This window comes from Saccharopolyspora taberi (assembly GCF_039534165.1).
Taxonomy (GTDB): domain Bacteria; phylum Actinomycetota; class Actinomycetes; order Mycobacteriales; family Pseudonocardiaceae; genus Saccharopolyspora_D; species Saccharopolyspora_D taberi.
Map to the genome: position 1 here is coordinate 1 of NZ_BAAAUX010000014.1, position 56,726 is coordinate 56,726.

At 72.2% G+C, this 56,726-nt stretch carries 51 protein-coding genes and 1 riboswitch (1 of these 52 running past the window's edge); of the genes, 28 read left to right on the forward strand and 23 right to left on the reverse strand.

Annotation, left to right across the window (positions count from 1 at the left end; genetic code table 11):
* Positions 1-383 precede the first annotated feature (383 nt).
* Positions 384-1,268 carry a mycobacterial-type methylenetetrahydrofolate reductase gene (locus ABD691_RS14090; protein ID WP_344680110.1) on the forward strand — a complete coding sequence of 295 codons (885 nt, stop codon included), beginning with the start codon at positions 384-386 and terminating at the stop codon, positions 1,266-1,268.
* A 39-nt stretch (positions 1,269-1,307) separates the two neighbouring features.
* Here ABD691_RS14090 and ABD691_RS14095 read toward each other — a convergent pair whose 3' ends face one another.
* Entirely contained in the window at positions 1,308-2,060 is a 753-nt protein-coding gene (locus ABD691_RS14095; RefSeq protein ID WP_344680111.1) for a sugar isomerase domain-containing protein, read from the reverse strand.
* Positions 2,061-2,154: 94 nt separating this feature from the next.
* Positions 2,155-3,030, reverse strand: a complete 876-nt coding sequence (mmuM, locus tag ABD691_RS14100) for a homocysteine S-methyltransferase (protein ID WP_344680112.1) — start codon at positions 3,028-3,030, stop codon at positions 2,155-2,157.
* Positions 3,031-3,106: 76 nt separating this feature from the next.
* Here mmuM and ABD691_RS14105 point away from each other — a divergent pair, with 76 nt between their 5' ends.
* A complete protein-coding gene (locus ABD691_RS14105; protein WP_344680113.1) occupies positions 3,107-4,495 on the forward strand; it encodes an FAD-binding oxidoreductase in 1,389 nt (462 codons plus the stop codon).
* 70 nt (positions 4,496-4,565) lie between these two features.
* Positions 4,566-5,537: a magnesium transporter CorA family protein gene (locus ABD691_RS14110; RefSeq protein ID WP_344680114.1), complete on the forward strand. Its 972-nt coding sequence runs from the start codon at positions 4,566-4,568 to the stop codon at positions 5,535-5,537.
* A gap of 40 nt (positions 5,538-5,577) precedes the next feature.
* Here ABD691_RS14110 and ABD691_RS14115 read toward each other — a convergent pair whose 3' ends face one another.
* The 6 genes from ABD691_RS14115 to ABD691_RS14140 form a co-directional block, all read right to left on the reverse strand.
* Positions 5,578-6,579, reverse strand: coding sequence for a chitinase (locus ABD691_RS14115; RefSeq protein WP_344680115.1), 1,002 nt, complete (start codon positions 6,577-6,579; stop codon positions 5,578-5,580).
* A gap of 125 nt (positions 6,580-6,704) precedes the next feature.
* Positions 6,705-8,888 (reverse strand): thiamine pyrophosphate-dependent enzyme, encoded by a 2,184-nt coding sequence (locus tag ABD691_RS14120; protein WP_344680116.1) that lies wholly within the window; start codon positions 8,886-8,888, stop codon positions 6,705-6,707.
* The gene (locus tag ABD691_RS14125; protein WP_344680117.1) at positions 8,885-9,844 is read right to left on the reverse strand and encodes a LysR family transcriptional regulator; all 960 of its coding nucleotides are present in this window, start codon (positions 9,842-9,844) and stop codon (positions 8,885-8,887) included. The genes ABD691_RS14120 and ABD691_RS14125 overlap by 4 nt, the downstream gene beginning before the upstream one ends.
* A 55-nt stretch (positions 9,845-9,899) precedes the next feature.
* Positions 9,900-11,075, reverse strand: a complete 1,176-nt coding sequence (locus ABD691_RS14130; protein ID WP_344680118.1) for a Glu/Leu/Phe/Val family dehydrogenase — start codon at positions 11,073-11,075, stop codon at positions 9,900-9,902.
* A gap of 70 nt (positions 11,076-11,145) precedes the next feature.
* Positions 11,146-12,294, reverse strand: a complete 1,149-nt coding sequence (locus ABD691_RS14135; RefSeq protein ID WP_344680119.1) for an NAD(P)/FAD-dependent oxidoreductase — start codon at positions 12,292-12,294, stop codon at positions 11,146-11,148.
* Positions 12,291-13,868, reverse strand: coding sequence for an aldehyde dehydrogenase family protein (locus ABD691_RS14140; RefSeq protein WP_344680120.1), 1,578 nt, complete (start codon positions 13,866-13,868; stop codon positions 12,291-12,293). Before ABD691_RS14140 ends, ABD691_RS14135 begins: the two co-directional genes overlap by 4 nt.
* A gap of 316 nt (positions 13,869-14,184) precedes the next feature.
* On the opposite strand from ABD691_RS14140, the gene ABD691_RS14145 reads away from it, so the two are divergent.
* From ABD691_RS14145 to ABD691_RS14160, 4 genes are all read left to right on the forward strand, one after another.
* Positions 14,185-14,556: a hypothetical protein gene (locus ABD691_RS14145; protein WP_344680121.1), complete on the forward strand. Its 372-nt coding sequence runs from the start codon at positions 14,185-14,187 to the stop codon at positions 14,554-14,556.
* Positions 14,463-15,023: a TSUP family transporter gene (locus ABD691_RS14150; protein ID WP_344680122.1), complete on the forward strand. Its 561-nt coding sequence runs from the start codon at positions 14,463-14,465 to the stop codon at positions 15,021-15,023. Before ABD691_RS14145 ends, ABD691_RS14150 begins: the two co-directional genes overlap by 94 nt.
* 173 nt (positions 15,024-15,196) lie before the next feature.
* Positions 15,197-16,132 carry an ornithine cyclodeaminase family protein gene (locus ABD691_RS14155; protein WP_344680123.1) on the forward strand — a complete coding sequence of 312 codons (936 nt, stop codon included), beginning with the start codon at positions 15,197-15,199 and terminating at the stop codon, positions 16,130-16,132.
* Positions 16,133-16,155: 23 nt separating this feature from the next.
* Positions 16,156-16,932: a serine hydrolase gene (locus ABD691_RS14160; protein ID WP_344680124.1), complete on the forward strand. Its 777-nt coding sequence runs from the start codon at positions 16,156-16,158 to the stop codon at positions 16,930-16,932.
* Here the strand turns inward: ABD691_RS14160 and ABD691_RS14165 are convergent.
* The 3 genes from ABD691_RS14165 to ABD691_RS14175 are packed head-to-tail and all read right to left on the reverse strand — an operon-like array spanning position 16,907 to position 20,469.
* The gene (locus tag ABD691_RS14165) at positions 16,907-17,941 is read right to left on the reverse strand and encodes an aldose 1-epimerase family protein (RefSeq protein WP_344680125.1); all 1,035 of its coding nucleotides are present in this window, start codon (positions 17,939-17,941) and stop codon (positions 16,907-16,909) included. The two genes, ABD691_RS14160 and ABD691_RS14165, sit on opposite strands and share 26 nt — an antisense overlap.
* A gap of 23 nt (positions 17,942-17,964) precedes the next feature.
* On the reverse strand, positions 17,965-19,587 hold the full coding sequence (locus tag ABD691_RS14170) for an amidohydrolase (protein WP_344680126.1): 1,623 nt from the start codon (positions 19,585-19,587) through the stop codon (positions 17,965-17,967).
* Between the two features lie 45 nt (positions 19,588-19,632).
* On the reverse strand, positions 19,633-20,469 hold the full coding sequence (locus ABD691_RS14175; RefSeq protein ID WP_344680127.1) for a hypothetical protein: 837 nt from the start codon (positions 20,467-20,469) through the stop codon (positions 19,633-19,635).
* Positions 20,470-21,104: 635 nt separating this feature from the next.
* Between ABD691_RS14175 and ABD691_RS14180 the strand changes: the two genes are divergently transcribed.
* The 3 genes from ABD691_RS14180 to ABD691_RS14190 all read left to right on the forward strand — a co-directional run bounded on the left by ABD691_RS14180 (position 21,105) and on the right by ABD691_RS14190 (position 23,926).
* Positions 21,105-22,271: a Glu/Leu/Phe/Val family dehydrogenase gene (locus tag ABD691_RS14180; RefSeq protein ID WP_344681270.1), complete on the forward strand. Its 1,167-nt coding sequence runs from the start codon at positions 21,105-21,107 to the stop codon at positions 22,269-22,271.
* Between the two features lie 340 nt (positions 22,272-22,611).
* Positions 22,612-22,815: a cold-shock protein gene (locus tag ABD691_RS14185; RefSeq protein ID WP_009947882.1), complete on the forward strand. Its 204-nt coding sequence runs from the start codon at positions 22,612-22,614 to the stop codon at positions 22,813-22,815.
* A gap of 154 nt (positions 22,816-22,969) precedes the next feature.
* Positions 22,970-23,926 carry an NAD-dependent epimerase/dehydratase family protein gene (locus ABD691_RS14190; protein WP_344680129.1) on the forward strand — a complete coding sequence of 319 codons (957 nt, stop codon included), beginning with the start codon at positions 22,970-22,972 and terminating at the stop codon, positions 23,924-23,926.
* 252 nt (positions 23,927-24,178) lie between these two features.
* Here the strand turns inward: ABD691_RS14190 and ABD691_RS14195 are convergent, their stop codons facing one another.
* The gene (locus ABD691_RS14195) at positions 24,179-25,261 is read right to left on the reverse strand and encodes a DUF4037 domain-containing protein (protein WP_344680130.1); all 1,083 of its coding nucleotides are present in this window, start codon (positions 25,259-25,261) and stop codon (positions 24,179-24,181) included.
* Positions 25,262-25,405: 144 nt separating this feature from the next.
* On the opposite strand from ABD691_RS14195, the gene ABD691_RS14200 reads away from it, so the two are divergent.
* Positions 25,406-26,788 carry an FAD-binding oxidoreductase gene (locus tag ABD691_RS14200; protein WP_344680131.1) on the forward strand — a complete coding sequence of 461 codons (1,383 nt, stop codon included), beginning with the start codon at positions 25,406-25,408 and terminating at the stop codon, positions 26,786-26,788.
* Positions 26,789-26,790: 2 nt separating this feature from the next.
* On the opposite strand, the gene ABD691_RS14205 is transcribed toward ABD691_RS14200, so the two are convergent.
* Both ABD691_RS14205 and ABD691_RS14210 read right to left on the reverse strand, forming a co-directional pair.
* A complete protein-coding gene (locus ABD691_RS14205) occupies positions 26,791-26,961 on the reverse strand; it encodes a hypothetical protein (RefSeq protein WP_344680132.1) in 171 nt (56 codons plus the stop codon).
* A gap of 93 nt (positions 26,962-27,054) precedes the next feature.
* Entirely contained in the window at positions 27,055-27,837 is a 783-nt protein-coding gene (locus ABD691_RS14210; RefSeq protein WP_344680133.1) for an enoyl-CoA hydratase-related protein, read from the reverse strand.
* Positions 27,838-28,035: 198 nt separating this feature from the next.
* On the opposite strand from ABD691_RS14210, the gene ABD691_RS14215 reads away from it, so the two are divergent.
* Positions 28,036-29,490, forward strand: coding sequence for an MFS transporter (locus tag ABD691_RS14215; protein ID WP_344680134.1), 1,455 nt, complete (start codon positions 28,036-28,038; stop codon positions 29,488-29,490).
* Here ABD691_RS14215 and ABD691_RS14220 read toward each other — a convergent pair.
* From ABD691_RS14220 to ABD691_RS14235, 4 genes are all read right to left on the reverse strand, one after another.
* Positions 29,454-30,872, reverse strand: coding sequence for an amino acid permease (locus ABD691_RS14220; RefSeq protein ID WP_425565103.1), 1,419 nt, complete (start codon positions 30,870-30,872; stop codon positions 29,454-29,456). The genes ABD691_RS14215 and ABD691_RS14220 overlap by 37 nt on opposite strands.
* 143 nt (positions 30,873-31,015) lie before the next feature.
* Positions 31,016-33,118, reverse strand: a complete 2,103-nt coding sequence (locus ABD691_RS14225; RefSeq protein ID WP_344680136.1) for a catalase — start codon at positions 33,116-33,118, stop codon at positions 31,016-31,018.
* Positions 33,119-33,186: 68 nt separating this feature from the next.
* A complete protein-coding gene (locus tag ABD691_RS14230) occupies positions 33,187-33,675 on the reverse strand; it encodes a VTT domain-containing protein (RefSeq protein WP_344680137.1) in 489 nt (162 codons plus the stop codon).
* Between the two features lie 97 nt (positions 33,676-33,772).
* Positions 33,773-34,480, reverse strand: a complete 708-nt coding sequence (locus ABD691_RS14235) for a FadR/GntR family transcriptional regulator (protein ID WP_344680138.1) — start codon at positions 34,478-34,480, stop codon at positions 33,773-33,775.
* Positions 34,481-34,642: 162 nt separating this feature from the next.
* Here ABD691_RS14235 and ABD691_RS14240 point away from each other — a divergent pair, with 162 nt between their 5' ends.
* From ABD691_RS14240 to ABD691_RS14275, 8 genes are all read left to right on the forward strand, one after another.
* Positions 34,643-35,959, forward strand: a complete 1,317-nt coding sequence (locus tag ABD691_RS14240) for an SLC13 family permease (RefSeq protein WP_344680139.1) — start codon at positions 34,643-34,645, stop codon at positions 35,957-35,959.
* A 22-nt stretch (positions 35,960-35,981) separates the two neighbouring features.
* The gene (locus ABD691_RS14245; protein ID WP_344680140.1) at positions 35,982-37,412 is read left to right on the forward strand and encodes an acyl-CoA synthetase; all 1,431 of its coding nucleotides are present in this window, start codon (positions 35,982-35,984) and stop codon (positions 37,410-37,412) included.
* On the forward strand, positions 37,409-38,719 hold the full coding sequence (locus ABD691_RS14250; protein ID WP_425565084.1) for a carboxyl transferase domain-containing protein: 1,311 nt from the start codon (positions 37,409-37,411) through the stop codon (positions 38,717-38,719). Before ABD691_RS14245 ends, ABD691_RS14250 begins: the two co-directional genes overlap by 4 nt.
* Before the next feature lie 108 nt (positions 38,720-38,827).
* A complete protein-coding gene (locus ABD691_RS14255; RefSeq protein WP_344680141.1) occupies positions 38,828-39,601 on the forward strand; it encodes a 2,3-dihydro-2,3-dihydroxybenzoate dehydrogenase in 774 nt (257 codons plus the stop codon).
* A 26-nt stretch (positions 39,602-39,627) separates the two neighbouring features.
* Positions 39,628-40,863 (forward strand): isochorismate synthase DhbC, encoded by a 1,236-nt coding sequence (gene dhbC, locus ABD691_RS14260; protein WP_344680142.1) that lies wholly within the window; start codon positions 39,628-39,630, stop codon positions 40,861-40,863.
* Between the two features lie 11 nt (positions 40,864-40,874).
* Positions 40,875-42,521 carry a (2,3-dihydroxybenzoyl)adenylate synthase gene (locus ABD691_RS14265; RefSeq protein WP_344680143.1) on the forward strand — a complete coding sequence of 549 codons (1,647 nt, stop codon included), beginning with the start codon at positions 40,875-40,877 and terminating at the stop codon, positions 42,519-42,521.
* Positions 42,521-43,174: an isochorismatase family protein gene (locus ABD691_RS14270; RefSeq protein ID WP_344680144.1), complete on the forward strand. Its 654-nt coding sequence runs from the start codon at positions 42,521-42,523 to the stop codon at positions 43,172-43,174. Before ABD691_RS14265 ends, ABD691_RS14270 begins: the two co-directional genes overlap by 1 nt.
* Before the next feature lie 19 nt (positions 43,175-43,193).
* Positions 43,194-43,424, forward strand: coding sequence for a phosphopantetheine-binding protein (locus tag ABD691_RS14275; RefSeq protein WP_344680145.1), 231 nt, complete (start codon positions 43,194-43,196; stop codon positions 43,422-43,424).
* A gap of 54 nt (positions 43,425-43,478) precedes the next feature.
* Here the strand turns inward: ABD691_RS14275 and ABD691_RS14280 are convergent, their stop codons facing one another.
* From ABD691_RS14280 to ABD691_RS14290, 3 genes are all read right to left on the reverse strand, one after another.
* Complete coding sequence (locus tag ABD691_RS14280; RefSeq protein WP_344680146.1) at positions 43,479-45,050, reverse strand: beta-N-acetylhexosaminidase; 1,572 nt, start codon at positions 45,048-45,050, stop codon at positions 43,479-43,481.
* Positions 45,051-45,143: 93 nt separating this feature from the next.
* Positions 45,144-45,437 (reverse strand): hypothetical protein, encoded by a 294-nt coding sequence (locus ABD691_RS14285; protein WP_344680147.1) that lies wholly within the window; start codon positions 45,435-45,437, stop codon positions 45,144-45,146.
* A gap of 157 nt (positions 45,438-45,594) precedes the next feature.
* Positions 45,595-47,469, reverse strand: coding sequence for a propionyl-CoA synthetase (locus ABD691_RS14290; RefSeq protein ID WP_344680148.1), 1,875 nt, complete (start codon positions 47,467-47,469; stop codon positions 45,595-45,597).
* A gap of 307 nt (positions 47,470-47,776) precedes the next feature.
* Between ABD691_RS14290 and ABD691_RS14295 the strand changes: the two genes are divergently transcribed.
* The 8 genes from ABD691_RS14295 to ABD691_RS14330 all read left to right on the forward strand — a co-directional run bounded on the left by ABD691_RS14295 (position 47,777) and on the right by ABD691_RS14330 (position 55,179).
* On the forward strand, positions 47,777-47,989 hold the full coding sequence (locus ABD691_RS14295) for a hypothetical protein (protein ID WP_344680149.1): 213 nt from the start codon (positions 47,777-47,779) through the stop codon (positions 47,987-47,989).
* 132 nt (positions 47,990-48,121) lie between these two features.
* Positions 48,122-48,823: a cardiolipin synthase ClsA gene (clsA, locus tag ABD691_RS14300; RefSeq protein WP_425565104.1), complete on the forward strand. Its 702-nt coding sequence runs from the start codon at positions 48,122-48,124 to the stop codon at positions 48,821-48,823.
* 115 nt (positions 48,824-48,938) lie between these two features.
* On the forward strand, positions 48,939-49,325 hold the full coding sequence (gcvH, locus tag ABD691_RS14305; RefSeq protein WP_344680150.1) for a glycine cleavage system protein GcvH: 387 nt from the start codon (positions 48,939-48,941) through the stop codon (positions 49,323-49,325).
* Positions 49,326-49,441: 116 nt separating this feature from the next.
* The gene (gene garA, locus ABD691_RS14310; protein ID WP_344680151.1) at positions 49,442-49,903 is read left to right on the forward strand and encodes a glycogen accumulation regulator GarA; all 462 of its coding nucleotides are present in this window, start codon (positions 49,442-49,444) and stop codon (positions 49,901-49,903) included.
* 368 nt (positions 49,904-50,271) lie between these two features.
* Positions 50,272-50,748: a bifunctional nuclease family protein gene (locus ABD691_RS14315; RefSeq protein WP_011874172.1), complete on the forward strand. Its 477-nt coding sequence runs from the start codon at positions 50,272-50,274 to the stop codon at positions 50,746-50,748.
* Between the two features lie 253 nt (positions 50,749-51,001).
* A complete protein-coding gene (locus ABD691_RS14320; RefSeq protein ID WP_344680152.1) occupies positions 51,002-51,568 on the forward strand; it encodes a MerR family transcriptional regulator in 567 nt (188 codons plus the stop codon).
* A gap of 100 nt (positions 51,569-51,668) precedes the next feature.
* Positions 51,669-51,773: riboswitch (glycine riboswitch) on the forward strand.
* A 171-nt stretch (positions 51,774-51,944) separates the two neighbouring features.
* Positions 51,945-54,839, forward strand: coding sequence for an aminomethyl-transferring glycine dehydrogenase (gene gcvP, locus ABD691_RS14325; protein WP_344680153.1), 2,895 nt, complete (start codon positions 51,945-51,947; stop codon positions 54,837-54,839).
* Between the two features lie 70 nt (positions 54,840-54,909).
* On the forward strand, positions 54,910-55,179 hold the full coding sequence (locus ABD691_RS14330; RefSeq protein WP_344680154.1) for a HesB/YadR/YfhF-family protein: 270 nt from the start codon (positions 54,910-54,912) through the stop codon (positions 55,177-55,179).
* A 53-nt stretch (positions 55,180-55,232) separates the two neighbouring features.
* On the opposite strand, the gene ABD691_RS14335 is transcribed toward ABD691_RS14330, so the two are convergent.
* Both ABD691_RS14335 and ABD691_RS14340 read right to left on the reverse strand, forming a co-directional pair.
* The gene (locus ABD691_RS14335) at positions 55,233-56,117 is read right to left on the reverse strand and encodes a 3-methyladenine DNA glycosylase (protein WP_344680155.1); all 885 of its coding nucleotides are present in this window, start codon (positions 56,115-56,117) and stop codon (positions 55,233-55,235) included.
* 22 nt (positions 56,118-56,139) lie between these two features.
* Positions 56,140-56,726: the final stretch of a protein kinase domain-containing protein gene (locus tag ABD691_RS14340; protein WP_344680156.1), read on the reverse strand. It continues 979 nt past the right edge of the window; 587 of the gene's 1,566 nt are visible here — the last part of the coding sequence; the start codon falls outside the window, past its right edge; it ends in the stop codon at positions 56,140-56,142.

Here is a 56,726-nt window from a genome sequence, read left to right on the forward strand (position 1 = left end):
GGCGTCGACGTCGAAGGCCCCTACAAGCCCGACCACTACCGCTACTGAACAGCGGAACCGCAACAACGGGCTTACCGGTGGTCGCCGTCCGGGCTCCGCGCCCGGGCGGCGGCCCCCGCCCCGGATCCGCACGCACCACCGTCAGCGGCCCGCCCCCGGTCCGCGGTGCGGCGCCGGTCCGCGGTGCACTTCTCCTCATCCCGCAACGGAAGTTCTGCCCGTCCGGACGAACGCCCGAGTCGCATCTCGCGGAATATCCCCTCTTCCAGGAGAAATCCGGTCCCCGTCCGCATCGGGCGGGTTCGCAGGCGTGGACCCAGCAGCCCAGGCTGCGGACGTGGCTGCGGTGACCGAAGTCGACAGAAGGAAAACCTGAGGCCGACATGAACACCATCGCACTCGAACTGGTTCCGCCCGACCTTGACGGCGGTGTGCAGAAGGCTGTTGCGGAAGGCCAGAAGGTCGCCGAGCTCAGCCGCTCTTCCGGGCTGGCCGGGCGGATCAGGCACGTGATGATCCCCGGCATCATCCAGGAGGACGGCGACCGCCCGGTCGACTTCCGGCCCAAGATGGACGTCGCCGACTTCTGGCGCACCATCCGCCCGGAACTCGACGGCGTGCGGGGCCTGTGCACGCAGGTCACCGCCTTCCACGACGAACAGCAGTTGGGCGAGCGGTTGCGCAATCTGCGCGACGCCGACATGGACGGCATCGCTTTCGTCGGCGTGCCGCGCAACATGACCGACGGTGAAGGTCCGGGCGTGGCCCCCACCGACGCCCTCACCAAGTTCCAGGACGTCGTCCCGCACCGCGGGTCGATCCTGATCCCGACGCGGGAAGGCGAACAGGGCCGGTTCGGGTTCAAGTGCGAACGCGGCGCCACCTACGGCATGACCCAGCTCCTGTTCTCCGACGCCATCGTCGGATTCCTCAAGGAATTCGCCCGCACCACCCCGCACCGCCCGGAGATCCTGCTGTCCTTCGGCTTCATCCCCGGGGTGGAGAGCAAGAAGAAGCTGATCCAGTGGCTGATCCAGGACCCCGGCAACGAGGCTGTGGCCGCTGAGCAGGAATTCGTCGCGCGCACTGCCGAACTCGGCTTCGAGCAGCGCAAGCAGGCGGTCGTGGACCTGTACAAGCGGGTCATCGACGGAGTCCACGGCCTCGGGTTCCCGCTGAGCGTCCACCTCGAAGCCCCTTATGGCTACAACGAACCGGCCTTCGAGACCTTCGCGGCCATGTTGGAGCACTGGGAGCCGAAGCCCTGACCCGAGAACCGCCGTCTCCGGACCGGAGGCGGCGGTTCGCTACGCCCCGCGCCGGATCCTGCCCGCGTAGCGGGCTTCGAGGACCTGGTTGTGCTCGTCGCCGCCGGGGATGTTGGCGGACAGGTACACCGGTGGGGTTTCGCCGTCGTCGAGCAACGCGCGCACGACCTCGGCGACGACCATCTGGGCCAGAAGTGCCGCGGTGATCGAGGAAACGCCGCACACCGCGCCACCGCCCGGCATCTCCAGCACCGCGTCGCCGTAGGGCGCGCCGTTGTCGAGCACGACGTCGGCGAAGTCGGACAGGCGCTTGCCCGACGGATGCCGGGAGTCGACATCGGCGGAGTGCTTCGCGGAGGTGATCGCGATGAGCGGATGCCCGTGCTTGCCGACCAGGTCGGCGAACTCCACGACAGCCCCGTTGACGCCGGAGTTCGACGCGATGACGAACACGTCGTTGTGCTGGACCGGTGCGAGTTCGTAGAGGCGGTGCGCGACGGCCGGATCCCGTTCCAGGTACGGGTCGTAGAGCACCTCCGGCGGTTGCCCGCCGTGGATCACCAGGTCGCGCAGCGCGATCATGTTGGTGGGCACGAGCCCTCCCGCCCGGCCCGCGATCTCCATCGCCAGCGCCTGGGAGTGCCCGGTGCCGAAGGCGTGCACGACACCGCCCGCGCGCAGCGCGCTCACCACCAGACCGGCGGCCCGGCGGACCGCCTCGGACTGGGTTTCGGCCGTGCGGTCGAAGATCTCCCTTGCCACGTCGGCGAATTCGCCGCTTCCCACTGCCATGTCGTCCTCTCCGGAGCCGGGCTGCCCTGCTCACCGTGACGTGCGCCGGATCGCGTCGCCACCCCGGCGCGGGACCTGTCCCTGATCGGAGCAGTCAGCCGATCGCGGCCGCGAGCGCGGCGATGTCGGCGGGCCGGACCCGGCAGCAGCCGCCGACGATCGAGGCGCCGGCGTCGACCCACCGCGCGGGCTCGCCGAACCGGGACGGCCCGGTCCACTGCCGCCGCCGCGCGTCCCAGGTCTCGCCGCTGTTGGGGTAGACGACCACGGGCTTGCCGGTGATCCGGCGAGCGAGGGCGATCGCGGGGCCGGCGTCGTCGGGGGAGCAGCAGTTGACGCCGACGGCGACGATGCCGTCGTGGTCCCTGGCGACCTCGAACGCCTCGGCCAGCGGTTGCCCGGCGCGGGTCCGGTCCCCGTCGACGGTGTAGGACAGCCACGCCGGGACGCCGATGCCGTCCAGGGCTTCGGCCAGCGCCACGCCCTCCTGCACGTCCGGCACGGTCTCCAGCGCGAGCAGGTCGGGTGCCGCCGCGGCGAGAACTTCCAGCCGCGGCCGGTGGAACCCGACCAGATCCGCGGTGGGCAGGCCGTACCGGCCCCGGTACTCCGAGCCGTCGGCGAGCATCGCGCCGTAGGGCCCGACCGAGGCCGCGATCCAGCGCGGCCGGTCCTGCGGCAGCCGGTCGCGCGCGGCTGCGGCGAGCTCGACGCTGCGGCGCATGAGCGCAGCTGCCTGGCCGCGGCCGATGCCGCGCGCGGCGAAGCCGGCGAAGCTGGCTTGGTAGCTCGCGGTCGTCGCGATGACCGCGCCGGCGCGGAAGAACGCCTCGTGCGCGGCGGTGATCTCGTCCGGCGCGTCGGTCAGCAGCCGGGCCGACCACAGATCGTCGGAGAGGTCGTGCCCCCGAGCTTCCAGCTCGGTGGCGAGACCACCGTCGAGCACCAAAGGCCCCGTTCCGAAGTCCACGGACCCAGCCTAGGACTTTCCCTCCGGAATCCGTCACCCGATACGGTGCACGCGGGTGTTCGCGAACGGAGGAGACATGGCGGATGTCGTGGCGGCGCTGCGGGCTGGGCTCGACGAGCAGCGCCTGCTGACCGATCCGGACTCGGTTGCCCGCTTCGCGCACGACGAGGCCGAGTGGGCTCCCTTCGGCAAGCCCGTGGCCGTGGTGCGGGCGACGAGCACCGAGGACGTCGTGACCGCGGTCCGGGCCTGCGCCGAGCACCGCGTCCCCGTCGTCGCGCGCGGGGCGGGCACCGGGTTGTCGGGCGGTGCCAACGCGATCGACGGGTGCGTGCTGATCTCGCTCGCGGACATGAACCGCGTGCTGGAGATCAACCCCCGGGAACAGCTCGCAGTCGTCCAGCCCGGCGTGGTCAACGACGACCTGCGGGCCGCCTGCCGGGAGCGGGGCGCCTGGTACCCGCCGGACCCGGCGAGCTCGCCGTGGTCGACCATCGGCGGCAACGTGGCCACCAACGCGGGCGGCGTGTGCTGCGTGAAGTACGGCGTGACCCGCGACTACGTCCTCGGCCTGGAGGCAGTCGTGGGCGACGGCGAGGTGGTCCGCCTCGGCAGGCGCACCGCCAAGGGCGTGGCCGGGTACGACCTGTGCGGGCTGTTCGTGGGCTCCGAGGGCACGCTCGGCGTCGTCACCGAGATCACCGTGAAGCTGCTGCCGGGCGTTCGCGCGCCCGAGCGGACCGTGGTCGGCTACTTCGACTCGCTGGTCCCGGCCGGGGAGGCGGTCGCGGCGGTCGCCGCCGCCGGGGTCGTGCCGTCCGCGCTGGAACTGCTCGACCGGCACTGCCTGAAGGCCGTCGACGACTGGAAGAACATGGGCCTCAGCGACGAGGCCGAGGTGCTGCTGCTCGGCCGCTCGGACGCCCCGGGGGCGGCAGGCGAGGAGGAGGTCGCCACGCTCGCGCGCTGCTTCGACGAGGCCGGTGCGACCTGGAGCGCGGTGTCGACCGACCAGCACGAGGCCGACGCCCTGTTCGCCGCCCGCAGGCTGGCCTACCCGGCGCTGGAGCGCCTGGGCCCGGTGCTGACCGAGGACGTGTGCGTGCCCCGGGCGGCGGTGCCGGAGATGCTGGCCAGGATCGAGGCGGCGGCGCGGCGGCACGACACCCTGATCGCCAACATCGCCCACGCCGGGGACGGCAACCTGCACCCGCTGATCATCACCGCCCCCGGCGACGACGCCGCCCGGCAGCGCGCGCAGCTGGCCTTCGACGACATCGTGGACGACGCGATCGCGCTCGGCGGCACGGTGACCGGCGAGCACGGGGTCGGGCTGCTCAAGCGCCGGGGCCTGCACGCCGAGCTCGGTCAGGCGGTCGTCGGCATGCACCACGCCGTCAAGAACGCGTTGGACCCGAAGGGGATCTTCAACCCGGGCAAGGTCTTCGGCGACCCCGGCCGGTGACGGAGCGCCCGGCGGCAGTTCACCGGATCGGGTGTCGCCGCGGGTGTCGCTCCGGATAACGTGTGCGCCCATGGCCCGAACTCGCTTGTACCGCAACGGAGTTCTCGAATCGGAAGACTTTCCCGTAGCGGATATATCGGACTACCTGGCTGACCCGGACACCACGGTGTGGCTGGACTTCTGCGGTCCCACCGCGGAGGACCTCGCCGCGATCAGCGAGGAGCTCGGACTGCACGCGCTCGCGGTGGAGGACGCGCTTTCCGAGTGCCAGCGCGCCAAGATCGACTGCTACGACAGCCACTCGTTCCTCACCGCGTACGCGGTACGGATGGCCGAGGGCTCCAGCAGGCTGGAGCGGTCGGAGGTCGCCGCGTTCATCACGAAGCAGGCGCTGGTGACGGTCCGCAAGGACGAGCACTTCGACATCGACGCGGTGGTCGCCCGGTGGGAATCTGCGGCGGATTCGGCCAAGAGCGGTGTCGCGTTCCTGCTGCACGGGCTGCTCGACTACATAGTGGACGGTCACTTCGACGCCGCGCAGGTGCTAGACGAGCGGATCGAGGAGCTGGAGGACCTGGTCTTCGACGACCAGCCCGACCACCCCAGCCTCCAGCGCCGTTCCCTGGACCTGCGCAAGAGCCTGGTGCACCTGCGCCGGGTGGTGGTGCCGATGCGCGAGGTGGTCAGCACCGTCATGCGGCACGACATGGGCCTGGTCGACGAGCCGATGCACCCCTACTACCAGGACGTCTACGACCACGTGCTGCGCGCCTCGGAGTGGACCGAGTCGCTGCGGGACCTGATCACGACGATCCGCGAGACCCAGCTCAACCTCCAGGGCTACCGGCTCAACACCATCATGAAGAAGGTGACCAGCTGGGCGGCGATCATCGCGGTCCCCACCGCGGTCACCGGGTTCTACGGCCAGAACGTGCCGTACCCGGGGTTCCAGGAGGTGTGGGGGTTCTGGGCGTCGGCGGCTGCGATCGTGGTGCTGTCGGTCGGTTTGTACGTGCTGTTCCGCAGGCGCGACTGGCTGTAGGGGCGTTCACGGCCCGGCGCGGCAGGGCCGTGACGCTCGGTCATCCGCCGAATCCCTTGAAGATGTTGGTGAACTCGAAGTCGCCCTGCTCGATGCTGCTGCACTCCGGTGAGACCGGGCCACCGGGGCAGCCCCCGTTGTCCCGCCCGGCCGACCAGAACGACAGCAGGCCGATCCGGTTGGCCCCGGCCCAGTCGACGAGCTGCCGGGCGTGGCTCTGGTCGAAGATCTTCCCGTTGTAGTTCCGGCCGATCATGGGCGTGATCCCGAGCTGGGCCTTCAGCTCCGCGTCACCGGCGTCCGGCCAGATCTGCTTCATCTGCCCGAGCGTGCTCTCCGCGGCGGCGATCACCGCGTCGCCCCACGGTCTGCCGGAGCCGAACTCCATCGCCATCGGGTTCACCAGCGGTGCGACCCCGTGCGCGGCGGCGCTTTGCAGGACCTGGACGGAGTAGGGGTCGAGCCCGGTGTCGTCGCTTTGCACCCGCAGCGTGTAGCCGACCTGGGTCTGCCGCTCGGCCTGGAGCTTGGCCAGCGCCTCGTTGACCATGTCCTGCGGGATCGACGCCTCGACGTCGATGTCGAGGTGGTTGGCGCCGACCGCGTCCAGAGTCTTCTTGTACGCGGCGAGGAGTTCGTCGGCGCTGCCGCAGGTGTTCTCCAGGTACGGCCCCAGCGCGCCGCCGCTGGCGACGATCACGTCACCGCCCATGGCGCGCAGCTGGTCGACCTGCTCGACGATCCTGGGGTCGTCGAGCGGGAGTTCCCCGCCCCACCTGGGATCGCAGCCTGCGCTGCTGCCCAGCACGAAGGCGAGCGTGAAGTGCTTCTGCCCGGTGGCCTCCGCGATCTGCGGGAGCGTGGGCGATTCGCGGGTGATGTCGACGTAGGGTGCGGTGCGGATTTCGGCCCGGGGCGCTTCGGCTTGGCGCGCTTCGGTTCTGGGCGCTTCGGTTCGGGGTGCGGCATCCGCCGCGACCACGGCCCACGGCAGCAGGGCGGCTGCCACCGCGGCGGTGAGCAGCTTGGCGAGGGTGCGCATCGGTGACTCCCGTTCTCGTCGGGCGGGCGACGATCAAACGCGGGAGAACGTATGTGGTCCAGACCACCTCGTCAACCGATCTGGGCCGTTCGGGGCAGGCGACACCTCCGGGCGCCCCCCGGTTGTCAGTGCTTGGCCAGCCGGAGCGCTTCCTGCTCGATGGTCGCTTCGTCGAGCAGCACGTGGTACGCGGCGTCCCCGAGCGGGATGAAGCTGTCCTCGCTCGTGACCCGTGCGGCCACACCGTCGAAACCGTTGTCGGCCAGCGCGGTGAGCACCGGTTCGGACACGCCTCCCGAGCGGCGGGTCTCGTCGACGACCAGGACCCGTCCGGTGGCGCGGGCCGAGGCGAGCAGGTCGGCGACCGGCAGCGGAGCGAGCCACCGCAGGTCGAGCACTCGGGCCGCGATCCCGTGCTCCCGCAGGCGCCGCGCGACCCGCAGGCTCATCGGCACGCCGTTGCCGAAGGTGACCAGGGTGAGATCGCGGCCGTCGCCATGCTCGCGCGCCCGCCCGATCGGAACGTGCCCCTCGCCGGGGGCGGGGTAGTCGGCGAGCCAGCCGCCGTCGCCGGACTCGTGCAGGTCGCGGGTGTGGTAAAGCGCGATCGGTTCCAGGAACAGGCACACCCGGCCGTCCTCGCGGGCTGCCGCGACGCAGGTGCGCAGCATCGCCGCGGCGTCGTCCGGGCGCGACGGGGACGCGACGACCACACCGGGCAGATCCCGCAGCGCCGCGACGCTGTTGTCGTTGTGGAAGTGCCCGCCGAAGCCCTTCTGGTAGCCGTAACCCGCGATGCGGACCACCATCGGGTTCGTGTACCGGCCGTCGGAGAAGAAGCTCAGCGTGGCGGCCTCGCCCCGGATCTGGTCCGCGGCGTTGTGCAGGTAGGCCAGGTACTGGATCTCCGGGATCGGCAGCAGGCCCGCCAGCCCCGCGCCGAGCGCGGTGCCGAGGATGCTCTGCTCGTCGAGCAGGGTGTCGAAAACCCTGGCACCGCCGAACTTCTTGCGCAGCCCGCGGGTCACGCCGTAGACGCCGCCCTTGCGCGCGACGTCCTCGCCGAAGACCACCGCACCGCTGTCCCGGGCCAGTTCTTCGGCGAGGGAGCGGTTGATCGCCTGCGCCAGCGTCAGCGGTCCCTCGGATTCGGGCGGCCGGGTGCCGAAGGCGTTCTCCCGGCGTTGCCGGTCGATCACGCCCGCCCGCCGCGCGACGGCCTCCGGCCGGTCCCGCGCGATGGCGGCCATCACCTCGTCGGCGTTGGCCAGCTTGCGGCGGCCGAGCGCCTCCTCGGCGATCCGGTCGACCTCCGCGCGCTTGGCCTCGTACCGGGAGATCACCTCGTCGGGCGTGAGAACTCCCCGCTCCACGAGGACTTTCGCCGTGGCCAGCAGCGGATCCCGGTCGTAGTCGGCGACGATCTCGGTGCGCGCGCGGTAGCCGGACTCCACATCGGACCCCGCGTGTCCCATCAGCCGCACGGTCCGCAGATGCAGGAAGGCCGGAGCGCGGTGCTGCCGCACCCAGTCGGCCGCCTCGCGGGCGATTTCCAGGCACCGCACCGGATCGGCACCGTCCGCGGCGAAGTAGCGCAGCCCCGGCCGGTTGCCGTAGGTGGTCTCGATCCAGCCCTGCGGGGTGCGGACGCTGATCCCGATCCCGTTGTCCTCGCACACCAGCAGCAACGGCATCGGGACGCCCTGGTGCGCGCAGTGCAGCGCGGAGTTGATCGCGCCGGTGGCGGTGGAGTGGTTGGCGGAGGCGTCGCCGAAGCTGCACACCACCACCGAATCCGGCGCCCACTCGTGGCGCACGCCGAGTTGCGCGGCCCGCTCGAGCGAGAACGCCAGCCCGACCGCTCGCGGCAGGTGCGAGGCGATCGTCGAGGTCTGCGGGATGATCCCGAGCTCGGCGTTGCCGAACACCTTGTGCCTGCCCGCCGAAATCGGTTCGTCGGCGGAGGCGACCACGCCGAGCAGGACGTCCCGCAACGGGTTCTGCCCGGGAACCTGCCGGGCGCGGTGCACGAAGAAACCACCGGAGCGGTAGTGCAGCAGCGCCGGATCGGACGGCCGCAGCGCCGCGGCGACGGCGGCGTTGGACTCGTGCCCGGACGAGCCGATGCTGTAGTAGCCCTGCTTGCGCGACCCCAGCCCGCGGGCGGCGAAGTCCAGGTGCCTGCTGCCCGCCTGCGAGTCGAACAGCGCCAGCAGCTCGTCCGCCCCGGCGGCGGTCGCGGCCGGACGCGGGGTCAGCGCCGCGACGGCGGCCGAGAAGTGCTCGTCGATGGGTTCGCGCTGGGTCATGCGCCCTCCGCTCGGATCGGTTCCCGCTCGACGCCGTGCCGGTCGTCGCCGTGCCAGCCCTCGGCCAGCGCCGCGCACGACCTGGTCAGGTACTCCAACGCGATCGGCAGCAGCGGGTTGGTGTTCTGCCTGCGGTGCAGCGCGCGCACCCGGCGCTGCGGCTGCCATCCGGCGATCCGCCGGACCTGGACGCCGCCGTCGCCGAACGCCAGCGCGGGCAGCACCGCCACGCCCAGCCCGCGGGCGACGAGGTCCCGGATGACCGAGTAGTCGTTGCTGCGGAAGATGATCCGGGGCACGAACCCGGCCGCGGCGGCGAGCCGGACCAGCGAGCGCGCGCCCGCGGTGTCCTGGCGGGTGCAGATCCACGCCTCGTCGGCCAGCGCGCGCAGGTCGACCGCATCGGCCGCGGCCAGCGGATGCGAGCCCGGCAGCGCCAGCCGCAGCGGCTCGGCCATCAGCTCGGTCGCGCACAGCTCGACCGGCCACTGCCGCGGGTCCAGGTCGTACTCGAAGACCACGGCCGCGTCGACGACGCCGTCGAGCACCCCGCTGATGACCTCGTCGGGCTCGCCCTCGTCGAGCTGCACCTCGGCGTTGGGCCGCTGCGCGACGACGGCGGCGAGCACGTCCGGCAGCACCATGGCGTTGGCGGTGGCGAAGCTGGCCAGCCGCAGGCTGCCCTCGTCGCCGACGACCATCGCGCGCACCTCCCGTTCCAGGGAGTCCAGCGCGCCGAGCGCGTCCCGGCTGCGTTCCGCGAGCCGGATCGCCAGCCCGGTGCTGCGGGCGCTGCGCGCGGACCGCTCGAACAGCGGCGCGCCGATGGCGCGTTCGAGCAGCACCATCTGCTGCGACACCGCGGAAGCGGTGTAGCCGAGCACCCGGCCGGCCTCGGCGAACGACCCGGTGCGCACGCACTCCTGGAGCGTTCGCAAGTGGATCGGATTGAGCATGACGATCCTCAGCGCGCTTTCCGTGGTCGGCTCGGGCGGGATGCGATGTGGTTGTTCATGCGGTGACGGCCTCGGGCTCGGCTTCGCGGTGGGGGAGCCGGCCGCGCAGGCGCATCGCCGTGCGCACGCGCTCGCGCGCGAGGTCCAGCGCCGCCTCGTGCGGCAGGGTGTCCTGCTTGCGGGCGGTGTCGAGCACCAGGACGGTGTTGTCGCGGGAGCGCTGGGCCACCGCTCGCAGGATCGCCTCCGGCTCCGGGCGGAAGGCGGACCGCCGGGCGTCCATGGCGAACCCCGCGGCGATCGCGCCTCCGGCGTTGGCGATGAAGTCCGGGACCACGGTGACTCCCCGCGCGGCGAGCAGCGCCCGCGCCCCTGGCGTCGTCGGCAGGTTCGCGCCCTCCACGACGAGCCCGGCGCGGATCCCGGCGGCCACCGGCTCGTCGATGACGTCCTGCCCCGCGGCCGGGACCAGCACGTCGCAGTCGACCAGGAGCTCCTGGCCGCGCGGGAGGCGCTTGGCCGCGGGCGCGGTGTCCACGCAGGCGTCGCCGAGGTCGGCCCGCGCCGCGAGCCAGTAGCCGACGTCGAGCCCGTCCGGGTCGTGCACCGTTCCGTCCACAGTGGAGATCGCGACCACCCGGGCGCCCAGCTCGTGCAGCCTGCGCGCCGCCGCCGCACCCACCGCGCCGAAGCCCTGCAACGCCACCCGCGCGCCGGCGATCCCGCGCCCCTGGTGCCCGAGCGCGGCGTCGACGGCCTCGGCCACGCCGTGCCCGGTCACCCCGAGCTGGTCGTAGGGAACCCCGCCCAGCGATTCCGGCACCCCGACGGCGGCGCCGCGGTCACCGAGCTCGTCCTGGATGATCGCGGCGTCGTTCTCGGTCATTCCCATGTCCAGCCCGGCGACGTAGCTGGCCGGGATCTGGTCGGCCAGCTTGCGCGCGAAGGCCCGCACGATCCGCTCCTTGTCCGGCGAGTTCGGGTCGGCGTTGATGCCGGCCTTGGCTCCGCCGTGGAACAGGTCCACCGCCGCCCACTTCCACGTCATGACCCTGGCCAGCCGCGCGATCTCGGTGACGGTCACCGACGGGCTCATCCGGGTGCCGCCCTTCCCGGTACCGCGTGCGGTGTTGTCGATGACCAGCACGCCGCGCATGCCGGTCCGGGCGTCGGAGACGCAGACGACCTTCTCCGGACCCCATTCGTCGATCTCCTGCAACAGATCACGCACTGCTGTGGCTCCTTAGTGGCGCGACGCCCGGAGCGGGGCGTCGCGGTGGGCGGACGGGAAACGCTGGAGTTCAGACGCGGTTGTGCTCGGGGCGGATCGCGGCGCCGTCGAACCGGCGCGCGTCCAGCCCGGCGACGTCGACCACCGGCTCGCGGCCGAGCACCAGGTCGCGCACGACCTCGCCGACGGCCGGGCCCTGCAGGAACCCGTGGCCGGAGAAGCCGGTCGCGTACAGGAAGCGGCCCACCTCGGGGGATTCCCCGATCAGGGCGTTGTGGTCCGGGGTGACCTCGTAGAGCCCGGCCCAGCGGTGCGCGACGCCCACTTCGGACAGCGCGGGCGCGCGGGCGAGCAGGGCCTCGGAGAGCCGGGGCAGCCAGCTGTCGTCGGTGCCGAGCTCGAACCCGTACTCCTGATCGGGGTCGGACATGCCGATCAGCAGCCCGGGCCCCTCGTCGTGGAAGTAGAAGCTGGTCGAGAAGTCGATGGTGAAGGGCATCTTCGGCGGCAGCCCGGGCACCGGCTCGGTGACCAGGATCTGGCGCCGCAGCGGGCGGACCGGGAGCTCCACCCCGGCCATCCGGCCAACGGCCGCCGACCACGCCCCGGCCGCGCAGACCACTGTGGACGTCGCGGTCGAACCGCGATCGGTGCGCACCGAGGTGATCTCGCCGCCGGAGACCTCGATGCCGGTCACCTCGCAGTGCCGCTCGATCACCGCCCCGTGCCGCCGCGCGCCCGCGGCGTAGCCCTGGACCACGGCCTCGGGCGTGCAGTGCCCGTCGGTGGGGGAGAACGCGGCGGCGAGCAGCCCGTCCTCGACGACGTACGGGGACAGCTCGCACGCCTCGCGCACCGTCAGCATCCGGCTCGGGACCCCGAACTCGTTCTGCAGCCGCACGCCGCGCTCGAACGCGGCGACGTCCTCGGCGTCCGAGAGCAGGAACAGGTATCCGTGCTGCTTGAGGTCGATCTCGCCACCGGGCCTGCGGGCGAAGTCCTCGAAGGACCGCAGGCTGCGCAGGCCGAGTTCGATGTTGACCGGGTCGGAGAACTGCGCGCGGACCCCGCCCGCGGCCTTGCTGGTGCTGCCGGCTGCCAGTTCGTCGCGTTCCAGCAGCAGGACGTCGGCACCGGCCTCGGCGAGGTGGAAGGCAGCGCTCGCGCCCACCACCCCGCCGCCGATCACGACGACCTCCGCCCGCGGCGGAAGAGTCATGCGCCACCCCCGAGCTCCGGGGGCAGCCGGTAGTCCAGCTCCGGCTCGACGGTGTCGACGTCCATCTGGGCCTTCTGCAGCTTGCCGGAGAAGTCCCAGTTCAGCGACTGCCAGCGGGTGAACTGGTCGAGCACCCAGATGCCGGACTGGCGGCTGCCGTTGCCGGACCGGCCGTTGCCGCCGAAGGGCAGGTGCGCCTCGGCGCCGGAGGTGGAGTTGTTGACGCTGACCATGCCCGCGCCGATGCCCTGGCGGAACCGGAACGCGGTCGCCGGGTCGGTGGTGTAGACGGCCGCCGACAGCCCGTAGCCGGGCGCGTTGCCCAGCTCGATCGCCTCGTCGAGGGTGTCGAAGGTGCTGACGCCGACGATCGGCCCGAAGGTCTCCTGCCGGAACACGTGGTCGTCCGGGCGCAGCCCGTCCAGCAGCACCGGGTGGTAGTACAGGCCGGTCGACGGGTCGCCCTGGAAACCCTTGCGCGGCGCGGACTCGCTGATCCGGCCGACCGCGTCCGAACCGAGCACCCGGTGGTGGTCGGCGATGGTCTCCAGCACGGACTCGAAGCCGTCGGCGAACTTCTGGTCCAGCAGCGGCCCGTAGAGGACCTCGCCGGTCGGGTCCCCGATCGCGGCCGAGCGCAGTGCGCCGTCGAGCCGGGAGACGAACTCGTCGTGCACGTCGCGGTGCACGATCAGGTTGCCCAGCGAGGTGCAGCGCTGGCCCGCGGTGCCCCAGCCGGAGAACAGCGCGCCCTCCACCGCTAGGTCCAGGTTCGCGTCCGGGGCGACGACCATCGGGTTCTTGCCGCCCAGCTCCAGGCAGGGGCTCTGCAGGTGCCTGCCGCAGAGCTCGCCGACCCGGGTGCCGACCGCGCTGGAGCCGGTGAACCCGACCTTGTTGACGGTGCCCGCCTCCAGCGCCGCCTCCAGGCCCGCGAAGGTCGACTCGCCGTCGGCGTAGACCAGGTTGAGCACGCCCTTGGGCACCCCGGCGCGCCACGCCAGCTCGGCGACCGCCCTGGCCGACGCGGCGGCGTACTCGGCGGGCTTCCACACCACCGCGTTGCCGCACAGCAGCGCGGGCACCAGGTACCAGGACGGCACCGCCACCGGGAAGTTGCCCGCGGTGATCACCGCGGCCACGCCCACCGGGACGCGGAAGGTGAACAGCTGCTTGTCGGGCATCTCCGAGGGCACCGTCTGGCCGTAGAGCCTGCGGCCCTCGCCGAGGAAGAAGTCGCAGGTGTCGACGATCTCCTGCACCTCGCCCAGCGCCTCGGCGTAGGGCTTGCCGATCTCGCGGGTGACCAGCTTGGCCAGCGACTCCTTGTTGGCCTCCACGAGCCGCCCGAGGCCCGCGACGACCCGCCCGCGCACCGGCGCGGGCACCTGCGCCCACTCGCGCTGCGCGCGCTGGGCGTTCTCCGCCGCGATGCGCAGCGCGTCCGGACCGCCGAGCCGGACCCGCGCCACCACGTCGTCGAGGTTCGACGGGTTGCGCGAGAGGTACTCGGTGCCGCCGCCGTCCACGGCCTTGTCCTCCGGGCCGAGCACGGAACTCAACGTCGACTCCACCGAAAACCCACCTCTTCCTGATCGCTGGTCGCAGCCGGGCACCGCCCGGTGGGGCCACCGTAATGCCGCACCGGCCGATTTCCCGAGAATCAGAAGAGTGATTTCTCCTCGAACTGAGAGCCAGTTCAGCTTTCGCTCGGAGCTGTTCGGGCGAAGGTGGCGGTGTTCGGGGCTAGGTGGCGGGCGATGATCAGGACACGGGGGCGGGGTCGGCAGAATGCGGCGCCGTACGGAAGCTCGGTCTGGTCCCCCTGAATCCGCGAGTGAAGGATCGTGACCACGGCCAAAGCGGTGAACACGGAAGGCGGGTCAGCGGGTGGCTGTTGAGGAGAACGCGGTCCCGGTCCGGTTGGCCCGGCCTGCGCCGGTGGTGTTCGCTGCGGGCGCGGCGGTGGGTCTGCTGGGCGGCATGATCGGCTTGGGCGGGGCGGAGTTCCGGCTGCCGCTGTTGATCGGCCTGTTCGGGTTCGCCGCCCTCTCGGCGGTCATCCTGAACAAGGCGATGAGCCTGGTCGTGGTCCTCACCGCGCTGCCCGCCCGGCTGGCCACCGTGACCGCCGCCGAGCTGGGCTCCCACTGGGCGGTCGCGGTCAATTGCTCGCCGGTAGCCTGCTCGGAGCCTGGGCCGGCGCGGCCTGGGCGGTGCGGATGCGCACCGCCACCCTCTACAAGGTCCTCGCCGCCCTGATGGTCCTCATGGCCGCCGCGCTGGTCCTGACCCACGTGACCAGCCTGGGCGTGCTCGACCTGCCACCCGCTCTCCAGGCCGTCATCGGGGTCGCCGCCGGGTTCGGCATCGGCGTCGTCGCCGCGATCATGGGCGTTGCCGGCGGCGAGCTGCTGATCCCGACGATCGTGCTGCTCTACGACGTCGACATCAAAACCGCCGGCAGCCTCTCGTTGCTGGTCTCCCTGCCCACCATGCTCGTCGCCTTCGCTCGCTACAGCCGCGACAACAGCTTCAGCGTCCTGCGGCACAACCTGCGCTTCGCCACCGTCATGGTCACCGGTTCCATCACCGGTGCCCTGCTCGGCGGCCTGCTCCTGGGCGTAATCCCCGACCTGGTCCTCATCCCCACGCTGGCCGCGGTGCTGCTGATCTCAGCGATCAAACTCGCCCGCCACAACCGACCGCCCCACGAATCCGCCAACTAGATCCGAACAACTCCACCACCGCGCGTTCGGACCTACCTGGCGGACACCTGATCAGCAACGCCACCGCCCGCCATGTACAGGCGGAAGGGACACTCGGAGTGGATCTCTACCGGCGCGCCCGCAGGTGTGGCAGCGTGCTGCGTAGGTGGGCGTGCGCGGTGACGGAGGTGCGGATGCGCGTGTGGAGTGACGACGAGGTGGCCGCGGCGCTGGACTTCGACACCGCGATCGCGTCGCAGCGGGTCGCGTTCGAGTCGTTGGGACGCGGCGATGCGCAGCTGGCCGAGAAGGTCGCGATCCGCACGGGAAGCGACACGACCCTGAGCTACCTCAGCCGCCTGTCCCCGGCCCACGGCGCGGTCGCGAAGCTCGTCGCGGTCCATCCCGGCAACGCCGACGCCGGCCTTCCGGCTGTCTCCGCGACGGTCCTGGTGCTCGACGCCCGGACCGGCCGCCCCACGGCGATCATGGCCGCCACCGCGCTCACCGAGATCCGCACCGCCGCCGCGAGCGCGGTCGCGGCGGACGCGCTCGCGCTGGCGACGGCCGACGAGCTCGCGGTGATCGGCTCCGGCGTGCAGGCGCGGGCGCACGTCCGCGCGATCGCGCGGGTGCGAACGCTGCGCGAGGTGCGGATGTTCAGCCGCGATCCCGAGCGTCGCGAAGCAGCGGCGGCGGAACTGTCGGCGGAGCTGGGGCTGCCGGTGCGGGCGGTGAGCAGCGCGGCGGAAGCCGTGCGCTCGGCGCCGGTCGTGGTGACCTGCACGCTGTCGGCGGAGCCGGTCGTGGCGACCGGGGAGCTGGCCGCGGGAGCGGCGGTGATCAGCGTCGGGAGCTTCGAGCACCATCGGCGCGAGGTGGACGCCGAGCTCGTGCGGCGGGCGGCGGTCGTCGTCGACGAGGTCGGCACGGCCGCGGCGCACGCGGGCCCGATCGCCCACGCGCTGGAACGCGGCGACCTCCGGCGCGAGGATCTGCGCTCGCTGGGCGAGGTTCTGACCGGGCGAGTGCCCGGTCGGGCGGACGACGCGGAGCTGGTGTTCTTCAACAGCGTCGGGCTCGGCGTACAGGATGCCGCCGCGGCGCACGCCGTTCTCGGCACGCTGTGAACACCACCGCACGAGGAGGAACGTTGGGATTCGCCGATCGCCTGCGCACGGCGCTGGAGCCCGGGTGGGCGGACTTCCCGGGCCGGGCCGGCTTCGCGGCCTGGGACCTGGAGGAGCGCGAGCCGGTGCTGTTCGGCGCCGAGCGGGTCGTGCACCCGGCCAGCACGATCAAGGTCCTGATCATGCTGGCGGCGCTGCGGGAGGTGCAGGAGGGCAGGCTCGCGCTGGACGCCGAGGTCGAGCTGCCCGCCGACCGGGTCGGCGGATCGGGCGTGCTCAAGGAGCTGCCGAGCGTGCGGCAGATGTCCCTGGTCGACCTGATCACGCTCATGATCGTGATCAGCGACAACGCCGCGACCAACGCCGTGGTCGAAGCAGTCGGCTTCGCCGCGATCAACGACCGCGCCGCCGAGTTCGGCTGTCAGGGCACCCAGGTCCAGCGGCTGCTGATGCGGGTCGAGGACCCCGGCACCAACACCACCTGCGCCCTGGACCAGGCCCGGATCCTGGACCGGCTGGCCACCGGAGCGGCGCTGTCGCCGGAGCTGACGCGGCACGCGCTGGGCGTCCTGGCCCGCCAGCAGGTCCGCGACCGGCTGCCCGCTCAGCTGCCGGACGGCGCGCGCTGCTGGAACAAGACCGGCGAGCTGTCCGACGTCCGCCACGACGTGGCGCTCATCGGCGACGACCGGCCGCGCGCGGTGGTGGCGGTGCTGGTCGACGAACTCGCCCTGGCCGCGCCGCGGGTGTGCGCGCGGATCGCCGAGCTCGGGCTCAGGGTGTTCCAGTCGTTGGGCTGACCTCGACCGACACCGAGTACGAGCGCGACTCGCCCGGTTCCAGCACCGGCAGCTCTCCCTCGGCGCGGGCCGCTCCGCGACCGGCGATCACCCGGCAGTTGGCGGGTTCGACGCCCAGCACGTAGCTGCCCGCGCCGAGCATCTTCCACTGGAACAGCCCGGGAAGCTGCCTGGTGTCGAAGCGGATTCCCAGCGCCAGCCCCAGCTCCGGGTTCTCCAGCCGCACTTCGACCGGGCCCGCCTCGGCGAAGTCGTGCCGGAACACCTGCTCGGCGAAGCCCGGATCCGGTTCGGTGAAGCGGTCCCAGAAGTCCAGGCCCCGTTCGGCGTCGGCGTCCCTGGCCACCGGGCGGCTGCCCGGAACGCGCAGGACGGCGGCGGGCGAGACCAGCGGCCATCCGAGGTTCATGTGGTACAGCAGCATGTGCGGCTGCGACTGGAAACCGTCGTTGGTGACGGTGTCGGTCACGGTGATCGCGCGGGAACCGATCCCGGACGCGATCGTGCGGTCCAGCACCAGGTTCTCGCCGAACAGCCGGGTCTGCCGCAGCCTGCCGGTGACCTCCAGCCTGCCGTCGGCGACCGCGTTCACCTGCTGGGCGGGAGTGCTGCTGGCCCGGCCGTGCAGCCCGAAGTCCTGACCGCCGTCGGTGCTCGGGGCGCCGAACTGGTCGAGCCCGCAGGTGGTGAGCAGGCCACCCCCGAAGGTGCGCTGCCAGCCCGCTCCGGCGTGCTCGGCGTGGCCGGGCGCGACGTGCCCTGCGGGCGAGATCCAGGCCAACGGCACACCGCGGAAGCTCGCGGCACCCAGGTCGAGCCCGCGGTCGGGCAGCACGTCGAAGACCAGGCCGGAACCGGTCCGCACCTGGAAGCGCCGGGCGCCCCGCGCGAGTCCGTCCTCCTCGCAGAACCGGTCGATCCCGGCGACCTGCGCGAGGGATCCGACGCGCTGCCGGAGCTGGCCGGGAGTCAGTTCGTCCAGGAACCACACGTCGTCCGGGAACCACACGCCGCCGATCATGCCATCGCCGCTCAGCCGCCGTGCACGATCGTCCCGTCGATCACGGTGAGCTCGGCCCGGCAGTCGCCGATCTCCTCCGGAGGCGCGGCGAACGGGTCGCGGTCGAGCACCACCAGATCGGCGGCCTTGCCCACCTCGACGGTGCCGATCTCGTCGTCGAGGTGGTGCACCCACGCGCTGCCCGCGGTGTAGGCGGCGAGCGCGTCCACGAGGTCCAGCCGCTGCTCGGGGATGAACGGCTCGTCCTCATCGGACTCGCGCCGGTTGACCGCGGCGTGCACGGCCCGCATCGGCGCGGCGTCCGACACCGGCCAGTCGCTGCCCGCCGCCAGGACCGCGCCCGCCGCGCGCAGCGAGCGGAACGGGTACTGCCAGCTCGCCCGGCGGTGGCCCAGGTGCGGCACGGTCAGGTCGGTCATGGCCGGATCGTTGACCGCCCACAGCGCCTGGACGTTGGCCGCCACCCCCAGCTCGTGGAACCTCGGCACGTCGCTGGGCTGCACGACCTGCACGTGCGCGATCTGGTGCCTGCGGTCGTTCATCCCGTTGCGGGCCCGGGCCGCGCCGACGGCGTCCAGGGCGTCGCGGATCGCGCGGTCGCCGACCGCGTGGAAGTGCAGCTGGAACCCGGCCGCGTCCAGTTCCGGGACCACCTCGAGCAGCCGCTCCCGCTCCACGTAGGACAGCCCGCTGCCGTGCTCTCCCAGGTACGGCAGCACCATCGCGGCGGTGAAGTTCTCGCACACGCCGTCCTGCATGATCTTGACCGCGTCCGCGCGGAACCGGTCGCCGCGCGCCAGCTCGCGGCGGCGGACCAGCTCGGGCAGCTGCGCCCGGTCGCGGTCGCGGTCCCACCACAGGGCGCCGGTGACCCGGCTGGTGAGCACCCCGCGCCGGTCCAGGTCGAGGTAGGCGGGCAGCGGGTCGGCGTAGCCGAGGTAGGGACCCAGGATCGCGTCGTGCCAGCTGGTCACGCCGAGCGACTGGAGGTGGCGCTGGCCTTCGAGCAGCCCGTCCCGGTACTGCTGCGCGGAAGCGGGCGGAACGATCCGGGCGACCAGTGCGGTCGCACCCTCGTGCAGCGTCCCGGCCGGACCACCGCGCGAATCGCGCTCGATGCGCCCGTCCGGCGGATCGGGGGTGTCGCGGTCGATCCCGGCCAGCCGCAGCGCGGCGCTGTTCACCCACGCCCCGTGGTGATCGCGGTTGACCAGGTACGCCGGACGGTCGCCGGTCACGGCGTCGAGCGCTTCCCGCGTCGGCGTGCCGTGCGGGAACTGGGCCATGTCCCAGCCGCCGCCGAGCACCCAGTCCGACGCCGCGCAGGACGCGGCGTGCTCACCGATCCGGGCCAGGCAGTCCTGCGCGTCGGTGCAGCCGGTCAGGTCGCAGCGCAAGCGCAGCAGACCGCCGTAGAGCGGGTGCACGTGCGCGTCGTGGAAACCGGGGAGCAGCAGCCTGCCGCGCAGGTCCACGACCTCGGTGGCCCTCTTGGTCACCGCGCGCACGGCAGGGCCGCCGACCGCCACGATCCGGCCCGCCCGCACCGCCACCGCGTCGGTGAACGACCGGGCGGCGTCCATTGTGGCCACCGGCCCGCCCACGAAGGCCAGCTCGGCCACCGCGTTCGGCATTTCGGCCTCCCGTCCGCCCCGTCCAGTGTGGCGCGGACCGGCCGATCAGGCCCGCTGCTCTCCGGTGATCAGCGAGACCGCCAGCTCCCGGGTCCGCTCGTCGACCTCGGGCAGCCGGAACCCGGTGCCGCGGATGTGCGCGACCAGCTCGGCGTCCGGCGCCACCCCGTGCGTGCGCAGGTAGTAACCGGTGGCACCCGGCCAGATCCAGCTGCCGTCGGTGTGGAAGGTCAGCGGCACCGACGGCGGGCGCTGCGGATCGATCCGGTCGGTGTCGTAGCTGCGCGCGGAGAGCACGATCGGCGCGCGCTCCAGGTACTCCACGACGAGGTCGCGGTCCTCCGGGCTGACCGCGGGGCGTTCGGTGATCGGACGGCCGTCGCCGTCGAAGACCTCCGCGGTGCGCAGCGCGGGCGCGGCACCGGTACCGCCGAGCCAGGCGGGTGTGTTGGCGGCCGCGCGCGGGTAGCGGCGCAGCTCCTCGGCGTAGGCGCCGGCCGGGGGAGTGGTGCGCCAGTTGGGTTCGTGGTCGCCGTTGAAGTCGACGCTGTAGCTGCCGGGGCGCTGCAACCGGTACAGCGCGCTGACCCAGGTGCCGCGCTCGGGCTGGTACATCCCGTGGCGCAGCTGGGCGAACAGCTCCTCCGCGTCGGACGGGGCGGCGATCGGCACCACGGTTCCGTTGGGGGCGAGCAGCTGCGCGGCGAGCTCACCGTGCGGGCCGACCGCGCGGTACTCGACGGTCGCCTCCTGCCACCCAGGCGGGAGAGCGCGCACGATGACTCTGCCGATCTCCTGGATGAGCTGCTGCTGCGCGGCCTCATCCAGCGCGCCCGGTGGGTTCTGGGCACCCGGCGGGGTCTGGGGTCCCGGTTGGCTCATGCCTGCATCCTTCCAGCCGGACAGGGATCACGGGGCCCGTTCGCGAACTCCCGTCCTGCCTCCTGCGCCGCCCCGCGCCGCGGTCCCAAGTCCGCCCCCGGGTCGGCAAGTCCTCATCATCGCGGCCGCACTACTGCCGCGTACGGAAGCTTAAGGCCCCGAGCGAGTGACAGTTGAGGGCCAGTTGGCCGAGTCCGGCGCGCCGTCGACTCCGCAGGTCACGGCCGTGCGAACGGTTTCCGCTGTGGTTGTCGTGTGAATTCCGGATGACGTCGCCTAATGTCCGATAGAACGATTGTTGACAATAAATCTGACCGGGGTTTAGCTTCGTCCCATCGCCAACTCCTGACGCGGAGGTGACCATGCAGCTCCACGAGAACGGCCACCCGCGTCCGCTTCGTTGGTTGTCTTCTTCCTCGCTCTGGCTGCGACATTCGTGACGCTCACCGCCGGTCCCCGGCGGTGAGATACCCACGACGCAGCGCGTGCGGCCGGCGCGGTTCCCGAACCGCCGGCCCGGTACACGTCCCCATCCATCCGTAACTCAGCGGGCGCCCACCCCCGGGCGCCCGGGGTCATGCACTGCGATTTGGGAGGAGGTTCGGCTGGTGGCACTCGTCGACTGCGCCCCGCTGATGAAGGTGACCTGGACCGACCCGGTGACGGGCAAGCACGGTTACCTCGTCGTGCACAGCCTGGTGTCCGGCCTCGCCACCGGCGGGACCAGGATGCGGGCCGGCTGCACCATGTCGGAGGTCGAGGACCTGGCCCGCGGCATGGCGCGCAAGACCGCCGTGTTCAACCTGCCGGTCGGTGGCGCCAAGGGCGGCATCGACTGCGATCCGAAGGACCCGCGGGCCCGCGGTGTCCTGCGGCGCTTCGTGGAGGCGATGCGCCCGTGGATCGACGCGCACTGGGTGACCGCCGAGGACCTCGGCGTCCCGCAGCACCTGATCGACGAGGTCTTCGCCGAGGCGGGCCTCCAGCAGTCCTACCACGCCGCGATCCGCCGGGCGCCCGACGTCGGCCACACGCTGCGCCGCATCCGCGCGGGCCTGAACGCCCCCGTCCCCGGCGGGCTGCTGCTCGGGGACGTGGTCGGCGGCTACGGCGTCGCGCAGAGCTGCCTCGCCGTGGTGCACGCCAGGAACTGGGAGCACGGGCGGACCCGGGTGGCGGTCCAGGGCGTGGGCACCATGGGCGGCGGAGCCGCGTGGTACCTGCACGAGGCCGGGCTCAAGGTGGTCGCGGTCGCCGACGCCGCCGGAGCGCTCTACCACCCGGACGGCCTGGACATCCCCGAACTGCTGGACCTGCGGGACGAGTTCGGCGAGATCGACCGCACCCGCGTCCCGGACGACGTGCGGCGGCTGTCCCGCGACGCCGTCCTCTCGGCCGACGTCGACGTGCTGATCCCGGCCGCGGTGTCCTACGCGATCACCCCGCGCGAGGTGCCCGACGTGCGCGCGAAGGTGATCATCGAGGCGGCCAACACCCCGGTCACCGCCGAGGCCGAGCACCTGCTGGCCGCCAGGGGGATCCCGGTCGTCCCGGACTTCGTGGCCAACTCCGGCGCGGTCGCGTGGGCGTGGTGGCTGCTGCTGGGCCGGGTCGACGCGGACCCGGTGCTGTCGTTCAGCGTGCTCCGCGAGGAGATGCTCGCCAAGATCCCGCCGCTGCTCGCGGCGTGGGACGCCGACGGCACGACGCCGCGCGCCGCGGCGCTGGAACTGGCCGACTGGCAGACCGAGCAGAATCGGGTGGCCGAGGCCGAGGGAAGGCTGCTGGTCAGCATTCCCTGAGCAATTCCGGACGCACCGATATCGGGTGGTGGCGATGCGCCGGGCCGATGTCTCCCGGCGCATCGATCCGCTTCCCGGTGATGTCGATCGGAAATCCTCCGGCGTTACACCTCTCGGTGCCGGCCACGACTTCGGGTGATGAGTGAGTGACAACCCGCTCGCGGAGTGCTAGCGTAGCCGTAGTTGCAGTTTTGGTTCCCAGAAGTACTTGAAAGTGCCTGCGAAACTAATGTGACGCGGGCACTTTGTTGTGCCGGAGGCCGTTCGGCCCGGGTGATCATCTCGGCGACTTGGGGTCTACGAAGTGTTGGCCCTGGCCATTAGAAGTAGGAGACAGAGAATGGCTACCGGTACCGTCAAGTGGTTCAACGCTGAAAAGGGTTTCGGCTTCATCACCCCCGACGGGGGCGGAGCCGACGTGTTCGCTCACTACTCGGCGATTGACGCCACCGGTTTCCGCACGCTGGACGAGAACCAGCGGGTGGAGTTCGAGATCGCCCAGGGCCCGAAGGGGCCGCAGGCGGCGCAGATCCGCACCATCTGAGTTCGCCTGACAGCACGCGAAGGCAGGCCCGCACCGCTCCGGTGCGGGCCTGTCTTCGCGTCGGGGCCGCGTCCCGTGATCACTACATCGGGTGAACTTCATCCAGGGGTCCGGGCGTGGCGCCGGTAGGCTCCCTGGTTGCTGTCGTCGATGGATGTCCGAGGTCATAGTGCCCCTGCGTGTGTTCGTGGCCGGAGCCACCGGTGTCGTCGGAAGAACCCTGCTGCCGCGGCTGCGGGAGCGGGGGCACCACGTGACCGCGCTGGTGCGCCAGGACGGCAGGCTCGAGGGAGGCGACCTGGTCGACGCGGTCGCGGTCGCGGACATCATGGATCCCCGCAAGCTGCGCCAGGTCGTCCAGGACGCCACCCCGGACGTGGTGGTCGGGCAGGTCACGGCGTTCCGCCACCCGGACCTCGACGTGGCGCTGCACCGCACCTCCCGGCTGCGTGAGACGGGCACGAAGAACCTGGTCAACGCGGCGGTCTCGGCCGGCGCGGGACGCATCATCACGCAGAGCGCGGCCACCGCGTACAGCCCCAGCGGGCACGACGTGCTCGACGAGGACGCCCCGCTGTGGACCGACGCGCCGGGCCGGTGGGGCGAGGCGGTCCGCGCGGTCGCCGCGATGGAGGAGGCGGTGCTGACCTGCCCGCGGATCGACGGCGTGGCGCTGCGCTATGGCGCGCTCTACGGACCCCGGACGTGGTACGCCCCGGGCGGGGTGATCCACGAGCGGGTGCGCGGCAGCGCGTTGCCGTTGGTCGGCGAGGGAGTGGGGCTGACGTCGTTCACCCACACCGAGGACGCTGCCAGCGCGGTCATCGAGGTGCTGACCGGAGGTGACCCGGGCGCGTACAACGTGGTCGACAACGAGCCCGCGGAGAGCACGGAGTGGCTGCCGGCCTACGCCCGGATCGTCGGCGGGCCGACCCCGGTGTCGCTGACGCTGGAACAGGCGAAGGCGCAGCTGGACTGGCTCACCGTGCACCAGCTCACCGAGCAGCGCGGGGCGACGAACTTCCGGCTCCGGGAAACGCTGGGCTGGCGGCCGACCTGGCCGAGCTGGCGGGAGGGTTTCGCCACGCTCTGCGGTCTCTGGCCGGGATGACGGCGGAAATCTGGGAAATGTTGGTTGGTGACCGCAACGGTTGCGGCCGGTATGCGCGGGCCGGGCAATTCGGCGCGGTTCGAAAAGCCGCTCGGCGCAAGAGTTGAACAGGATCTTTCGCGTTTTTTGATGGCGCGTGTCCGCGTTGTTGCTCACCGGAACGGGTCTGTGGTTTCCATAGGCCGATCGGGTGATTTCGGTAATGGTCGCCGTTCCCGTGGGCAACTCCGGGTGATGTCCGGTTTCGAATAGTCAGTTCTCCCGCCGGAACAGGGCATCGGCCAGTCGGCGGTTGCGGTCGTGGTGGCAGAGGACGTCGGTGCTGTCGACGTACTGGTCCGTTCCGCCGACGAGTGGCAAATCTCGCACGGACGGGTTGGTGATGCTTTCCCGCAGGGCATGCGCGAAACGCTCGGCGCGCAGGACGCGGAACGGCCGGGCGTGGTACGGCCGGGTGCGCGGGTCGACGTCCGGGGTGATCCCGAGCGCGTTGTGCATAGCGGCGACGGCTTCGTAGACCGCGGCGAGGTGCTCCTCCCGTTCGCGCCAGCCGGTCGCGGCCACGGCCGCGGTCATGATCGGAGTCAGCGTCGGCGCGCAGGGGAGCCGGGCGAACGCGCTGCCGAGCCACTTGCCGTACGGCGGGTACCGGCGGGACATGAGCAGGCACAGGCGCATCAGGTCGCGCACCAGCCGGGCGGCGACGACGGCCGAGCCGAGCTCGTCGCCGACTTCGCCGCAGCGTCCGGTGAACGCCTCCTCCTGGCTGATCCGCTGCCACTGGCACGCGAGGACGTAGCGCCACAGGTCGCCGGGGTACCAGGACAGGCGCCGGCGGACCTCGGTGAGCGTGCCCGGGCCGTCGTGGAAGACCGCGCCCGCCGTGATCTCCGCCAGGGTCTGGGTCGGGGTCGCGAGCCAGTCGAAAGCGGTGATCTCCGCGAGCGGGTCGAACCCGAGGTGGCGCTGGAGCCAGTCGCCGAGTTCGGCGACCACGACGCCGTGCCGCGGGCGGCCCTCGGTGCGGCGCATCCGCAGAGCGCCGTCCTCGCCGAAAGGCTCCATGTTCGTGGGGCAGCCGAGGAAGACCGGAGGCAGGCGGTCGGCGAGCAGGTCCGTGATCGCGGCCCGGCGGTCCGCGTCGTCGGGGTGCAGGAACAGTTGCAGACGAGGGCCCCAGTTGTGGTCGGTGGACCTGGGGGTGTCGAACCCGAGCACCTCCGAGCCGCCGCCGATCAGCGCCGCCGCATGCGCGACATCCGGCAGCACCGGCCGGACGGCTTCCCAGTAGAACCGGCGGGCGAGCTCCGCGCCGGGTACGAAGTCGTTCTGCATCCCGGAGATCCTGGCAGTCGGCTCCGAGGCCGCCCAGCGATTTGCCCGCCGCCGCGCCGTGATCGTTCCAGTCCGGGGCAGGGGCTGGGAAAACCCGGAGCGGGCCGATAGGTTCGACCAAAGTGCCGACCCGGGAGGCCGCCGATGACGACCACCGACACCGCGCACCCGTTGCGGGCGCTGCTCCCGCCGGAGTGCGTGATCGTCGACCCCGACGTGCTGGCGGCGCACCGCCACGACCGGGCCAGCTTCTGCGCCGCGGGCACCCCGTCGGTGCTGGTCCGCGCCAGGTCCACAGAGGACGTTTCGGTCGTGCTGCGGTGGGCGGACCAGAACCGGGTGCCGGTCGTCGCGCAGGGCGCCCGGTCGGGGCTTTCCGGCGCGGCCAACGCGATCGACGGCTGCGTCCTGCTGTCGCTGGAGAAGATGGACCGCATCCTGGAGATCGACACCGCCGAGCAGATCGCGGTGGTGCAGCCGGGGGTGGTCAACGGAGTGCTGGCCGCGGCTGCGGGCGCCGAGGGCCTGTTCTACCCGCCCGACCCGGGATCGCGCGGCATCTCCACCATCGGCGGCAACGTGGCCACCAACGCGGGCGGCATGTGCTGCGTGAAGTACGGCGTGACCGGCGACTTCGTGCGCGGCCTGGAGGTCGTGCTCGCCGACGGCCGGGTGCTGCGCACCGGCCGCCGCACCGCCAAGGGCGTGGCGGGCTACGACCTGACCCGGCTGATGGTCGGATCCGAGGGCACGCTGGGGATCGTCACCGAGATCACCGTGGCGCTGCGCCCGGCGCACGCCCGGCCGCTGACCGCGGTCGCGTTCTTCCCGACGATCGTCGACGGCTGCCGGACCGTCGCGGGCTACCTCGGTGCCGGTTACCGCCCGTCGGTGCTGGAGTTCATGGACCGGCCGACCGTCGACGCGGTCACGCGCATCGCCGACCTCGGGTTCCCGGACGGCATGGGCTCGATGCTGATCGCGCAGTCCGACAGCGGCGAAGCCGCGCGGGCCGAGCTGGCGGCGTTCGAGCGGGTGGCCCGCGAGTGCGCCGCGATGGACGTGGTGGTCGCCGACGACCCGGAGGAGGGCGACCTGCTGATGCACGCCCGCCGGCTGGTCGCCGACGCGCACGCGAACCTGGGGCCGCACCTGGTCGACGACGTGTGCGTCCCGCGCGGGCGGCTCGTCGACCTCGTCGAAGGGCTGCACCGCATCTCCGACCGGTACCGGGTGCGGGTGCTGTGCGCGGGCCACGCCGGGGACGGCAACATGCACCCGGTGGTCGTCTTCGACGCGGGCGACCCGGACGAGACCGCACGGGCGCACGAGGCGTTCGACGCCGTCATGGCGCTGGGGCTGGAGCTGGGCGGCACGATCACCGGCGAGCACGGCGTCGGCCACCTCAAGCGGCACTGGCTGGGCGAGGAACTGGATCCCGCCGCGCTGTGGGCGCAGCGCGCGATCAAGCGCACCCTCGACCCGAACGGCATCCTCAACCCCGGCCGGGTGCTGCCGCCGGAGTGAGCTCAGTCGTGCTCGTAGGCTTCGTCCTCGGGCACGGTGCGGTGCTGCTCGGCCAGATCGGCCGGGTTCGCCTCGGCGGGCAGGTCGGTCGGCAGCTGGTCGTTCTCGTCGAGCGGTTCCTCGGCCTCGCGGGCCTGTTCGACGGCGTCGGCTTCCGGCGTTTCGGGATCCATGCTTCCTCCCGCGGTGGGGTGTCGGCTGGGGGTCGCTGGCGGCCCAACGCCACGGTATCGACTCCGGCAACCCGCCGCCGCACCGTGCGCCGGTCAGTCCAGGGGCGGGAACTCCGGCGGCCTGCGCTCCAGGTAGCTGCGCACGCCCTCCTGGAGGTCGGGGCGGCGGAAGGCGGCGATCATGCGCTCCCGGGAGTCCGCGTTCGCGGTGTCCAGGCCGCTGTCGAGGCCGGTGTAGATCTGCTGCTTGATCTCGGCCATCGAGGCGGGCGAGCACTCGGTGGCGAGCTTGTGCGCGTAGGCCAGCGCGGCACCGAGGACCTCGTCGGCGGGCAGCGCGCGGTGGACCAGACCGAGCCGGGCGGCCTCGGCCCCGGTGAACGTGCGCGCCGACAGCAGCAGGTCGAGCGCGTTGCCGACGCCGACGAGCCTGGGCAGCAGCCAGGCGATGCCGTACTCGGCGACGAGCCCGCGCCTGCTGAACGCGGTGGTGAACTTCGCGTCGTCGGCGGCGAACCGCACGTCGGTGAACAGCGCGGCCACCAGGCCGATCCCCGCTACCGGGCCGTTGACCGCGGAGATGACGGGCTTACGAAGCCGGATCGGCAGCGACAGCGGGCGTTGGTCGGAGTCGAAGCTGTCGGCGTCCACCGCGGCGAGGGCGGCCATGTCGGCACCGGCGCAGAACCCGCGCCCGGCGCCGGTGAGCACGACGGCGCGGACGGCGGGATCGCGGTCGGCCCGCTCCAGCAGGTCGAAGTACCGCGCCTGCATGGTCCGGGTCCACGCGTTGAGGCGGTCCGGCCGGTTGAGCGTCAGCAGCAGCACGGAGTCGCGCTGCTCGGCCAGGACCTCGTCGGTCGGATCTTGCGGCACGTGATCACCTCCGGCGATGGTTCCAGCAAGCTACCCAGGGACGTGTGCGGGCTCAAGGTGCTTGGCGTTGACCGGCCATGGGAGAACTCCCGCAACGGGTCCCGACGTCGGCGGTCGTTGCGATAATCGCGGTCTGCGAGCCTGGAGCAGCCGTGCTGAGCTGAACCAGCAGAACCCCGCCGCAACCGTGGAGTCGACGTGGCCGAAGCCGAACGCACCCGGACCGCGACCGGGAGCGAGCCCGACCGCCGCTGGCAGGCGCTGGCGATCTGCCTGATCGCCGGGTTCATGACGCTGCTCGACGTCAGCATCGTCAACGTCGCGCTGCCGTCGATCCAGCAGGGCCTGCACGCGCCGCCGGTCGCGCTGGCCTGGGTGGTCTCGGGGTACGCGCTGACCTTCGGCCTGGTGCTGGTCCCGGCGGGCAGGCTCGGCGACGACCGCGGGCGCAGCCGGATGTTCGTCCTCGCGCTGCTGGCCTTCACCGCCGCGAGCGCGCTGGCGGGCTTCGCGCAGAACGCGCTGTGGCTGGTCGTGGCGCGGCTGCTGCAAGGCGCGGCGGGCGGACTGCTCAACCCGCAGGTGCTCGGGCTGATGCAGCAGCTGTTCCACGGCCGGGAGCGGGGCAAGGCGTTCGGGCTCTTCGGCGCGGTGGTGGGACTGTCCACCGCGGTCGGGCCGCTGCTGGGCGGGCTGATCATCCAGTTCGCCGGCGCCGAGCACGGCTGGCGCTGGGTGTTCTTCGTGAACCTGCCCATCGGCGCGGCCGCGCTGCTCTACGCCATGCGGGTGTTGCCGCGCGACCGCACCGACGGGCAGAACCGCAGCCTGGACCTGGTCGGCGTGCTGCTGCTGGGATCCGGGTTGCTGTGCCTGCTGCTGCCGCTGGTCGAGCACACCGGCTCGCCCTGGTACCTGCTGCTGCTCGCACCCGTGCTGCTGGGCCTGTTCGCGCTCTGGGAGAACTGGTACCGGGCGCGCGGGCGCGCTCCGCTGGTGAACCTGCGGCTGCTGCGGATCCGCAGCTACTCCTTCGGCACCCTGCTCGGGCTGCTCTACTTCGGCGGGTTCACCAGCATTTTCTTCGTGCTGGCGGTCTACTTCCAGCGCGGGCTGGGGTACACGGCGCTCGGCGCGGGCCTCGCGATGACCCCGTTCGCGGTCGGCTCGGCGATCTCGTCGGCGGTCGGGGGGCGGTTCGTGCACCGGTTCGGCCGGAAGCTGGTGCTCGCCGGACTCGTCGGAGCGCTGGCCGGGCTGCTGGCGACCGCCCTGCTGCTGTCCACGCACCTGGGCCCGGCGGCCGGGCTGGTCACCGCCGGCCCGCTGCTGCTGGCCGGGGTGGGCAGCGGGATGGTGATCTCGCCGAACCAGACCGTCACCCTCAGCGAGGTCGACACCGCGCACGGCGGGACCGCCGCCGGGGTGCAGCAGACCGCGCAGCGCATCGGAACCGCGCTGGGCACCGCCGCGGCTTCCGGCCTGTTCTTCAGCGCGTTGCAGACCGGTGGTTACGACGAGGCGATCTCCAGCGGCATGGTCGTGTCGGTGTGCTTCGTGGCCGCCGCGCTCGTGGCCGGTGTCGCCGAACTCGTGCTGGAGTCCCGGCGCGAGGTTCAGCCGACGGCGAGCCGGGAGCGGCGGCGGCCGTAGCCGAAGTAGATCACCAGGCCGAGCACCAGCCAGGCGCCGAAGCGCAGCCAGGTGATGACGTTGAGGTTGGACATCAGGTACAGGCACAGCAGCGCGGCCAGGACGGGCAGCCAGGGCGAGAGCGGCACCCGGAACGGCCGCTCCAGGTCGGGGCGGCGCGCGCGGAGCACCGGCACGGCCAGGGTGACGATGAAGAAGCCGGACAGCGCCCCGATGCTGACCATGTCGGCGAGCTCGGCGATCGGCACGAACCCGGCCAGCAGCATGATCACCAGTGCGCCGCCGATGGTCATCCGGTGCGGGGTGCCCCAGCGCGGGTGCACCTGCGAGAGCTTGCGCGGCAGCAGGCCGTCGCGGCTCATCGCGAAGCCGATCCGGCCGATGGTGACCAGCTCGACCATCATCACCGAGGTCAGGCCGGTGATCGCGCCGAGCGCGATGAGCGCGGCCACCCACGGCAGCCCCACCGCCTGGAACGCCGCGGCCAGCGGTGCGCCCTCGTCGATCTGCCGGTAGTCGGCCATCGCCGTGAGCACCAGGGCGACCGCGACGTAGAGCAGGGTGCACACGGCGAGGCTGCCGAGCAGCCCGACCGGCAGGTCGCGGCGCGGGCGGCGGGTCTCCTCGCCGAGGTTGGCCAGCGCCTCGAAGCCGGTGTAGGCGAAGAACACGATCGCCGCGGCGGTGAGCACCCCGCCGAAGCCGTAGGCCGACTGCTCCATCCCCAGCAGCACCTCGACGAGCGGCTGCTCCATCGGACCGGCGCCCTCCGCGGCGGGCTGGGCGGGCGGCACGAACGGAACGAGGTTGGCGCCCCGGACGAAGAACAGCCCGGCGACGATCACCAGCACGCACACCGCGACCTTGACCACGACCAGCGCGTTGGTGACCCAGGCGGACTCGCGGATGCCCGAGACGGCGACCGCGGTGAGCACCGCGATGATCACCATCGCGCCGATGTTGACCGGCGCGTCCTCGCCGAACAGCTCCGGCGGCAGCCCCAGCAGGTTCGACACGTAACCGGACCAGCTGCGCGAGACCACGGCGGCGCCGAGGGCGAACTCCAGCAGCAGGTCCCAGCCGATGATCCAGGCGAGCAGCTCGCCCACGGTGGCGTAGGCGTAGGTGTAGGCGCTGCCCGCGGTGGGAACAGCCGAGGTCAGCTCGGCGTAGCAGAGCGCGGCCAGCGCGGCGACCACGCCGCCGATGACGAACGAGAGGACGACGGCGGGTCCGGCGTGCTGCTTGGCCTCGATGCCTGCCAGCGTGAACACGCCGGTGCCGATGATGATCCCGATGCCGAAGCCGACCAGGTCCACCCCGCCGAGTCGCCGGACCAGACCGCCTTGCCTGCCGCGGGTCAGGACGTCCTCGACGGGCATGGTGCGAAACAGGCTCACGGGCTAGCACCGTACGGCGAACTGATGTCGACGGCATAACGTCCGCGAGGTGAATCGGTCGCGTTCGGATGGCCCGGGAACCAGCAGCGGTGCCGGTCGAACCGGCGGCACCGCTGCTGCGGACCTCAAGCCGGAGTCGACGAGGTGTCCCGGTCCCACACCCGGTGCCGGGCGAGCAGCGAGGCGAACTCCGCGATGAAGTTCGGCGGCAGCCCACCGCCGGTCCCGGCTGCGGTGACCACGCCGAGGTCGGTCACGACGCCGTCGCCCTCGGACGCCTGACGACCGCTGTCGGCGCCCGCCCGGTGCAGCAGCGTCAGCCCCTCGTCGCTGGCCGCGACAGGCTTGTGGTGCTTGTATGCCTCGGCCACGAAGTGCACCGCGTACCCGTCGGCCGACAGCGCCCGAGCGCTCTCCTCGCCGCCGGGGACGATCACGCCGTCGTAGAGCACCGACGACATCGTCGTCACCGCCCGGTCCACCTCGACCTCGGCCGAGTCGGTGCCGCGGACCTTCCCGTCGTGCAGCCCGAGCACCTCGGCCAGCGCGCCGCGTTCGGACAGCCCGCGGCGGATCTGCTCGACCTCGGTCGCGTCGACGCCGTCGGCCACCAGCACCGCGACCCGGCGGCTGATGATCGAGTCCATCGCGGTGTGCGACTGGCTGAGCGCGGGCGAGCTCCTGCCGTGGTTCGGCGTCACCGCCTCCGCGGGCGGGGCGACCCCGATCCCCTCGGCGACCGCCACCGCCAGGTCGTGGTCGATGTGGTTGATCTGGTCCACCGCGCGTTCGCGGACGTGGGTGTGGTCGACCTTGCCCAGCTCGAACCGGAACGCCGCGATGATGTGCTGCTTCTCCCAGGGCGCCATGCTGTTCCAGAACAGGGTGGCCTGGCTGTAGTGGTCCTGGAAGCTCGGGCTGCGCCTGCGGATCTTGTGCCCCTCGACCTTCTCCTGGTGGTGCTCGAACGCGCCGCTGCCGCCGACCACCGGGCAGCCGCCCGCCAGGCTGTTCTCCGAGTAGCTCGTCCGTCCCTTGTGGACGCGTTGCTGGCCGTAGCCGTCCCGCTGGTTGTTCGACACCTCCGCCAGCGGGCGGTTCACCGGGAGCTGCGCGAAGTTCGGCCCGCCCAGCCGGATCAGCTGGGTGTCCAGGTAGGAGAAGTTGCGCGCCTGCAGCAGCGGGTCGTTGGTGAAGTCGATGCCCGGGACGACGTTGGCGGTGTGGAAGGCGACCTGCTCGGTCTCGGCGAAGAAGTTGTCCGGGTTGCGGTCGAGCACCAGCCTGCCCACCGGCCGCACCGGCACCTGCTCCTCCGGGATGATCTTGGTGGCGTCCAGCAGGTCGAAGTCGAACTCGAACTCGCGTTCCTCCTCCACCAGCTGCACGCCCAGCTCCCACTCCGGGTACTGGCCCGCCTCGATGGCCTCCCACAGGTCCCGCCGGTTGAAGTCGGGGTCCTTGCCCGCCGCCTTCTGGCACTCGTCCCACACCAGCGAGTGGGTGCCCAGCAGCGGACGCCAGTGGAACTTCACGAACGTGCCCCTGCCCTCGGCGTTGATCAGCCGGAAGGTGTGCACCCCGAAGCCCTGCATCATCCGGTAGCTGCGCGGCAGCGCCCGGTCCGACATCAGCCACATGATCATGTGCAGCGTTTCCGGTTGCAGGCCGACGAAGTCCCACAGCGTGTCGTGCGCGGACGCGCCCTGCGGGATCTCGTTGTCCGGCTCCGGTTTCACCGCGTGCACGAAGTCCGGGAACTTGATCCCGTCCTGGATGAAGAAGACCGGCATGTTGTTGCCGACCAGGTCGTAGTTGCCCTCCGCGGTGTAGAACTTCGTCGCGAAGCCGCGGACGTCGCGGACGGTGTCGGCCGAACCGCGCGAACCGGCGACGGTGGAGAACCGGACGAAGACCGGGGTGCGCTGACCGGGGTCGGTGAGGAACCCGGCGACGGTGTAGTCGGTCAGCCACCGGTCGTAGGGCTGGAAGTGGCCGTAGGCGCCCGCACCGCGCGCGTGCACGACCCGCTCCGGGATCCGTTCGTGGTCGAAGTGCGTGATCTTCTCGCGGGCGTGGAAGTCCTCCAGCAGCGTCGGCCCCCGCTCGCCGGCCTGCAACGAGTCGTCGGTGTGGTCGATCCGCACGCCCTGCTGCGTGGTCAGCCGGGTGTCCCGCGGATCCTGGCGGACCTGTTCGAGCTGCTCGTTCTTGTCCCGGTACTGCATCTGGAAACCCCCGATGGCCGTTCGGTTCCCGCCAGGACTTCCCCGCGGCGGCCCGGGCTATGCCCGGCTCAGCCGAAGAAGGGCAGCTGGTGGATCAGCTCCGGTGCGGCGGCGACGATCAGGAAGTGCAGCCCGCGCCCGGCCAGGCTCGCCAGCAGGTACTGCGCGATCCGGATTCCGGCCGCACCGGCGGCGAAACTCATCAGGGTGAACGGCGGAAGACCCGGGATGGCGCTGACGAACAGCACCCCGACGCCCCACCACGGGCGCTGCTCGACGCGCTGGTGGAACCGCTGCATCCAGTCCGCCCAGCGGCTGCCCTTCCTGGCCCTGGTCATCCGGCCGAGTCGCTCCCCGAGCGTGAAGCTGCCCTTGCCCGCGAGGTAGAACAGCGTCTTGCCGGTGACCTGGCCGACCGCCGCGGCCAGTCCCAGCGCCCACCAGGCGGGGCCGGTGCCGCTGGAGATCACGCCCAGCAGGTACAGCTCGATGTTGACCAGGGGGAAGACGCTGCCCAGCGCGGCGGTGCCCGCCGTGGCCAGCAGCCAGCCGATCATCGGCGCCCGCCGTGGTCGAGGGGGCGTCGGGCAGGCATCGGCAGTACTCCGTGAATGGGAACGGGGACGGCTAGAGGCTACCGGGGTGACCTCGGGTTCAGTCCTCGGCGTCGGGGTCCCAGTTCAGCAGCCGGACCGTGCTGACCGTGCCCAGGTGCCAGCGCATCGCGGCGGCCGCGGTGTCCGGTTTCCGCTCCCGGATGGCCTCGGCGATGCGTTCGTGCTGGGCCAGCGACTCCGACGGCCTGCCCGGCTGGCGCAGCGACTCCACCCGGCTCTCGGCGATCTCGGCCGCGATCGCGCGCATGAACTCGGCGATCAGCGAGCTGCGGGCGGCCGCGGTGATCGCGGCGTGGAACCGCTCGTCACCGGCCTCGCCCCGGTCGCCGGCGGCGATCTGCGACCGCATGTCGTCCAGGGCGTTGTCGATCTCGGCGAGGTCGGCTTCGGTGCGCCGTTCGGCGGCCAGCTCGGCGGCCTTGGTCTCCAGCGCCTCGCGCGCCTCCAGCACGTCGGGCAGCCGACGCCGGCGGGCGACGAGTTCCTCGACCGGCTCGGTGTCCAGGCTCGCCTGCCGCAGGTAGGTGCCGCCGCCGTGGCGCACCTCGACCAGGCCCTGCACCTCCAGCACGACGATCGCCTGCTTGACCGACGCGCGGCTGACGCCCAGCCGTTCGGCCAGTTCCCGCTCCGGTGGCAGCCGGTCGCCCGCGCCGAGCCCGGTGGCCGAGACGTGCTCGCGCAGCCGCTGGACCACCTGCTCGTAGAGGCGGGGGCGGGGGAGCGGGCGCAGGGCCTCGGACACGTTCGGACGCCTTCCGGTGAGGACGATCGGTGGCCAGGTTAGCACTGGCCGTGTGGCCAAGTGGATGAGCCAATTTTGCCCGGAAGCTTGACCTGGGACTCGCTCGATCGCAAAGTGGTTCAGCCAGTGAGCCAGTGTGCTCCCGGTCACGGAGGAGGGGCAGTGCGGCCCGAACTCATCTCGATCCTTGCGCTGGTCGCCTGCTTCGCGGTGGCGACCACGATGTCGGTGAACATGGGCGTGCTCGCGTTCGCCGCCGCGTTCCTGGTCGGCACGCTCGCGGGCGGGCTGTCCGACGACGAGATCTTCGCCGGGTTCCCCGGGGACATCTTCGTGGTCCTGGTCGGGGTCACCTACCTGTTCGCGATCGCCCGCGCCAACGGGACCACCGACTGGCTGGTGAGCTGGGCGGTCCGGCTGGTCGGCGGCCGGATCGCGGTGCTGCCGTGGGTGATGTTCGGCATCGGCGCGCTGCTGACCGCGATCGGCGCGGTCAGCCCGGCGGCCTGCGCCATCGTCGCGCCGGTCGCGCTGAACCTGGCCGCCCGGCACGGGATCAGCCCGCTGCTGATGGGCGCGATGGTGGTGCACGGGACGCAGGCGGGCGGGTTCTCGCCGATCAGCGTCTACGGCGTGATCGTCAACGGCGTGGTCGCGAGCAACCACCTGCCGGGCAGCCCGCTGGTGCTGTTCGCGGGCAGCTTCGCGGTGAACCTGGTGATCGCGGGCGTGGTGTTCGCCGCGCTGGGCGGCCTGCGGCTGGTCCGGGCGGGAACGCCGGACGGGCGGGGAGCGCCGGCGGGGCAGGAAGCGTTGGAGGGGCGGGGAGCGCCGGAGGGACCGGGAGCGGCCACCGCGCCGGTCGTCGGGGAGGGTCTGCGGCTGAACCGGGACCGGCTGTGCACGCTGCTCGGGCTGGCCGGTCTGGTGGCCGCCACGCTGGGCCTCGGGCTCGACGTCGGGCTGGTCGCGATGACCGTGGCGGTGCTGCTGACGCTGCTGTCGCCCAAGGCCGCCGCGGGCGCCGCTTCGGAGGTCACCTGGCCCACGGTGCTGCTGATCTGCGGGGTGCTCACCTACGTCGGCGTGCTCCGCGAGATCGGCACGATCGACTACGTCGGGCACGCGGTCGCGGGCGTCGGCGTGCCGCTGCTGGCGGCCCTGCTGCTGTGCTACATCGGCGGGCTCGTCTCGGCGTTCGCCTCGTCGGTCGGCCTGATGGGCGCGCTGATCCCGCTGGCGGTGCCGTTCCTGAACGCGGGCAGCGTCGGCGCTGTCGGAATGGTCACAGCGCTGGCGGTGGCCGCGACGGTGGTCGACGTCAGCCCGTTCTCGACCAACGGCGCGATCGTGCTGGCCAACGCCAGGGGAGTGGACCGCGAGGTGTTCTTCCGGAGGCTGCTCGGCTACGGCGCGGTGGTGACCGCGGCGGCTCCGCTCGCGGTGTGGGCGGTGTTCGTCGTCCCGAATCTGGGGTGAGACTGACGTGGTGGAGGTGCGAATGAACGACCAGGTGCTGTTCCCGAAGCTGAGGACTCCCGACGGCGCGGAGGCGCTGCGGTTCGGCGACCGCGCGCTGGACTACCGCGCGCTGGCGTCGGCGGTGGCGGCCGTGGCCGCGCGGATCGGCGGTGCGCGTCGCGTCGCGGTGTGGGCGTCGTCGGACCCCGAGACCTGCGTGGCGGTGCTCGGCGGCCTGGCCGCCGGGGCGGCGGTGGTGCCGGTCAACCCGAAGGTGGGGGAGCGGGAGCTCGCGCACATCGTCGGCGACAGCGAGCCCGAACTCCTGCTGGCAGCACCCGGCTTCCGGGCGCCGGAGGGATTCGGGGACATCCCGGTCCACGAGGTCGACATCGCCGCCGAGGGCGGCGAGCTCCCGCCGGAACCAGGCGAGGACGAGCCCGCGCTGATCGTCTACACCTCCGGCACGACCGGCCCGCCCAAGGGCGTGGTGCTGCCGCGCCGGGCGATCCGGGCGAACCTCGACGCGCTGGCCGATGCGTGGCAGTGGACCGGGCGCGATGTCCTGGTGCACGCGCTTCCGCTGTTCCACGTGCACGGCCTGATCCTGGGAACCCTCGGCCCGATCCGCCTCGGCGGCACCGTGCACCACCTCGGGAAGTTCTCCTCGCAGGGCGTCGCCGACGCGCTCGCCGGCCCGGCGACGATGCTGTTCGGCGTGCCGACGATGTACCACCGGCTGGCCGACGACGCCGAGCGGGACGAGCGCATCGCGCGCGCCGTGGGCGAAGCGCGGCTGCTGGTGTCCGGCTCGGCCGCGCTGCCCGCCGTCGAGCACGAGCGGATCGAGCGGCTGACCGGCCAGCGCGTGGTCGAGCGCTACGGCATGAGCGAGACGATCATGAACTGCGGCGTGCGCGCCGACGGCGACCGCAGGCCCGGTTACGTCGGGCTGCCGTTCGCAGGTGTCGAGCTGCGGCTGGTCGACGACGACGGCGAGCCGATCGAGGTCAGCGACGACGAGACGGTCGGCGAGATCCAGGTGCGCGGGCGGAACCTGTTCACCGGCTACCTCAACCGGCCGGACGCCACCGAGGCCGCGTTCACCGACGGCTGGTTCCGCACCGGCGACGTCGCCACCCGTGCGCCCGACGGCTACATCCGGATCGTCGGCCGCCGCGCCACCGACATCATCAAGAGCGGCGGTTACAAGATCGGCGCTGGGGAGATCGAGAACGCGCTGCTGGAGCACCCGGCGGTCGCCGAGGTCGCCGTGACCGGAGAGCCCGACCCCGACCTGGGGGAGCGGATCGTGGCGTGGGTGGTGCCCGCCGCCGAGGTGCCCGAGCAGGACCTGGTCGACCACGTGGCCCGGCTGCTCACCCCGCACAAGCGCCCGCGCGTGGTGCGCTTCCTGGAAGCGTTGCCGCGCAACGAGATGGGCAAGGTCAGGAAGAAGGCGCTGGCTTGAGCGTCCGCGAGCTGGCCGGGGCGGTGGCGCGGGGTTTCGAAGCCTTCCCACCGCCCGAGGTGCGGCACGCGCCGGACGGGCCGCTGGGTTGGCCGGGTTACGACGAGCAGCTGGCCCGGGCGCGCGACCGGACCGGCGCGGACGAGTCCGTGCTGTGCGGTCGCGGCACCGTTGGGGACCTGCCCGCGGTGCTCGTCGGCTTCGAGTTCGGGTTCCTCGGCGGATCGATCGGCGAGGCCGCAGGCGCGCGCGTGGTGGACGCGTTCGACCGGGCGGCCGAGCTGGGGCTGCCGGTGATCTCGCTGGTCGCCTCCGGCGGCAGCCGGATGCAGGAGGGAATCCGCGCGCTCGCCCAGCTCCAGCGCATCGCGGCGGCGTGCCTCCGGGCGAACAGGGCGCGGATTCCGCACATCGCGGTGCTGCGCAACCCCACGACGGGCGGGATGTGGGCGTCGCTGGCGGCGAACGCGGACGTCGTCCTGGCCGTCCCCGGCGCGGAGGTGGCCTTCGGCGGCAGCCGCGTGCGGGATCCCGGTGCGACCGGCGAGCCATTCACCGCCGAGGGCAAGTTCGCCGACGGACAGGCGGATCGGCTGGTCGGCGAAGCCGAACTGCCAACGGTCCTGGCCGAACTGGTCGCGCTGCTGCACGCCCGTTCCGCCGAACCCGCCGAGCTTCCCGAGGCGCTCCCGCGCGATCTGCCCGGCACCGGCTGGGAAGCGGTGAACCGCGCCCGCGCCGCCGACCGTCCCCGCGCGGCGGAGTACCTCGACCGCCACTTCGCGCGCCGGTTCGCGATCAGCGGCGACCGGGCGGGTGGCGTGGATCCGGGGATGCTCTGCGGATTCGGCGAGCGCGACGGCCGCACGGTCGCGTACGCCGCGCAGACCGGCACGGCCAACACCCCGGCCGGATTCCGCACCGCCGCGCGGCTGATCCGGCTCGCCGACCGGCTGGGCATCCCGGTGCTGACCCTGGTCGACACGCCGGGCGCGGACAACAGCGCGGCGGCGGAGCGGGCGGGCGCCGGCCCGGCGATCGCGGAGCTGTTCGGCGCGGTGGCGCGGGCCAGGGTGCCGATCACGACGCTGGTCGTCGGCGAGGGCGGCTCCGGCGGGGCGCTGGCGCTCACCGCGCCGGGCCGGACGTGGATCACCGCCGACGCCTACTTCGCGGTCATCGCTCCGGAGGCGGGCGCGTCGATCCTCAAGCGCGACCCGGCCGAGGTGCCCGAGATCGCCGGGCGGATGCGGCTGCGGCCGCAGGACCTGCTGGAACTGGGTTTCGTGCGGGGCGTCGTGGGCTGAGCTGGTACGCGGTGATCAAGGCCACCGGGGCGGATGTGAATCCGTGTCCTAAACTCAGGCTAGCCTGACCAAGGTAAGGCTTGCCTGAGTTGAGAGATGCGGAGCGGCATGGAGACGGGGATCGGCGGCAAGGTCGCGGTGGTGACCGGCGCGGGCCGGGGGATCGGCGCCGCCGTCGCGACCGCGCTGGCGCGGCTGGACGCGACCGTGGCGGCGGTGGACGTCGACGCGGCGGCGGTCAGCGGGCTCGCCGCCGAGCTGGGCGGCAAGTGCGCCCCCTACCCGGCCGACGTCGCCGACGGCGCGGCCGTCGCCGCGGTGGTCGACAGCGTCGAGCGCGATCTCGGTCCCGTCGACATCCTGGTCAACGTCGCGGGCGTCCTGCGCCCGGGAACCGTCGCGGAGCTGTCCGACGAGGACTGGGACCGGACCTTCGCGGTCAACACCACCGGCGTGTTCCACCTGTGCCGCGAGGTGTCGCGCCGGATGGTCCCGCGCGAGCGCGGCTGCATCGTCACCGTCAGCTCGAACGCGGCCGGCGTGCCCAGGCACGGCATGAGCGCCTACGCCGCGTCCAAGGCGGCGGCCACCCTGTTCACCAAGTCGCTCGGGCTGGAGCTGGCCGGCCACGGGATCAGGTGCAACGTGGTCGCGCCCGGGTCCACCGACACCGACATGCAGCGCGTGTCGTGGACCGGAGACCAGGACGCGCAGCGGGTGATCGACGGCGACCTCGGCACCTACCGCGCCGGGATCCCGCTGCGCCGGATCGCCGATCCCGAGGACGTCGCCGACGCGGTCGTCTTCCTCGTCTCCGACCAGGCCCGGCACGTCACCATGCACGACCTGTACGTCGACGGCGGCGCGACGCTGCGCGCCTGACTCCCCGCAGCGCGGAAGGTACACAGATGATCGAGAGTGACATTGGCGGACTGGTCGCTTCCGAGGACGCGTCCCGGCTGCTGGGGGCCTACGAGCCGGGTTCGTCGTTCCTGTTCGCCGGGCCGAAGGCGACGATGCTCGGGATCGGCGTCGAGGCGACCGTCCCCAAGACCGGCTGCGACCGGGCCGGGCTCGCCGAGCGGGTGGGCGGTTTCCTACGCAGCGCCAAGGAGTTCGGCAGGCGCAACCCGGTCCTGGTGGGTGCCGTGCCGTTCGCCGAGAACCTCCCCGCGCACCTGGTGATGCCCACCGAGCTCGTGCGCGTCGGCGCGCTGAACGTGGTGGTCCCCGGGCTGGTCGAGCCCGGCGGGACCGCCTTCCGGATGCGCCAGGTGCCCGAGCCCGCCGAGTACGCGCGAGGTGTCGGCCGGGTGCTGCGGCGGATGCGCGCGGGCGAGCTGAGCAAGGTCGTGCTGGCGCGCTCCCTGCACCTCGACGCCGACGAGCCGGTGGACGTCCGCCGCGTGGTCCGCAACCTCGCCTTCGCCAACCCCGACGGCTACACCTTCGCCGTCGACCTGCCCGCGCGCGGCAGCGACGGAACCCAGGACTCCTTCGGCGCGCACCCGCCGCTGACCCGCACGTTCACCGGCTCCAGCCCGGAACTGCTGGTGTCGCGCAACGGGAACCTCGTCCGGTCGCACCCGATGGCCGGGTCGAGGCCGCGCAGCGCGGATCCGCTGGAGGACCAGCGGCGCGCCGCGGAGCTGTCCACTTCGGACAAGGACCTGCGCGAGCACGCGGCGGTGGTCGAGGCGGTCGTGGAGGGGTTGCGCCCGCTGTGCGGAGACCTCCGCGTGCCCGCGCGGCCGTCAGTCGTCGGCAACGCGGCGATGTGGCACCTGGCGACCGAGATCACCGGCGAGCTGCGCGACCCGGCGACCACCTCGCTGGAGCTCGCGGTGGCGCTGCACCCGACCCCGGCGGTCTGCGGCACGCCGCTGGACGCGGCCGCGGGCGCGATCGCCGAGACCGAGCCGTTCGACCGCGGCTACTACGCCGGCGTGGTCGGCTGGTGCGATGCGGCGGGCGACGGCGAGTGGGTGGTCGCGATCCGCTGCGCGGAGATCGAGCGGGCGTCGTTACGCCTGTACGCGGGGGCGGGCATCGTCGAGGGCTCCGACCCCCAGGACGAGGTCGACGAGACCTCGGCGAAGTTCCGCACCGCCCTGTCGGCCATGGGCATCGACCAGTCGCTGTAGAGAGGATCACCTTGACCGGCAACGAGATTCTTCCCGGCTGCCCGACCTGGCCGGAGGAGTTCGCCGCCCGGTACCGGCAGGCGGGTTACTGGACGGGCGAGACGTTCGGCGAGGTGCTGCGCGCCCGCGCCCGCGAACACCCCGACCGCGTCGCCGTGACCGACGGCGAACGGCGGATCACCTACGGCGAGCTCGACACCAGGGCCGACCGGCTGGCCGCCGGCCTGCACGCCATGGGGATCGGCGCGCGGGACCGGGTCGTCGTGCAGCTGCCCAACGTCGCCGAGTTCTTCGAGGTCTGCTTCGCGCTGTTCCGCATCGGCGCGCTGCCGGTCTTCGCGCTGCCATCGCACCGGCTGACCGAGATCAGCTACTTCTGCGAGTTCAGCGAGGCCGCCGCCTACGTCACCACCGACGTGGAGGCGGGCTTCGACCACCGCGTCCTGGCCGCCGAGGTGCGGGCGAAGGTGCCGGGCCTGCGGCACGTGCTGATCGCGGGCGACCCGGGCGGGTTCACCGCGCTGTCCGATGTCGACGCCGAACCCGCCGATCTCCCCGGCCCGCGCCCCGGCGACATCGCGTTCCTCCAGCTCTCCGGCGGCAGCACCGGCGTGCCGAAGCTGATCCCGCGCACCCACGACGACTACCTGTACTCCTTCCGCGCCAGCAACGAGATCTGCGGGGTCGGCGCCGACGCGGTCTACCTCGCGGCGCTGCCGGTCGCGCACAACTTCCCGATGAGCTCGCCGGGCACGTTCGGCGTCTTCCACGCCGGTGGCCGGGTGGTGCTGGCCCGGCGGCCCAGCCCGGACGAGGTGTTCCCGCTGATCGAGCGGGAACGGGTCACGCTCGTCGCCGCGGTGCCGCCGCTGGCGCTGCTGTGGCTGGACGCGGCCGAGCACACCGGGCACGACCTGTCGAGCCTGCGGGTGCTCCAGGTCGGCGGCGCCAAGTGCAGCGAGGAGGTGGCCCGGCGGGTGCGCCCGGTCCTGGGCGCCACGCTCCAGCAGGTGTTCGGGATGGCCGAGGGCCTGGTGAACTACACCCGGCTCGACGATCCCGAGGAGGTCGTGCTCACCACGCAGGGCCGCCCGATCTCGCCCGACGACGAGGTGCTGGTCGTCGACGACGAGGACAACCCGGTGCCGCAGGGCGAAACCGGCCACCTGCTCACCCGCGGGCCGTACACGATCCGCGGCTACTACAAGGCCGACGAGCACAACGCCAGGGCGTTCACCGCCGACGGCTTCTACCGCACCGGCGACGTGGTCCGGCTGACCGCGGAGGGCAACCTCGTCGTCGAGGGCCGGGCCAAGGACCAGATCAACCGCGGCGGCGAGAAGGTCGCCGCCGAGGAGGTCGAGAACCACCTGCTCGCCCACCCGGCCGTGCACGACGCCGCCGTCGTCTCGATGCCCGACCCGTACCTGGGCGAGCGCAGCTGCGCCTTCGTCGTCCCGCGCGGCACGCCGCCCAAGGCGCGGGAGCTGATCAGGTTCGTCCGCGACCGCGGGCTGGCCGGTTACAAGGTGCCCGACCGGGTCGAGTTCGTCGAGCGGTTCCCGCAGACCGGGGTGGGCAAGGTCAGCAAGCGCGACCTGCGCGCGGCGATCGAACGCGAGCTCGTGCCGGAACTCGGTGGGAAGAAGGGGAACTGATGGCACTCCCGACGATCGCGCCGTACCCGGTACCGAGGCAGGACGAGCTCCCGGCGAACCGGGTGTCCTGGCGGCCGGACCCGGACCGCGCGGTGCTGCTGGTCCACGACATGGAGCGGCACTTCGTCAACGCGTTCACCCCGGGCCGGGAACCGCTGACCGAGGTCGTCGCCAACATCCTGGTGCTGCGGGACAAGGCCAGAAGCGCGGGCGTCCCGGTCGTCTACTGCGCGCAGCCCAGCGGCCAGACCCCGCAGCAGCGCGGCCTGCAGCTGGAGTGGTGGGGGCCCGGCGTGGCCGACGCCGAGCAGGAGGCGATCATCGACGAGCTCGCCCCCGGACCGGACGACGTCCTGCTGACGAAGTGGCGCTACAGCGCCTTCCAGCGCACCGACCTGCGGGAGATGCTGCGCGGCTGGAACCGCGACCAGCTGGTGATCACCGGCATCTACGCGCACATCGGCTGCCTGATGACCGCCGCCGAGGCCTTCCAGCAGGAGGTGCAGGCGTTTCTGGCCGCCGACGCGGTCGCCGACTTCTCCGCCGAAGACCACCGGATGGCGCTGTCCTACGCCGCCAGGCGCTGCGCGGTGGTCGACTCCACCGCCCGGCTGGCCGCCGCGCTGGCCGCTGACGAGACCGCCGTCGCCTGACCCCGACTGGAGCATGACCATGGACCTGACCACCGTGCGCGAAGAAGTCGCCGAGCTGCTGTTCGCCGAGCCCGACGAGCTCACCGACGACGAGAACCTCATCGACTTCGGCCTGGATTCGGTGCGGATCATGACCCTGGTGGAGCGGTGGCGCGGGCTCGGCGTGCAGGTCACCTTCGCCGACCTCGCCGAGCGCCCGACCCTGGCCGACTGGTGGGCCGTCCTGGAGTCCAGGATTCCGGCGGGCTGACGCCGAAAGGTGCGGCCCGGGCCGCGGCACCGGCCCGGGTCGCACTCCCCGGACTCACTCGGTCCAGGGCACCTGGGGCGACCGGTAGAAGTCGACGCCCAGCGCGGTCAGCCGCGGTCCCTGCGCGGCCAGGCGCTGCCGGAACGCCTCCCAGTCGTGGGAGCCGGCCGCCGACCAGCCGAGCTCGGCGATCGCGGGCAGCCGCGGGAACGCCATGAACTCGATGTGGTCGGAGTTCTCCAGCGTCTCGCTCCACAGCGGAGCCTCGACGCCCAGGACCGACTCCTCGGGCACGCCCTGCAGGTAGCTGCCCGGGTCCCAGCCGTAGGCGTCGGCGACCTCGATGTAGCCCGCCCACTTCAGGCCCAGCGGCGTGTTCTCGTCGTACTTCATGTCCAGGTAGGACTTGTTGGCGGGCGAGACCAGCACCTTGTTGCCGCGGGCCACCGCCCCCGGCAGCAGCGGGTCGGAGTTGGTCGTGCCCCAGAACTGCACGACCGCGTCGCCCTCGGCGCCCGCCTTGGCGTACTCGTGCCAGCCGACCACGGTCTTGCCGTACTTCTGCACGATCGGCAGGACCTTGGCCATGAACGCCTTGTAGTCCTCCTCGGTGGTGGAGTGCGCCTCGTCGCCGCCGATGTGCAGGTACGGGCCGGGGGTCAGCGCGGCGAGCTCGCGGATCACGTCGTCGACGAACTCGTAGGTGATGTCCTTGCCCACGCACAGCGAGCTGAAGCCGACCTCGATGCCGGTGTAGAGCGGCGGCGCGACACCGTCGCAGTTGAGCTCGGCGTAGGAGGCCAGCGCGGCGTTGGTGTGGCCGGGCAGGTCGATCTCGGGCACCACCGTGATGTTGCGCGCGGCGGCGTACTCGACGATGTCGGTGTAGTCCTGCTGGGTGTAGTAGCCGCCGGGGCCGCCGCCGACCTCGGTGCTGCCGCCGTAGGTGGCCAGCCGGGGCCAGCTGTTGATCTGGATCCGCCAGCCCTGGTCGTCGGACAGGTGCAGGTGCAGCCGGTTGATCTTGTACAGCGAGATCTGGTCGATGTAGCGCTTGACCTCGTCCACGCCGAAGAAGTGGCGGGCGACGTCGAGCATCGCGGCGCGGTGGCCGAACCGGGGCCGGTCGGTGATCTCGCCGCCGGGAACCGTCCACGGCCCGGGCTGGACCTCGTCGCGCTCCACGGCCGCGGGCAGCAGCTGGCGCAGCGTTTGCACGCCGTTGAACAGCCCGCCCGGGGTGCCCGCGCTCAGCGCCACCTCGTCGGCGGTGACCCGCAGGCGGTAGCCCTCCGGGCCGAGGTCGCCGCCGTCGTCGAGCCGCAGCGTGATGTCACCGGCCGACGGGTCCTCGCCGGTCACCGGCAGCGGGTATCCGGTGGAGGGCCGCAGGATCCCGGCGAGGTAGTCGCCGACCGGGCCTGCCGCACCGGCGGCGTTGATCGAGCTGCCCTCGGCGAGCTCGAAGGTGGTGCCCTGGTCGGCCCGCACCTCGGTCGGGGCGGGTACCACGCTGTTCATCGGGGACGGGGGTTCGGGCGCGGCCACGGCGGGAGCCAGTGCGCTCGCGCCGGAGAGGAGCACGCCGGTGAGCAGCGCCGCCACCGACGTCTTCGTTCGGTTCATGGTCACACCGCTTCGGAGTCGGAAATGCTGACCCAGAAAGGTATAGACCAAAATCCGGGGCGGGTAACCGCCCGATCGGACGTATCGGGCGGTTCAGGCCGCCGCGGGCGCGGCGCTCCACGTCCGCAGGAGCCGGTAGCCGGCCGTCGTGGTGCGCACCCGGTGTCCGCGCTGGGCGAACACCCGGTGCGTCTCGACGTCGATGAGGTGCGCCGCCCGCAGCTCCTGCAGGGTCTGGCGCATCTCGTCGAACATCTGCCCGCCCGCGGACTCCGACCAGGTGTAGCCGAGGGCGGGGCCGGTCCGTCCGTTGTGGTAGCGCACGAGGTCCTGCTGCACGGCGGTCAGGGCAGCGTGCCAGCGGGGGGAGGGGTCCGGTCGCGTCATCGGGATCAACTGCCTCGGGGTGGCGGTGGGCCGCTGGGATGCCGATCCACCGCCAGGTCGTGCTTTCATCCTTATGTCAGGACATATTAACCCGAGTGCTGTGTCCTGACAAGGCGGCCCGAAGGCTGTTCCCGCTGGTCAGCGAAGCGATCAGGGCTCAGCCGCGCAGCGACGGCCGGAGCTTGTCCAGCACGGCCGGGTCCTCGATGGTCGAAGGCACCTTCGTGTCCCCGGTGTCGGCGATCTCCCGCATCGACTTGCGCAGGATCTTGCCGGACCTGGTCTTGGGCAGCCCGTCGACGACGGCCACCTCGCGGAACGCCGCGACCGGCCCGATCTGCTCCCGCACCGCCGCGACCAGCTCCTCGCGCAGCCGGTCCGGGTCGATCTCGGCGCCGGCCTTGAGCACCACGAAACCGCGCGGCACCTGGCCTTTGAGCGAGTCGTGCACGCCGATCACCGCGCACTCGGCCACCGCCGGATGCGCGGCCAGCACCGCCTCCATCGACCCCGTCGACAACCGGTGGCCCGCGACGTTGATCACGTCGTCGGTCCGGCCCATGACGAAGACGTACCCGTCCTCGTCGACGTAGCCGTTGTCGCCGGTGAGGTAGTAGCCGTCGTAGCGCGACAGGTACGACTCCCGGAACCGGTCGTCGGCGTTCCACAGCGTCGGCAGGGTTCCCGGCGGCAGCGGCAGCCGGAGGCAGATCGCGCCGTCCTGCCCGGCGGGCACCGGCCGGCCCGCCTGGTCCAGCACCCGGACGTCGTAGCCGGGCACCGGCACCGTCGGCGAACCCGGCTTCACCGGCAGCGCCTCCAGCCCGCGCGGGTTCGCGCAGATCGGCCAGCCGGTCTCGGTCTGCCACCAGTGGTCGATCACCGGGATGCCGAGCTTGTCCACCGCCCACTGGTAGGTCTCCGGATCCAGCCGCTCGCCCGCGAGGAACAGCGTCCGGAGGCCGGAGACGTCGTACTTGGCGATCTCGTCGCCGTCCGGGTCCACCCGCTTGATCGCGCGGAACGCCGTGGGCGCGGTGAACAGCGCCTTCACGCCGTGGTCCGACACGACCCGCCAGAACGCCCCGGCGTCCGGCGTGCCGACGGGCTTGCCCTCGTAGACCACCGTCGTCGCACCGGCCAGCAGCGGGCCGTAGACGATGTAGGAGTGGCCGACGACCCAGCCCACGTCGGAGGCCGTCCAGAACACGTCGCCAGGGCCGATGTCGTAGATGTTGGCCATCGACCAGCGCAGTGCCACCGCGTGCCCGCCGTTGTCGCGGACCACGCCCTTCGGCTTTCCGGTGGTGCCCGACGTGTAGAGCACGTACAGCGGATCGGTCGCGTCCACCGGCACGCAGCCCGCCGGTTCCGCCCGCGCCACAACGGTGTTCCAGTCGACGTCGTCCGCGCCGAGCTCGGCGGTGACCTGGTCGCGCTGGAGCACGATCACCCGCTCCGGGCGGTGCTCGGCCAGCCGTCGCGCCTCGTCCACGATCGGCTTGTACTCGACGACCCGGTTGGGCTCCAGGCCGCAGGACGCGGCCACGATCACCTTCGGCCGCGCGTCGTCGATCCGCGCGGCCAGCTCCTTCGGGGCGAAGCCGCCGAAGACGACCGAGTGCACCGCCCCGATGCGGGCGCAGGCGAGCATCGCCACCGCCGCCTCGGGGATCATCGGCAGGTACAGCACGACCCGGTCGCCCCGCTGCACGCCCTGGTCCCGCAGCGCGCCCGCGAACCGCGCGACCCGGTCCAGCAGCTCCCGGTAGGTCCAGCGCGACACCGTGCCGGTCATCGCCGAGTCCCAGATCAGCGCGTCCTGGTCGCCGCGGCCGTCCCGCACGTGCCGGTCCAGCGCGTTGAAGCAGGTGTTGAGCACCCCGTCGGGGAACCACCGGTACATCGGCGCGCGCGAGCCGTCGAGCGCGGTGCCCGGCGGTCGCTCCCAGTCGATCGACGCCGCCGCGTCCAGCCAGAACCCCTCGGGATCGGCAAGACTGCGCTGGTAGGCGTCCGCGTATGCGCCCATGACGAATTGACCTCCCGCACGTGGCCGGACAAGTTGATCTCGAAAAGTGCCCTGCTGCCCACGGGTCCTACCGCACTCCCGGCGTCGGCACCAGTGTCGCCGAGCGGTCGTCACAACTTCGTTCGCGCCGAAGGTGATCGCGCCCTTCCGGAGGCACCTCGGCGACCGTCGCCGTCCATTTGTCGCCAGCACGACCGAATCGCCGCGACACGCCGTGGTCGATCGATCACAATCGCGATTGGGCCGGGGGATCGGGTTAACGACACGGCTGGGTGGACCGACATCCGGTACGGAGGTGCGACCGAAGATGAGCACGGAGACGTCAGCGGCCGAGGCCGATTCCGACCAGTCCGCCGAACTGCCCACCGCGCCGCGCAGCGTGGTGTGGAGCGGTGGGCACTCCTACGTCCTCGAAGGGGTCCGCGGCGCCCGCTGGGCCGGGGTCGACGACCGCCGCCGCGCCCGCTTCCTCACCGACGCGGACCTCCAGCGCCGCGGGTGGAGTCACCACCCGCGCTGAGCCGCTCGCCGACCGTGGTGACCTCGGCCGCCACGAGCGTTGTGGGCGGAATGTGGCACCCTGATCGGTGAACGGTGCACGCCAGGTGCACCGGTGCGGGGCAGTTCGCACAACCGTTTCGGGGAGGGGCTCGTGGTGCAGGACGCCGACGGCACCACGGAGAACGCCAACCGGGGACCGCAACCCCGCCCGGCCGGTGGCTCCGCCGCGGGGGCCGACCCGGGGCTGGCCCGGATCAAGGAAGCCGCCGCGGGCATCTGGGACGACCCGTGGTGGACGATCCCCAACCTGCTCAGCGTGATCCGGCTGGCCGGTGTCCCGCTGTTCCTCTGGCTCCTGCTGGGCCCGCAGAGCGACCTGCTCGCGCTGCTGGTGCTGGTCGTCAGCGGCGTGACCGACTGGCTCGACGGAAAGCTCGCCCGCTGGCTCAACCAGTACAGCCGCGTCGGAGAGCTGCTGGACCCGGCCGCCGACCGGCTCTACATCGTCGCGACGCTGGTCGCCTTCGTCCTGCGCGACGTCGTGCCCTGGTGGGTCGCCGCGGCGCTGATCGGCCGCGACCTCGTGCTCACGCTGTGCCTGCCGGTGCTGCGCTGGCACGGCTACGAGCCGCCGGAGGTGCACTACCTCGGCAAGGCCGCCACGTTCTGCCTGATGTACGCCTTCCCGCTGCTGTTGCTGGTGCAGGGCGACTTCACCTTCTCCGGGGTGATCCGCCCCATCGCCTACGCCTTCACCTGCTGGGGCGGCGCCCTCTACCTGTGGGCAGGGGTGCTGTACCTGATCCAGGTCGTGGCCGCGGTGCGCGCCGCCCGGTCCGCCGCCCGCGCCTGAGCGCCCGCCCGCAGGTCGTCTTGCGGCACCCGCAGTCGGCCCAATACGCTCGCCGGGCCGTCGCGATCTTCGTCGCGGTGGCCCGGCAGCGGCGGAGAACAGGAAGGCGGGACCAGTGGCGGCCCCCGAAGGCATCAAGTACACCAGCGAGCACGAATGGGTGCGCCCCACCGGCGAGGACACCGTCCGCGTGGGCATCACCGAGTACGCCCAGCAGCAGCTCGGCGACGTGGTCTTCGTGCAACTGCCCGGTGTCGGCGACGAGCTGGACGCCGGCGCCGCCATGGGCGAGGTCGAGTCGACCAAGAGCGTCTCCGACATCTACGCCCCGCTCGCAGGTTCGGTCACCGCGGTCAACGACAAGCTGGACACCGAGCCCGAGCTGGTCAACACGGACCCGTACGGCGAGGGCTGGATGGTCGAACTGCGGTTGAGCGACCCGGCCGCGCTGGACGGCCTGCTCGACGAGAACGCCTACCGGGAGCTGACCGACCAGGACTGATCGTCGATCTCGGCGGTGTCCTCGGCCGATGTCGGGACTCGCGCGTACGGGGCGGGGTGCGACACGGTACGTTGGAAGGCACTTCGCACGATCTATCCGCGTAGAGGAGAGCTCAGGTGAGCCAACACCCTGGCTCCGGCGACGTTCCGCCGGAGCAGTCACCGGAGACCACCTCGGTCTTCAGGCCCTTCCTCTCGGAGCCGGAAAGCACCGAGAGCGCGCCCTCGGAGCCTGCCGCTTCCGGGGTCGATGCGCTGCCCGCGGGTTCCGCCCTGCTGGTGGTCAAGCGCGGCCCGAACGCGGGTTCGCGATTCCTGCTCGACCGGGACACCACCAGCGCCGGACGGCACCCCGACAGCGACATCTTCCTCGACGACGTCACGGTGTCGCGACGGCACGCCGAGTTCCGCCGCGAGGGCAACGACTTCGTGGTGGTCGACGTCGGCAGCCTCAACGGCACCTACGTCAACCGCGAGCCGGTGGACACCTCGGTGCTGGCCAACGGCGACGAGGTGCAGATCGGGAAGTTCCGGTTGGTGTTCCTGACCGGCCCGATCGACGGGGGACAGGGCCGCTAGGCCGAGGAGAGAGACCGACATCGGGGCGGCGCCGGTAACCGGCGCCGCCCCGGTCGTTGGGAACTACGCGAACCCGCTTCGCGGCGGACCATCCCGATCTCGCCCGAATTCACCCGCAATCCGCAGTCTTGCAGGGAATTCGAGGACTTCCGGCGGACCCGGAGAGGGCCGTCGGCGGTGTATCGTGCTGGGTGTTGCTCAATGAAGAGCGCTCAGGTATCGGTTCTCGGCCTGCCGAGCCGGGCAGTGGCTGGACGACAGCCGAGGGATGGGCGTGTCCGCCGTATCGCGGGTAGCGTCGGAGGCGCCGGTGCGCGATCCTCGAGGAGGACGTCACGCCCCGGCGCGCTGGAGGAGGCGATTTGACGATGAGCAGTGAGATGCGCGTCGTCGGCGTGCGAGTGGAACTACCAGCCAACCAGCCGATCCTGTTGTTGCGCGAGACCGAGGGCGAACGCTACCTGCCGATCTGGATCGGCTCGGTGGAGGCGACCGCCATCGCGCTGGAGCAGCAGGGCGTGCGACCCGCCAGACCCCTGACCCACGACCTGCTCAAGGACGTCATCGGGGCGCTCGGGCGTGACCTGGAGCAGGTGCGCATCACCGACCTGCAGGAGGGCACGTTCTACGCGGAGCTCGTCTTCGACGGGGACGTGCGGGTCTCGGCCAGGCCCAGCGACTCGGTCGCCCTGGCGCTGCGGGTGGGCGTTCCGATCCACGCCGACGAGTCGGTGCTGGACGAGGCCGGGCTCATCATCCCGGACGAGCAGGAGGACGAGGTCGAGAAGTTCCGGGAGTTCCTGGACTCGGTCTCCCCGGAGGACTTCCGCGGCGCCGACACCTGAGCCGGTCGGCACCACGGCTTACCCGGCCCCCGGCGCGCCCCGCGCCGGGGGCCGGTTCGTCTCCCCGCGCGTCGCGTTGACCGGTCTTCCGGGCAGGCTTACCGTCGAGGAGACGCGAATCGCCCGCATGTGATTCAGACCAGCATGTGGTTCGGCGCCCGCGCAGGCGCGGCCCGGGCGTTCGCGGCGCCCTGATCATGTCGATGCAGGGCCTTGGCGGTCGTCGGCGGAAGCCGGACGAGGGGAGGCAGGCGTGGTCGAGGAGGCACCCAACCGGGATGCTGCCGCGGAGCAGGGAGAGCTGTTCCCCGACGCCTCGCTACCGGACGAACTCGTGGGGTACCGCGGTCCGGCCGCCTGCCAGATCGCGGGCATCACCTACCGCCAGCTGGACTACTGGGCCCGCACCAAGCTGGTCGGGCCGTCCATAAGAGGTGCGGCGGGGTCCGGCTCGCAGCGGCTGTACTCCTTCAAGGACATCCTGGTCCTCAAGGTGGTCAAGCGGCTGCTCGACACCGGCGTCTCGCTGCACAACATCCGGGTCGCCGTCGAGCACCTGCGCCACCGCGGAGTCCAGGACCTCGCCAGGATCACGCTGTTCAGCGACGGCACGACCGTCTACGAGTGCACCTCGGCCGAGGAGGTGGTCGACCTGCTGCAGGGCGGCCAGGGGGTGTTCGGCATCGCCGTCAGCGGTGCCATGCGGGAGATCAGCGGCACGATTCACGAGTTCCCCGCCGAGCGCGCCGACGGCGCCGAAGTGGTCGCCCCCGTCAACGACGAACTCGCCCGCCGCCGCCGGGACCGCCAGACCGGTTGATCGATCGGTCCGCTGTGCGCACGGCAGGGCGGAGCACGAACGATGCGGCGAAACGGACGCCCAGGATCCCGTTGAGATCGGGTAGGCTTCGCTGCATCGCTGACCCCGCGCGGGAGAGTCCGCGCCGGTGAGGAGCACCGGTGCGGCGCCGAAGGAGCAACTCCTCCCCGACAACCTCTCAGGCCAACCGGACCGCACGGGCGAGATACCTCTGGAAAGCGGGTCACCACGACCGTGGTGCCCCCGCCGACGGTGCAAGCCCGGCCCCCGGCCGGGTGAAGCTCTCAGGCGTTCGCGGCGCGGACATTGACAGAGGGGGAGGGCAGCACCGGTGTGCTGCCACCCTGTGTCCGCCGTGAAAGACGAGGTTTTGGCGATGACCGACGTGACCCATGACCGCATCCCGCTCGCCGCGCTGGAGCACGGCACCCCGTTCGCCGACCGGCACGTGGGCCCCGCGCCGGCCGAACTCGCGCACATGCTCGAGGTGATCGGGGTCGGGTCGCTGGAGGAGCTGGGGCAGCACGCGGTGCCGGAGGGCATCCGCGAGCGCGACCTGGAGCTGGCGCTGCCGGAACCGGCGACCGAGGCCCAGGCGCTGGCCGAGCTGCGGTCCCGCGCGCAGCGCTGCCGCCCGCACGCGGAGATGATCGGGCTCGGCTACTACGGGACGGTCACCCCGCCGGTGATCCTGCGCAACGTGCTGGAGAGCCCGGCCTGGTACACCGCCTACACGCCCTACCAGCCGGAGATCTCGCAGGGCCGGCTGGAGGCGCTGCTGAACTTCCAGACGATGGTCGCCGACCTGACCGGCGTGCCCGTCGCCAACGCCTCGATGCTCGACGAGTCGACCGCCGCCGCCGAGGGCATGACCCTGGTCCGGCGGGCGGGCCGGGCGAAGTCGGCCCGGTTCGTCGTCGACGCCGACACCCTGCCGCAGACGCTGGCCGTGCTGAGGACCCGCGCCGAGCCGCTGGGCATCGAGGTCGTCGTCGCCGACCTCTCGCAGGGCGTCGCCGGGCTGCCGGAGGGCGACCTGTTCGGCGCGCTGCTGGCCTACCCGGGCGCGTCCGGCGAGGTCCGCGACCACGAGGCCGTCATCGCCGAGGTCCACGACCGCGGTGGCCAGGTCGTGGTGGCCGCCGACCTGCTCGCGCTGACGCTGCTGCGCCCGCCGGGCGAGATCGGCGCCGACGTCGTCGTGGGCACCACCCAGCGGTTCGGCGTGCCGATGGGCTTCGGCGGGCCGCACGCCGGGTACATGGCGGTGCGCAAGGGGATCGAGCGGCAGCTGCCCGGCCGGCTGGTCGGCGTCAGCGTCGACACCGACGGCAACCAGGCGTACCGGCTGGCGCTGCAGACCCGTGAGCAGCACATCCGCCGGGAGAAGGCGACGAGCAACATCTGCACCGCGCAGGTGCTGCTGGCGGTCGTGGCGTCGATGTACGGCGTCTACCACGGCCCGGCCGGGCTGCGCGCGATCGCGACCAGGGCGCACCGGATGGCCGCGGTGCTGGCCGAGCGGCTGCGCCGCGGCGGGGTCGAGGTGCTGCACCGCGACTTCTTCGACACCGTCGTCGCCCGGGTTCCGGGCAAGGCCGACGAGGTCGTCGCGGCGGCCCGCGGCGAGGGCGTGAACCTGCGCCGCGTCGACGCCGACCACGTGGGCGTCAGCTGCGACGAGACCACCACCCGCGCCCTGCTGGCCAAGGTGTGGAAGGCGTTCGGGCTGGACGAGGTGGACGTCGACGAGCTCGACGCGGGCACCCCGGACGCGCTGCCCGCCGGTCTGCTGCGCACCTCGGAGTACATGACCCACCCGGTGTTCCACACCCACCGGTCGGAGACCTCGCTGCTGCGCTACCTGCGGGAGCTCTCGGACAAGGACGTCGCGCTGGACCGCAGCATGATCCCGCTGGGCTCGTGCACGATGAAGCTCAACGCGACCGCCGAGATGGAGCCGATCACCTGGCCGGAGTTCTCCGGGCTGCACCCGTTCGCGCCCGCGCAGGACGCCGAGGGCCTGCTGGAGATCGTCTCCGACCTGGAGGGCTGGCTGGCCGAGATCACCGGTTACGACGCGGTGAGCCTGCAGCCCAACGCGGGCAGCCAGGGCGAGTTCGCCGGTCTGCTGGCCATCCGCGCCTACCACCACAGCCGTGGTGAGGCCGAGCGGGACGTGTGCCTGATCCCGGCGAGCGCGCACGGCACCAACGCCGCCAGCGCGGTGATGGCCGGGCTGCGCGTGGTCGTCGTGCGCTGCGACGAGTCCGGCAACATCGAGCTGGACCACCTGCGCGAGGTCGTCGGGAAGCACCAGGACGACCTGGCCGCGATCATGATCACCTACCCGTCCACGCACGGCGTCTACGAGGACACCGTGCGGGAGGTCTGCGGGCTGGTGCACGACGCGGGCGGCCAGGTCTACGTCGACGGCGCCAACCTCAACGCCCTGATCGGCCTCGCGCGGATGGGCAAGTTCGGCTCCGACGTCTCGCACCTGAACCTGCACAAGACGTTCTGCATCCCGCACGGCGGCGGTGGCCCGGGCGTCGGCCCGATCGGCGTGCGCGCGCACCTGGCGCCGTTCCTGCCCAACCACCCGCTGCAGCCCGCGGCCGGTCCGGAGACCGGCGTCGGCCCGATCAGCGCCGCCCCGTGGGGCAGCGCCTCGATCCTGCCGATCTCGTGGGCCTACGTGCGGATGATGGGCTCCGACGGCCTGCGCCGCGCCACCCTGACCGCGGTCGCCGCCGCCAACTACGTGGCCCGGCGGCTCGACGAGTACTTCCCGGTGCTCTACACCGGTACCGGCGGCTTCGTGGCCCACGAGTGCATCCTCGACCTGCGGCCGATCACCAAGGCCAGCGGCATCACCGTCGACGACGTCGCCAAGCGGCTGGCCGACTACGGCCTGCACGCGCCGACGATGTCGTTCCCGGTGGCGGGCACGCTGATGGTCGAGCCGACCGAGAGCGAGAACCTGGCCGAGCTGGACCGGTTCTGCGAGGCGATGATCGCGATCCGGGCCGAGATCGACAAGGTCACCGCAGGGTCGTGGCCCGCCGACGACAACCCGCTCGTGCACGCTCCGCACACGGCCGCCTCGCTGGCGGGCAGGTGGGAGCACGCCTACAGCCGGGAGGACGCGGCGTTCCCGCTGGGCACGCGGGTGGCCAAGGTGTGGCCGCCGGTGCGGCGCATCGACCAGGCGCACGGCGACCGCAACCTGGTCTGCTCCTGCCCGCCGCTGTCGGCGTACGAGGGGTGACTGCCGGCCTCGGCGGCATGCACTACGGTGGGCGGCTTCAGCCGATCGCCTCCGAAAGGAGTGCAAGGAAATGCTCACCATCAGTGAGAACGCCGCCGAGGTCATCAAGGTCGTCCTCGCCGGCGGGGATTCGGCACCGGGTTCGGGACTGCGGATCGCCCCCGCGGGGGACGGGCTGCAGGCGGCGATCGCCGCCGAGCCGGAGGCCGACGACGAGGTGGTCGAGGGGTCCGGGGTCCGGGTCTTCCTCGAACCGCAGGCCGCCGCCGCGTTGGGGGACAAGGTGCTCGACGCCCAGCGCGACGACAACGGCGAGCTGAGCCTGGCCGTGCGCGACTGACGAAGGTTTCGAACCGCCGGTCCGGATGCCGTCCGGACCGGCGGTTCGTCGTCTCAGCGGGTGATCGCCTGCTCGTCGGCCCAGCGCAGCAGACCCCGGCACACGCCGATCAGCCGCTCGCGCAGCCCGGCGGCCTCCTCGGCGAACAGCCGCTGCCTGCGCACGTACTCCGCGCGGCCCTGCGGCGTCTCGATCGGCACCGGCTCGTAGCCGAGGTCCCGCAGGTCGTACGGGCTCGCGCACATGTCCAGCTCGCGGACGCGCAGGGCCAGGTCGAAGCAGTCGGCGACGAGCTCGGAGGGCACGAACGGGTCGAGTTTGTAGCTCCACTTGAACAAATCCATGTTGGCATGGAGACAACCGGGCTGTTCGAGCCGGACCTGGTCCTCGCGCGCGGGCTGCAAGGGGTTGAGCGGCCGGGCCTGCGGGGTGAAGAACCGGAACGCGTCGTGGTGCGTGCAGCTCAGGTTCGACGACTCCACGACCTCGTCGGTCCCGGCGTGGCCGAGCCGCAGCGGCCAGCCGGTGTGCCGGATGTCCTCCGGCGCGGTCCGGTAGACCATGGCCCACTCGTGCAGCCCGAAGCAGCCCAGCCGCGGCGCCCGGGACGCCGTCGCGGTCAGCAGGCCCAGCACGAACTCCGCTGTCGACCGCCGGGCCTCGGTGAGCGCCTCCCGGCCGACCGCGACGCCCTCGGGCGTGCGGACGTAGCCCTTGCGGTCCAGGAACTCCTCGCCACCGGCGAGCGCGACGCCGAACCCGGGCTGCCACCGTTCGAGCCGGGACGGCCGGAACGAGTAGTAGGTGAACAGGAAGTCCAGCACCGGGTGCTTGCGGCCGTCCTGCTGCCGCTCCCGGTGGGGCCGGGTCCACCGCCGGACCCGCTCCTGGTGCGCGTGGCGGCGGGCCTGCCACTCGTGTTCGGCGAGCGCGGTCATCGCAGGCCAGGGTAGTCGAGCGTCATCGGTGGAACTGGAACCAGTTCAGGTTCGTGAAGTCCTCCGGCTCCTCGGAGACGAAGGTCAGGTACACGGTGTGGGTGCCGCTGATCGGCCTGGTGAGGTCCACCGGAACCGGCTTCCAGATCTGCTCGCCGCCGGACCGGTCCGCGGTCACCCGGATCTTGCCGATGGGCTCGCTGGCCGGGTCGTCCACCCGGACGTCGATCTTGGCGTACACGCCGTCGTCGATCCAGGACGCCAGCTGCGCCGTGACCTGCTTGGCCGGGGTGCCGCCGAACTGGACACCCTCGTACTGGAGCGTGTCGCCGTTGCCGAGGGGACCAACGAAACCGCCGGTCCGGTCGACCGGGACCCCGCCCGTCTGCCCGGAGAACGCCTCGGCCTGCAGCTCGGAGAAGGCGTCGGACGCGGTCGTCCCCGGCCTGCCGGCTTGCGGAACGCCCGCGGGGGTCACGCCGGACCGGGCGTAGAAGAACCCGGCCGCGGCACCGCCCGCCACCAGGACGGCGGCCAGGCCGCCGAGCGCGATCGTGAGCACACCGCGCCGCGACCGCGGTTTCGCCCGGTCCACGGTCGTCGGGGCAG

Excerpts from the sequence above, each read along its gene's own strand:
- ABD691_RS14090 (WP_344680110.1), top strand. The coding sequence starts at position 384 with ATGAACACCATCGCACTCGAACTGGTTCCGCCCGACCTTGACGGCGGT.
- ABD691_RS14095 (WP_344680111.1), bottom strand. The coding sequence starts at position 2,060 with ATGGCAGTGGGAAGCGGCGAATTCGCCGACGTGGCAAGGGAGATCTTC.
- ABD691_RS14105 (WP_344680113.1), top strand. The coding sequence starts at position 3,107 with ATGGCGGATGTCGTGGCGGCGCTGCGGGCTGGGCTCGACGAGCAGCGC.
- ABD691_RS14110 (WP_344680114.1), top strand. The coding sequence starts at position 4,566 with ATGGCCCGAACTCGCTTGTACCGCAACGGAGTTCTCGAATCGGAAGAC.
- ABD691_RS14115 (WP_344680115.1), bottom strand. The coding sequence starts at position 6,579 with ATGCGCACCCTCGCCAAGCTGCTCACCGCCGCGGTGGCAGCCGCCCTG.
- ABD691_RS14120 (WP_344680116.1), bottom strand. The coding sequence starts at position 8,888 with ATGACCCAGCGCGAACCCATCGACGAGCACTTCTCGGCCGCCGTCGCG.
- ABD691_RS14125 (WP_344680117.1), bottom strand. The coding sequence starts at position 9,844 with ATGCTCAATCCGATCCACTTGCGAACGCTCCAGGAGTGCGTGCGCACC.
- ABD691_RS14135 (WP_344680119.1), bottom strand. The coding sequence starts at position 12,294 with ATGACTCTTCCGCCGCGGGCGGAGGTCGTCGTGATCGGCGGCGGGGTG.
- ABD691_RS14155 (WP_344680123.1), top strand. The coding sequence starts at position 15,197 with ATGCGCGTGTGGAGTGACGACGAGGTGGCCGCGGCGCTGGACTTCGAC.
- ABD691_RS14170 (WP_344680126.1), bottom strand. The coding sequence starts at position 19,587 with ATGCCGAACGCGGTGGCCGAGCTGGCCTTCGTGGGCGGGCCGGTGGCC.
- ABD691_RS14175 (WP_344680127.1), bottom strand. The coding sequence starts at position 20,469 with ATGAGCCAACCGGGACCCCAGACCCCGCCGGGTGCCCAGAACCCACCG.
- ABD691_RS14180 (WP_344681270.1), top strand. The coding sequence starts at position 21,105 with ATGAAGGTGACCTGGACCGACCCGGTGACGGGCAAGCACGGTTACCTC.
- ABD691_RS14185 (WP_009947882.1), top strand. The coding sequence starts at position 22,612 with ATGGCTACCGGTACCGTCAAGTGGTTCAACGCTGAAAAGGGTTTCGGC.
- ABD691_RS14190 (WP_344680129.1), top strand. The coding sequence starts at position 22,970 with ATGTCCGAGGTCATAGTGCCCCTGCGTGTGTTCGTGGCCGGAGCCACC.
- ABD691_RS14195 (WP_344680130.1), bottom strand. The coding sequence starts at position 25,261 with ATGCAGAACGACTTCGTACCCGGCGCGGAGCTCGCCCGCCGGTTCTAC.
- ABD691_RS14200 (WP_344680131.1), top strand. The coding sequence starts at position 25,406 with ATGACGACCACCGACACCGCGCACCCGTTGCGGGCGCTGCTCCCGCCG.
- ABD691_RS14205 (WP_344680132.1), bottom strand. The coding sequence starts at position 26,961 with ATGGATCCCGAAACGCCGGAAGCCGACGCCGTCGAACAGGCCCGCGAG.
- ABD691_RS14220 (WP_425565103.1), bottom strand. The coding sequence starts at position 30,872 with ATGCCCGTCGAGGACGTCCTGACCCGCGGCAGGCAAGGCGGTCTGGTC.
- ABD691_RS14225 (WP_344680136.1), bottom strand. The coding sequence starts at position 33,118 with ATGCAGTACCGGGACAAGAACGAGCAGCTCGAACAGGTCCGCCAGGAT.
- ABD691_RS14230 (WP_344680137.1), bottom strand. The coding sequence starts at position 33,675 with ATGATCGGCTGGCTGCTGGCCACGGCGGGCACCGCCGCGCTGGGCAGC.
- ABD691_RS14245 (WP_344680140.1), top strand. The coding sequence starts at position 35,982 with ATGAACGACCAGGTGCTGTTCCCGAAGCTGAGGACTCCCGACGGCGCG.
- ABD691_RS14255 (WP_344680141.1), top strand. The coding sequence starts at position 38,828 with ATGGAGACGGGGATCGGCGGCAAGGTCGCGGTGGTGACCGGCGCGGGC.
- dhbC (WP_344680142.1), top strand. The coding sequence starts at position 39,628 with ATGATCGAGAGTGACATTGGCGGACTGGTCGCTTCCGAGGACGCGTCC.
- ABD691_RS14270 (WP_344680144.1), top strand. The coding sequence starts at position 42,521 with ATGGCACTCCCGACGATCGCGCCGTACCCGGTACCGAGGCAGGACGAG.
- ABD691_RS14275 (WP_344680145.1), top strand. The coding sequence starts at position 43,194 with ATGGACCTGACCACCGTGCGCGAAGAAGTCGCCGAGCTGCTGTTCGCC.
- ABD691_RS14280 (WP_344680146.1), bottom strand. The coding sequence starts at position 45,050 with ATGAACCGAACGAAGACGTCGGTGGCGGCGCTGCTCACCGGCGTGCTC.
- ABD691_RS14285 (WP_344680147.1), bottom strand. The coding sequence starts at position 45,437 with ATGACGCGACCGGACCCCTCCCCCCGCTGGCACGCTGCCCTGACCGCC.
- ABD691_RS14290 (WP_344680148.1), bottom strand. The coding sequence starts at position 47,469 with ATGGGCGCATACGCGGACGCCTACCAGCGCAGTCTTGCCGATCCCGAG.
- ABD691_RS14295 (WP_344680149.1), top strand. The coding sequence starts at position 47,777 with ATGAGCACGGAGACGTCAGCGGCCGAGGCCGATTCCGACCAGTCCGCC.
- ABD691_RS14315 (WP_011874172.1), top strand. The coding sequence starts at position 50,272 with ATGAGCAGTGAGATGCGCGTCGTCGGCGTGCGAGTGGAACTACCAGCC.
- gcvP (WP_344680153.1), top strand. The coding sequence starts at position 51,945 with ATGACCGACGTGACCCATGACCGCATCCCGCTCGCCGCGCTGGAGCAC.
- ABD691_RS14330 (WP_344680154.1), top strand. The coding sequence starts at position 54,910 with ATGCTCACCATCAGTGAGAACGCCGCCGAGGTCATCAAGGTCGTCCTC.
- ABD691_RS14335 (WP_344680155.1), bottom strand. The coding sequence starts at position 56,117 with ATGACCGCGCTCGCCGAACACGAGTGGCAGGCCCGCCGCCACGCGCAC.